Source organism: Pseudoalteromonas sp. ATL1 (assembly GCF_058933015.1).
This window is the reverse complement of record NZ_JBZYXL010000001.1, coordinates 4,113,256-4,170,926: the sequence shown is the minus strand read 5'-3', so window position 1 is coordinate 4,170,926 and position 57,671 is coordinate 4,113,256. Positions and strand designations below refer to the sequence as shown.

Here is a 57,671-nt window from a genome sequence, read left to right as displayed (position 1 = left end):
CCATTTTTGCAACAAATGCTTGAACTAACCCCATTACAAGCCTCTTTTATCATCTCATCATTTTACATCGCGGTAACTGTTGCTGGTATTCCCTCTGCAATGCTGATTAAGCGAGTGGGTTATAAAAATGGGATGGCAATTGGCTGCGTTATTATGGCAGGGTCTGCTTTAATGTATATTCCCGCAGCAAAGATGCAAATGATAGAGATTTTCTTATTTGCACAACTTATGATTGGTGTGGGGCAAACCGTATTACAAACAGCTGTTAACCCTTACGTAGTAAAAATGGGGCCTGAAAAATCTGCAGCGGTTCGTGTGTGCATCATGGGGTTACTCAATAAATCAGCTGGTGTGATTGTGCCTATTATTTTTGCTGCGGTCGTTGTGAGCGGATTAGTAGAAGGTGGCGCGCAGCTAACTCAAGAGCAAAAAGATATCATGGCAAATAGCCTAATTGCACCATACATGGGAATTGCAGGACTAATTTTTATGTTTGCACTTTTTGCCAAATTTTCACCGCTACCTGACTTGGTGTTTCATGAAGAAAGCAGATCTGGCAAAGGTGAATTAAAAGAAACATTATCTCATCCTCATTTAGTACTTGGTGTTATAGGTATTGCGTTATATGTTGCTGTTGAGGTTATTGCCGCTGATACCATTGGTTCATATGCGCTGCAGCTGGGAATTGCAGACTATTCAGTCATGACTTCGTACACTATGGCGTGTATGTTGATAGGCTATGCAATTGGTATTGCACTTATCCCTCGTTTCATGTCACAACAAAGTGCCTTGATGATGTCTGGAATTGCAGGTATTGTAACTGTATTAGCCGTCGTGATGGGTAGTAATGATTCGTTTGCTATTGCAAATCTGTTACTCGTCCCATTTGGTGGACCTCAGCTACCTGATCCGTTATTGTGCATTGCGCTGTTAGGTTTTGCTAATGCCATGGTATGGCCTGCAATTTGGCCTTTAGCCTTAGATGGGCTAGGCAGATTAACGGGTACCGCATCAGGCTTACTGATAATGGGTATTGCAGGTGGTGCTTTGGGACCTCTGCTAATTGGTATCGGTAATGCTGTAGGCTTAGGTGCACAAGGTGCATATAGTTTAATGATCCCCAGCTACTTGTTTATTCTATTTTATGCCCTTAAAGGTCATAAGATGAGAAGCTGGAAGTAAAGAATTTCTATCTATACGTAGAAATAATCCCGTGTGTGATGCCACCGAAAGGTGGCATTTTTTTATCTACGAAAAAGTAAAAAGCACAGTGAATCTGGCTTTATAAAAACAACTTGGAAAGAGAGTTTTCCGTATTTTTAAAAAATAGAAATTGATATAAAAAGACACTAGATACTTCTAGCTTGAGAAAAGAGTGGGGCGACTGATGGGACTTGAACCCACGACAACCGGAATCACAATCCAGGGCTCTACCAACTGAGCTACAGCCGCCGCAATAACAACACCTCGTTGGTGTGTGGCGCGCATAATACATAAATATCTGGCACTTGCAAAGTAAAATTTCAATTTTTTGTCAAAAAAGCGCTGAAATAAAAAAATCCTACCATACAGGCAATATTCATATAATCTATGTATGATCCGCGACAAATTAAGAATTGAGCCTAGGAGGCCTAATGGATAATGCGTTAAATTGGTTAAATGACAACTCAGACATGTTGATGCACTTTGCGATTCAAGCAGCCATTGCATTAGTTATCTTATTGATTGGCTTGAAGGTAGGTAAAGCTTTTGAAAAGCTAACGGTTAAAGCGTTTGAAAAGCGCAAAATAGATAAGGCTGTAGGTGGCTTTGTTGCCAACATCGTTTATGCCGCTGTATTTGCAGCCACAATTCTGATGGCACTCTCACAAGTTGGAGTTGAAACAACCTCATTCATTGCGATTTTAGGTGCGGCTGGCTTGGCGATTGGCTTGGCGCTTCAGGGCTCTTTGTCTAACTTTGCATCAGGTGTGTTGATTATTATCTTGCGTCCATTCAAGGCGGGAGATTATATCGAAGCGGGCGGAAAGGCCGGAAGCGTGCAAAAAATAGAGATCTTCTCAACAGAATTAAAGACGCCAGATAACAAGGTCATCATTATGCCAAACTCGGCCATTATGTCAGGTGCCATTGTTAATTTCTCTCGAGAGAAAACCCGTCGTATAGACCTCGTGATTGGTGTGGGTTACGACGCGGACTTGCGACAAGCTAAACAAGTCCTAAAGTCGGTGCTTGATAAAGACGAACGTATTTTGAAAGACCCTGCTTATAACGTTGCGGTGTTAGAATTGGCTGATTCAAGTGTTAATTTTGTAGTTCGCCCTTGGGTCAAAACTTCCGATTATTGGCCGGTTTATTTTGAATTGGTTGAAAATATAAAAATCTCTCTTGATGACGCTGGTATTACCATTCCATTCCCGCAAATGGATGTTCATCTTCACAAAGACTAATTATTGAAAGGCTGTTGAGTAATGAAATTTAAACTTTTGTCACTATGCGTAATGGCAGGTATTGTAAGCACTGCACACGCAAGTAATGCGGATGCTAAAACCAAGAAAACCTGGGATGTGAGCAGTGAAGTGGGGGCGATTATCACTAGTGGTAACACCAAAACAACCACGTTGAAAGGTGGGTTAAAAGCAAAGCACAACTTAGAAAATTGGCATAATGAATATAAGTTGAACGCCATCTATAAAGAAGATGAAATTGAGAACGATGCGGGTGAGCGTGTTACTGAGCGTACCAATGAAAAGTACTCTATTTCTACACAGGGCAACTACAAGTTAGAAGAAGACCATAGCCATTTATTCATTTATGGTTCATATGTTTCTGATTATTTTGGTGCCTATAGAAATGAAACTGTCATATCTGTTGGTTACGGTTTAAGACTACTAAACAGTGAAGACATGTATCTGAATGCTGAAGTGGGTCCGGGTATCAAACGTTTCGAGCATCAAAATTCAAGTTCAGCTCTGGATGAAAACGGTAAACCGCTAGCAGGTACATCTGAGAATGAAGTTATTGGTGTCGCTAAACTAGACTTTAATTGGCAAATATCTGAAAACGCGAGATTTACCCAATTACTTGCAATGGAATACGGTGATAGCAATACAAAAACCACATCTGAATCGGCTTTGATGACCAAAATTAATGGTTCGCTTCAGATGAAAGTCGCTTACAACGTGATACATAACTCAGATGTTGCAGCTGAAAAGGACAACACAGATACTGAAACGTCACTGACTTTAGTCTATAGCTTTTAAGCTTTAACATTTTTAAACATAAATGGGGCTTAGTGTCCCATTTTTTTTGGGTCAGAAATACTGTATCATTCGTCGGTCTAGTCGCGTATTCAATAAGGGTATATTCGTGAAGTTCAGTAAATTAGCTGTCTTTTCTCTGTTGTTGTCAGTTTTTCTTTTCAGCGTAGGTCATGTTGCTCAAGCGGCATCTCCGAGTCCTAAGCAAATCGAGCAGTTTAAAAAGTTGCCTAAGGCACAGCAGGAAGCACTTGCTCAAAAATATGGGTTTGAAGCAGACAAACTAGGCAAAGAGGATCCAAAACAAGACGAAAAGGAAGAATCTGAAGCGACTATTCAAGTGCGTGCAAAAAAGCAAATTGAAGATGAAGAGTTTGAAGACCGATTTAAACCTAAAGGGCTAGAGTTAAAACCATTTGGTTATGAGCTTTTTGAGGGTGAACCGACCACATTTATACCAACCGAGTTGGCGGCAATTCCAGATACCTATCTAGTAGGAGTGGGAGACAACGTTAAAATTAATTTGTACGGAAAAACAAGTGAAGAATATGAGGTGCTAATAGATAGAGAGGGGCGACTAGCAATCCCTAATCTTGCGCCAGTGCACGTTGTCGGTTTGTCGTTTAAAGAATTAAAAGTACTTCTTAAAAATAAAATTGAAGATGAAATGATTGGTGTCAGCGCCTTTATTAGTATGGGCGAGCTAAACGCCATGCGTATCATGGTGGTGGGCGAAGCTTATAAACCAGGTAGCTACACGGTTTCACCACTTGCAACGGTGACACATGCCTTATTTGTTGCAGGCGGTGTAAGTGAATTAGGTTCACTGCGTAACGTGCAAGTAAAGCGAGCAGGCAAGTTAGTCACAACATTTGATTTGTATGATTTATTGCTTGAAGGTGATAGCTCGAATGATGTTGTATTAAAGCCCGGTGATGTTGTATTTGTGCCACCGGCAACTAAAAAAATCACCATTCAGGGCGAAGTAAATCGCCAAGCTATTTTTGAGTTAAAAGAAAGTGACAATTTAAACACCGTTTTAGCAATGTCAGGTGGTCTAAAAGCCAATGCAAATAAATCGCGAGTCTCTGTATCTCGTTACAACGGTAATGGTAAGCGTATCACTTTAAATTACGATTTTTCGAATGATGGTAACTACCAGCCAATCAATGGAGATGAGGTAACGGTTTATACTGCGTCATCTCGTTTACAAGATACCATCACCTTAGTCGGTGCTGCGACAAGTCCTGGACATTATCAATGGAAGCCAGGCAAAACACTACGCGATGTTTTCACAAGCCCTAGAGAAGATTTACTGCCTATTGCTGATTTTAACTATGGTTTGATTGTTAGAGAAACGAACTTGGAAGGCGATATAGAGATCTTGCAATTCTCTATTCAAGATATGATTAAAGATGACACGGCAAATGTAGAGCTGCAGTCAAATGACACAATTGTTGTATTCAGTCGCTATGAGTTAAAAGAAGAAGAAGAGCAACTACTGTCAAAGCTAGCGCATAGAGAAGAGCAATTGGCTATGCGCGAAAATGTGAAGCTTTGGGAAGAATACGAACGCAATGAATTTCTAAAATATATCGGTGTAAAAGAAGACGAACGCTTTAATTTCGAAGAGGAAGAAGAAGAGTTTATTAGCAGTATTGCTGCACTTTTTGAGCAGCCAGAAGAAATTGAAGAAGAAGACTACGCAGTATTCAGCCGTAAAAATCTACTTGCGCCAATCGTGGCCAAACTGCAACAGCAAGCGAGTGTGTCTGCTCCTATTCAAGTGTTTGCGGTCAATGGTGAAGTCAGGTTCCCGAATTTATATCCGCTACCTAAAAATGCGACTTTTAAAGATGCTGTGAATGCTGGAGGTGGGTTTTTGGAGTCTGCTTTCTTAGAAAAAGCGGAGCTAACCCGAGCTAATTACTCAAATGGCAGTAAATTTGAAAATGTTGAATTCAATGCTTTGCAAGAACTTGAAAAGCAAAGCTTTACTATTACTAGTAAAGATACCGTAAATGTTTTCCCTAAACCCAACTGGCAAGAACGTTTAGAAGTGAAACTAGTAGGTGAAGTGAAATTCCCAGGTACGTACACAATTAACCGGGGTGATACTTTGGAGAGTATTTTAGAGCGTGCAGGTGGGTTGAGTGAGTTCGCTCACAAAGAGGCTGCTATATTCACGCGCGAGTCGATTAAACGTAAAGAACAGTCTCAGATCCAAAGGCTAACTCAGGTGTTGCGTCGTGATATTGTGACGAGTACGTTCCAGCAAAGCTCATCAAGTAATACGTCTAATAACATGCAGTATGAAGACATGGATCAAATACTTCGTGATTTATCCAAAGTGAAAGCACTAGGCCGTCTGGTCATTGATCTGGATAAAACGTCAACGCAACAATTACAACTAGAAACGGGTGATGCGTTATATATCCCTTCAAGGCAAGATTCTGTTAGCGTAATTGGTGAAGTAAACCTAGCGTCTACGCATTTGTATGATCCTGCAAAAGATGTGGATGAATACATTCGTGCCAGTGGTGGCCTAAAACAAAAGGCAGATGAACAACGCATCTATATCATTAAAGCGAATGGATCAGTGGTGTTACCAGGGGGCGCGGCTTCTTGGTTTGCGGTTAATAACAGAGCAGGTCAGCTCGAGCCTGGCGACACTATCGTTGTACCTTTAGATATCGAATATGTAAACAGTGTAGAGCTTTGGACATCGGCCACGACGATCGTTGCTCAACTCGCCCTCGCTGCAGCTTCACTTTCGAAGTTAGACTAGAGCAATTTGAGGTGAAAAAATTGGAAATTAGTGAAGCAACTATTATAAAACGCAACGAAGTCGATCTTACCGAGATCTTATCTGTACTGTGGAGAAATAAGCTTCTCATTATTGCGCTATCAACAGTATTTGCAATCGGTAGTGTGTTTTTTGCGCTATCGTTGCCTAATGTCTATCAGGCAACGACTATATTAACGCCTGCGGAAGATGATCAAGGGGGTATGCTGTCAGGGCTAAAGTCTGAATTTGGCGGCCTGGCGGCAATGGCTGGCGTGAACCTTGGTGGTGGAAAGTCAAATAAATCACAGTTGGCTTTGCAAGTGCTAAAAAGTAGAGCGTTTATTAGCGAATTTGTGGATAAATATGACCTTAAAGCTAAACTGATGGCGACAGAAGGTTGGGATTTAGCAACGGATAAGCTGATATACAAAGACAAAATGTATAACACGCAAACCGGAGAATGGCTGCGAGATGTTGTGCCGCCAATGACTGCCGAACCAAGCGTGCAGGAAGTTTTCGATTTTGTCATGGGCAATAACGTACAAATTGAAGAAGAGCAGAAAAAGGGCATAGTAACACTGTCTGTGACCCATTACTCGCCGAAGCTAGCCAAATTTATCGCTGATCATTTGGTGTTGGAAATTAACTTGTACATGAAAAAACATGACGTTGCGGAAGCTGAAGGTAAAATTGCGTACTTAACAAAAACATTAGAAGAAACGGCCGTTGCTGATATGCAACGTATCTTCTATCAGTTGATTGAACAGCAAGAACAAACCAAAATGCTGGCAAAAACGCAAGAACAATACGTGTTTAAAACCATAGACCCTGCTATTGAGCCAGATCGTAAAGCAGGACCGAAACGCGCGTTAATTTGCACAGGTATTACTTTCTTAGGATTTGCTTTAGCGACTGCAATTGCTTTGTTTAGACATTTTGTCCTTTTAAAGCCAATAAGAAAATAAGTGTTATAAAGTGTTATCGACAATTTTTTTTATTGGGCAAAAGCGGTATAATCGCCCGTTGATATTAGGAAGTCTTTGAGGATATGTGGATCTGTATGGTCATCTTTTTTGCGTTTTTTGCCTCGTACTGCACTATTTTTATGGTAAAACCATTGGCTGAAAAGATCGGTTTAGTTGATGTACCTTGTAGCAGAAAAAAACACGTTGGCTCGATCCCACTAATTGGCGGTTTATCTATTTTCCTCGCTGTTTTAATCTCAATTTTGGTCTTTATTCCTCTAGAGAAACGTTTGGTTGTTTATCTAGTCTGTGCAGCCGCTATCGTTTTATTGGGAGTGGTGGACGATTACAAGCAGTTAGGAGTTAAGATCAGACTTTGTGTGCAAGCCGTTGTTGCTTTGCTTATGATGTGGGGCTCTGATGCGTACATCCATAATTTGGGCAACCTATTTGGCATGGGAGATATTGAGCTTGGATTATGGGGCATCCCATTTACTGTCGTCGCAGTCATCGCAGCGATTAATGCATTCAATATGATTGATGGGATTGATGGCCTAGCAGGGGCGATGAGTATCACGACATTCACCGCAATTTTGTTCTTAATGTTGGTTAACGGTGGTGAGCTTAGTGTGTTACCACTTATTATTATCGCGACCATCGTACCTTACCTTGCTTTTAATCTTGGTGTTAAAGGACATCGTAATAAAAAGATATTTATGGGCGATGCAGGCTCAATGTTTATTGGCCTAAGCGTTATTTGGTTGCTGATGATCTCAACGCAATCACATACGAGCAATGCATTTAGTCCAGTTACTGCACTTTGGATCATTGCGGTTCCTTTAATGGATATGATGGCGATCATTATAAGAAGAGTGAAGAAAGGTCAATCCCCTTTTATGGCGGATCGAGACCACCTACATCATGTATTTATGCGCATTGGTTTTAGCCCTAGACGAGCGCTTGCAAGTATTAGCTTTTTTGCAATTGGACTCGCATCTATTGGGGTTATGGGGGAGCTTGCGGGTGTACCTGAGTGGGGAATGCTGATATTGTTCTTACTGGTTTTTATTTGTTACTCGGCTTGTATTCAGCATGCATGGCGCGTAGCTCGCTTTTTAAGAAAATATATTTTCGTTAAGAATAAGTGATTGAAAAAATGGCGTTTAACAGAAGTATAATTATGAAAAAAAATAAGCAAACGGGCTTCACTATGATGGAGCTACTAATAGTCATTGTTATTTTGGGTTTGTTGATGTCATTAGTTGCACCTGATTTTTTTAAAAGACTAAGCTCGTCTGAGAGAAAAATAGCCGCTGCTCAAATGGCTGCTTTTGAAACGGCTATTGATACATACCGTCTTGACGTTGGCAATTATCCTAAGTCTTTACAAGAGTTAAGAAGCAGCGAGATTTCGAGATGGGATGGCCCATACTTGCCTAAGGATGTTCCTATGGACCCTTGGGGAAATGCTTATGTTTATAAAGTTCCGGGAGAGAATGGCGCGCCTTATTTATTGAAGTCATTAGGTGCGGACGGCCAAGAAGGTGGTGAGGACGTTAACGCAGATATAGTTCATCAGTAATATTATGGAACTTAATCAATTATTAATTGAGCGTTTTAACGTCAAAGCCTCAGATTTGGATAAAGCAGAGTCTTACCAGCAAAAATATGGTGGTAGGCTCGAACAGATTCTCATTAATATGGGAAGTTTACCTGAAGACCAGCTTGTAGATGTCTATTCTCAGTATTTGGATCTGCCTATTATCACGGCAGAGCAGTTGAGTGCTTCTGAGGAAGTAAAGCTCGAATCTAAGTGTGATATCGATACTTGTATAGAACAGAGCTGGGTTCCACTCTCTATTGACGGAACAGTTTGGACATTTGCAGTTTTAGATCCATTAAATCCAGTAATGTGTGAATGGCTATTTAACCGAAAAATAACTCCAAACCTTATTCTCGCCCCCTCATCTGAAATTGCCCTGTTGGCTTCTAAATTTGCACCCGCAGATGAGATTGAAGATGAAACACTCAGCGCGGAAGAAGAAAAATTAAAGGAATTAGCGACAGAGGCGCCAATTGTTAACTTGCTGAACTCTCTTATTAGCAAAGCTCTAAGGCAAGGTGCCTCTGATATGCACTTAGAACCCTACGAAGGTCGCTATCGAGCGAGGTTTAGGGTTGATGGTGTCCTGCATGAAGCTGAAACTATCCCTGCAAGTAAGCAGCTCCCAATTGTTACACGTTTGAAGATCCTCTCAGGTATGGATATCGCAGAGCGTAGACGCCCACAAGATGGCAAAATAGAGATGAAAGTTGCCAATCAGGAAGTTGATATTCGGGTTTCTGCACTGCCTCTTAACGATGGTGAATCGATCGTAATGCGTTTCCTGCGAAAAGAGAGTGTTCGTTACGAAATGTCAGTATTGGGTTTATCGGCAGATATTGAACAAAGCATACGACAGGATATAAAGAAAACGGCGGGTGTAGTGCTATTGACTGGTCCAACGGGATCGGGCAAAACAACAACTCTTTATACTTTTTTGAATGCCTTGAATAATGATGATGTAAAAATTATTACGCTCGAAGACCCTGTTGAATATCAACTGGAGGGTATCAATCAAGTCCAAGTAAACAGTGAGATTGGCTTTGATTTTGCTGCTGGTTTACGTTCTGTCGTGCGTCAAGATCCAGATGTAATTATGTTAGGTGAAATACGCGATAAAGAGACAGCCCAAATCGCGTTGCAGTCTGCGTTAACTGGTCACTTAGTGTTCAGTACCGTGCATACTAATGACGCAGCGAGTGCCTACACTCGATTATTAGATTTAGGGGTAGAAGAATTTTTACTAAACGCGGCGTTAGTTTCTGTTGTTGCCCAAAGATTGGCGCGTAAGGTATGTGACGCTTGTTCAACAGTACACCCCGATAGTGCTGCGCTAATTAGACAATATGAGTTAGATAGTGTTGCAAGTCAATTCGGTTTAGAGTCGATTAATCTTCGTCATGGCATTGGGTGTGAACAGTGTGGTAATACCGGCTATAAAGGGCGTTTAGCGGTTACCGAATACTTAGCATGCGATGATACGATAAAAGCTTTGCCGAAAGACGCAGATTTTATTCAAAAAGCAAAGCGACATAATAAAAGTAGAAATCGCAGAACTTTGTTTGAAGATGGGCTTTATAAAGCAATTTTAGGCCAAACAACCATTGAAGAAGTCGTTAGGGTTGCTGGGTAATGGCGACGTTTGAATATAAAGCTTTTGATTCTATGGGTGGCAAATGCGATGGTCAGATAGAGGCTGACGATATTGCTTTAGCTCAGCAAAGGTTAGAGAAACAGGGGTTATTGCCATACGAACTAAAAGAGCAGCGCTCAGCTAAAGCTGCTTTTCATTTGCTTGAAGAACGTGTAAGTTTAGCCGATCTTGAATTTGTGACTTCCGAATTGAGTTTGCTTCTAGCGACGGGTATACGTATCGATCGAGGTTTAGATATCATTCGCAAAACCAAGGCGAACCCAGCGCTGGCTAGGCTACTTTCAGACCTAAGTCAAAGTTTAAAAAAAGGAAGCAGCTTATCACAAGCGTGTAAAGCGCACCCAAAAGTTTTTGATGGCCTATATTGCAATCTAATTGAGTTAGGTGAAGCTTCTGGTGATCTGGCTGGTACTTTCGCTGGCCTATCGCAAGATTTAAAGTTCAAAAGAGATTTGAAAAAACGAATTGTCAGTGCGATCACTTACCCTATAGTCATCTTTTTTGTCTGTGTTCTCAGCATTTTATTTATTTTTAACGTTATTATTCCGAAAATGGCTGATATGTTTGCAAATATAGAGCAGCTGCCATGGTACACGCAGGCTATGTTAGGAGCGAGTGCTTGGTTTAACCAAAACCAGTCTGCTTTACTGATAGGGGGGTTGTTGGCTGTGGGCGGTGGACTTTACGCAAGTCGACAAAGTAAAGTCCAGTCATGGTGGGATCGTATAGTTTTACGTTTGCCGATCACGGGGACCGCTGTCAAAACGGTTGAGAGGATAAGATTTAACACAGGCTTGAGCCTGATGCTGAAAGCTGGGTTGCCAATTGATAGAGCGTTAGAACTTGCGACGGGTAATATTCGAAATCAGCAGATGCGTGGCGAGCTGGAAGTGGCGAGGAAAAAGGTAAAAAGGGGTAATCAACTCACCCCTTCTCTTCAACAATCATCTATGTATCCACCCTTTTATGTTTCTTTATTAGAAGTTGGCGAAGAGTCAGGTAAGTTAGAAACTGTGTTTGATGAGGTGGCAAACCGTTCAAGGCAAGATTTTGAAACTTGGACAGATAGAATTACGTCATTACTCGAACCGTTGATGATCCTTTTTATGGGCGTATTTGTTGGCGGTGTTGTTGTCGTGATGATGCTCAGTATGATCTCTTTAAATGACGTTGGTTTTTAGTTTTGAAGAACTGGCACGGCTTCACAATGATAGAGTTGTTGATAGTACTGACTATCATGGGCCTCATTATGGCTTTAGTTGCGCCATTATCGTTGCAAGCGATCAACCGTTCTGATGCAAAAATGGAGTTAGTGGAAGTCAAAAACTGGCTACGTAATCGCTCTAATAAGGCGTTTTTGGAGCAAAAAGACTATCAAGTTGTTTTAGATAAACGTTCTGCTGTAGTTTTTTATCAAAAGCAAGAAATAGAGAGTAGGCAATTTAAGTATCTGCAGTTTCCCAGTCAGGAAATAGTATTAAACCGCTTTGGTATGATCTCTTCAGACCTTATTACCACAAAATATCTTGAGCAAACTTTACAAATTGATTTGCAGGATAGAAATGAACACTAACAAGGGCTTCACACTCGTCGAACTATTGGTATCGGTGGTTATCTTGTTGGCTGTGATAACAACTGTGTCGATGCTCTATCGCGGTGCGTTTATCAGTTCGGAGAAAGCCACCAAATATGTTCAATTGTCTACAGCAATCACTGGGATCTTAGATAATGTCAGATTCGAGATCCGTCACTCTTCATTTGAACAATCTGAGTTAGAAGGTACGGGTAATAACGGAGGGGTGTCATACCGCTGGGAAGCTTCTGTTATTAAAGAAAAAGTAGACCCTAGTTCGAGAGCAAGTGATGAATTTGGGTTGATGAAAACCTCTAGTAATAGTTACAAGCTATGGCAAGTGCAGTTAAATACAGAAGTCAAAGGTCTTACCCGTAAGTATCAATTCAAAGAGGTAAGTTGGCGTGAGAGATAGGCAAATGGGTTTCACACTTATTGAGCTACTCATATCAGTGACTTTATTGAGCCTTGTAATGGCAACGGGGACCTTTGCTTATTTTCAGTTTGCCAGTCGGTGGGACAAAGAGCTTGGTGACTTTCAACACCAAGCGCAGAAGGCAAAAGCGACCGCTCAACTTGAGCAAGTTCTAAAGGGAGTGTTGCCTTATGTGGTCCGCAATGAAAAGGAAGAGCCAACTTTTTTTTTCGTTGGAGGTAACTCAAGATTATTGGCCGTAACGAGCAATGGGTTGATGACTGGTAAGCCTGAAATATTCAGGCTTACGGTTCAGCAAACAAATAATACAACGCAGCTGGTTTATCAATCAGTACCCTTAACACAGGCAATGCTCATTTCCACAGAGCAAACAATTGATTTCGTAAGTTACAAAGTGCTATTGGAAGATGAGCAAAATATGGAGTTTAGTTACTTTGGCTGGCCAGATACCGCTAGAAAGTTTGGGCGAGTTCCGGGAGGTAAGGCGCAATGGTTTACGGACTATAGAGCCATAGATAGAAAACTAACACCGGAATACATTAAACTGCAAATCGGCAATATAAATATTCTCGCCCAGTTAGATATAGAACCAAACCGTTGGAAATCATACTTTTTAGAAAACGGAGTGCTTTAATGCAAAATGGTATTGCGTTATTACAAGTTCTACTTATAACCGCTGTACTTAGTTTGCTGGGATTGTTTATGACAAAAACAGCGAGACAGCAAGTATATATTGCAAGTGCGTTTGAAGAACGAGCCCAAGCTGTCGTCGCAAATTACGATGCAGAAGCAATCGTTCTATTTGGTTTACTGACAGAGTCTAAATCGCCTACAAGTACACTCTCCAGTGAGTTGAGTGAATTAACAGGCATCTGGAATTTTTATGGGAAACCATTTAACTACACTGAGAATACGAAAATTGTTTTACAAGATTTGCGCGGTTTGCTTAACCTCAGCTTTCCTGTGGAGCAAAGGTGGCTGAGAGTATTGACGAAACAGGGACTAACCGACTATGATGCTCGGCTCATAGTGAATAAAATTAAAGATTGGCAGGATGTTGATAAGGTTTCTCGGTATTCGTTGCCGGAAGGTGATTATAAAAATGGCACAATCCAAACTTTGGCAGAATTAAACCATATAGACATGCCAGAAGCCGTACGCCAGTTTTTAAATAAAAGTGCAACAATCAACAAAATGAGCATATTCAATCCCATGACGGCCCCTGATATGTTACTGGCGGCATTATATGATGCTCCGATAGCTGAGCAGCTTATTATTTTGAGAGAAGGCAAAAAGCTAACACCTACTTTATTTTCAACATATGTTCGTACCGAACCAAATTCAGATATTATGCTTTATCCATCAAATAACTATAGGCTCACAATTGAGACTGATATAGGGCATTCACGGGTCAATCGTACACTTTATTATTTATTAGAATCAAATAAACCAAAGCCTGTAAACTTAGTGGCTTCGGAAGGTTAATAATTGCATGAATAAACGGACATTACCTAGGTGGTACATAAAGTTAGTTGGTAATTTTGTGAGTTACTATCGGAACAATCAGCACTATGCTTTTGAGTATAAGCAAAATGAGTGGCGCTTTGTTGAGTGTGATAAGCCTAAAGCGATACAAATTGTTGCAAGAAATCACTATAGCGAGCAGGTTGAAAAGTTGCCTGTTACAGAACCAAAAGCATTGAATAACCTATTAGCCTTAAGAAAAAAAAAGCACGCGACGCAGTGCTACGCATCGCAAATTAGAATCAAAGATGACAGTACAACTTTTGTTAATAGCTGGCTGTTTGATGGCCGCGCTACAGGAGCGTTATTTTTGCTTCCTGAATCAGTACTGTTGTCACGTCAGCTTTCTGAATCAGAGATTAGTTGTATAAACGATGAGTATTATTTGGCAAAGAGAAACAACGTTATTTACTCGGCAGTAAAGTTCGCACTGATCAACACCCCTGAACGTTTTGCTAATACTGTAGGAATTAGTTATAAATCAACATCTCAAATGCATGCAGAGGCGAAGGTAGCCGAGCTTTTAGTTGAAAATACACTGCCAACACTAGTGGAATCTATGAGAGGGTTCTTTCAGCCAATAGGTACTTCTGCGTATCGCGGTGTTGCGAAAAAGTCTTCTTTTATTATCGGTACGAGTTTGCTTGCTTATCTTATGCTTAGCAGTGTGTATTTGATGGGCAAGAAGGCCTATGTTAGCTCTGAGCTCGAAAATAACCAAACAACTATAAATCAAGCGCTTGATAGTTTTTCGGATTATGAGCAGCAGCGCGATAAACTCGTAAAGTGGCAGGCTATTTTCCAAGATATACCTAAGGTATCTCCAAGCTTTTTGGTATTAGAAAGTCTTCGAGCATATGCCAATATAGAGCGGGTAGAACGTAAAGGTGAGCGATTTGTTGTTCGAGGTAAGAGTAGCAGTGCTATATCAGCTTTAGAATCTTTAAGTCAGTTTGATTGGGTTATAGCGCCAAAATTTGATTTTCCGGTGAGAAGCTATCAAGGACAAGAGGAATTTGTGATCAGTTTTTCGACTCCATCTGATGCACATAAACAACATTACCAAGTAGAAAAGTCACAAGCGACGCAGGCGGAATTAAACAATGATTGAGCAGCTAAAACAATATAGGTTGTTGTTAAGTATTCTGCTGCTACTCGTGGCAATGAAGTTTATCATTGTGCCAATTTTTACTTGGCAAAATGAGCAAGTTACAGCAATTGAGCAAATCCAAAAACGGCTAGCGAAAGCTGAGAATCTAAAAAGGCAGCAAAAAGAGCTGGATGTTGCTAATAAAAAAGCGATGATTTTGCATGAATCGTACGAAAAACTCTATTTTGATTGGCAAGACCCCTCAAAATTTAAAATTGACAAGCAAAAGCTGATCAATCAGTGGCTGACTGATAGGCAATTGACCACGATTAATGTAGGTTGGCAACCGAGTGTAAAGTTTGAGTCAGCGGGCATCCACAGAGAGCAAATGCGCGTAAACATTTCAGGTAAAGTGAACAATTTGGGGGCGTTTTTAACTCAGCTAGAGTCTTATATGCCAATTATAGCGATTGAATATTTTGACATGAATATAAGAGGGCTGAATGTTGAGGAAACCGGGAGTGCAGAAGTGAGTTTGTTACTTTCTTTCTATATGCAAGATGAGGCCAAAAATGAATAGAGGCTATATTTATTTGATCTTGTTAATCTTATCGCTGTTTGTTTTTGATGTATTCAGCCGCTTGAGTTCTGACGTTGATGTGAACAGTACCCCGTTTTTGTTGGATAGCGCTGATGACGTTGTTTTACCAAAGTTATCTGAGCAGAGCTATGAGCAGCTAAATGTATTATTGACGAGTTGGATTAAAGAAAAACAAGAAGAGAAGCCAGCAACAAATAAAGGTATAAGTGTAGCTGAACAAGGTCAGCAACAAGGCGAATTGAGTACTGTATTTGCACAAGATAAAAAGTTGAAATTAAAGGCTGTGGTGCACTCTGCAAGTGTCGCCTATGCGCTTATTGAAGTGACGCACGTTGAGAGTGGTATGAGTGAATTAACGCGTTTTAATCACGGAGCAATGATAGAAGGCTTTTCTTTGAATATTAGCTCCAACACCAAAGTGGAGTTAAGCAAAGAAAAGCAGCAAATTACTCTCATTATGTATCAAAGTACGAAGCAATAACGATGACGGAAACACTATGAAACAAGCTCAAAAAATCTTACTCGGTTTTATTGTCACAGCGGGTCTGTCGGCATGTAATTCAGTGCCAGACTCTATTGCTGTAGATGGCTCGTACTTACACAAAAAAAATAATTTTAAAGCAGCTAAAAATGAGGTTGCTGCCTCGCAAACACAAGGAAGACAGGAGACTAAGCCGGGTGGTTTAGTTTATCTGCCAGCGCTTCCCGATGATAAAACATCACAAACTAGCCAGCCTAATTTATCGCAGCAATTCAGTGATACAGTTCAAGTTAAGCTAACCGCCGATAGCTTAAAAGTGAAAGATTATCTTCACTATGTTTTTGGTGACTTGCTAGGCGTCAATTATATTATTGGCGATACTATCAGCAATAGTAACGATGCGATTACTATTAACTTAAAAGAGTCGTTAAGTAAGCGTCGTTTGTTTTCTATTAGCCAAGATTTATTGATAGAGCGCGGCATTGTTATTAGGGAGCAGGAAGGAATTTTTTATATTCACCCTTCAGAGAATGCATCGGGCGGCAACGTGGTCTATGGGTATGGCAATAAAGTAGAAGATATACCCAATACAGCCAGTAATATTATCCATTTAGCCCCTTTTAAAGGAAGAGTACAAACTCCTTTAGCTAACACTATTCGTCAGATGACAAACGTAGACGCCCAGCCTTTATTCGACCAGCATGCGATCATGTTTAAAGGTAAGCGCTCTGAAATAGTTAGGGCGCTAGAGTTTATGCAAATGATGGATAAACCTACATTTCGAGACCGCCACATAGGGGTGTATAAATCTACATTTATGCCAGCCAAAGAGCTTAGCCAGAAGCTTGGTGAGCTCTTGAAACAAGAAGGTATCACTAGCAGCGATACAGGCTCGACAGAACAAACCGTAAGTGTGGTAGTGATAGAAAGAACAAATAGTTTGGTGTTTTTTACTAATAGCGATGCATTTTTGCAGCGTGCTGAGTTCTGGTCTCAGCAATTAGATCAACCCGCAGATAGTAACGAAAAGCAATATTTTATTTTTGAACCTGAGTTTGCGCGTGCGGTGGACTTAGGGCAAAGCCTACAAAACTTATTAGGTGGTGGAAGTGGTTCACAATTAAGCCGCGCAACATCGGTCAGTGCTGAAGCACAAGAGCAAAAGCAAAGTACAACAGCAAATACAAATATTTCTGTGAGTAATCAAAGTTTGCGAATGGTGGTTGATGAACGCTCAAATGCGATAATTTTTCATACCTCAGGGGCGGACTATCGTAATATCCTTCCTCTTGTGAAAAGACTGGATGTTATGCCTAAGCAAGTAGTATTAGAAGTATTAATTGCTGAAGTGTCTTTATCAGATGAGTTTAGTCAAGGGGTGAAGTTTGCACTTGCCAATAATCGAAGTGCAAGAACGGGTTACTATAGTTTTGGGGGGGACGCAAGCACCGGTTTAAATTATGTGTTGGAAGGGGTAACAGGCAAGCTGGATATTCAACTATTTGAGAAGAACCAGAATGTGAATGTACTATCTAGACCAACTATTTCGGTTCGAGACGGTGTCGAGGCAAACATTACTGTCGGGGATGAAATTCCTACGACGGGTGAAATTGTTACCGACCCAGTAAATGGCTCTCGAACGTCGGTGGTTTACCGAAAGACCGGTATCGACTTGAATGTAACACCAACAGTCAATGCGCAAGGCGTTATTTTAATGGAGATAGAGCAAGAGATCAGCAATGATGCTTCAGGCGATGACTCGACACAAGGTCAGCCTACAATTTTTAAGCGCAAAATAAAAACAGAAGTCATCGCTGCCGATGGACAAACGATTATGCTTGGCGGTTTAATCAGTCAAAATAACAGTTTGACTGATACTGGCGTGCCATTTTTCTCTTACTTGCCGATTATAGGCCGTTTATTTGATGGTAAAAAAGACACTAAGTCAAAAACAGAACTAGTGGTGATGGTAACACCGAGGGTTGTTGAAGCCGCAGAGCAGTGGCAAGGTGTTATGGATGCATTTAAGCAAAACTTGACTAATCTAGAGTTTGACACGCAAACTCAGAATTAAGTACGAAAACATGACTGTTTAGAGTCACATTATTGACATATACTTAGCTTAAATTATTATTAAGTATTGTTCAAATAGCTAAAATTACGTTTTTTAACAAATAAAAATGGACAAAAAATCAACACCTTAATCCGTGCGTGAGTTTTTAATGTTTTGATTTTTTAGGTATTTTTTATGGTGAGGCTGATGTGGCCTTTTATAATAGAGTTAACGCTTAGTTTTTGCATAGTTAACTGCTTGACAATACACTAACAATGTTTAGACTAAGCATGGATTTGATCGGAATGTCACTTAGGTGACGGCCTAACTGAATGATCAAATAAAAGAAAAATAGGAACGTTTATTGTTCCCGTTTCATGAAACTTTGGAGAATGGAAAACATGTTCAAAAAATCTCTACTAGCGCTTGCGCTTGCAGGCCTTGCAACTTCTGCAGTAGCTACAGAAATGAAATTTAACACTGGTACTTCAGCAACTAACATCAGTGTTGAAGGCCTTGCAGATGGTCAAGTAACAAATAACACTATCACCTTAAGCAATGTACGCATCGTACTAGGTACAAATTATAGCTTAGACGATGTGGTAACATTCAAGCTAACTGGTGCTACATTTAATGATAGTGACCCTTTTACTCTAGTTGAAACTGGATCAACTGGTGGTGTATCTTTTACTTTCCTAAACATGAACACAGCTAAAGATGAGTTGAAGTTCCGCGTTACGTCTACAGTTACGGGAAGTCAGGTTGGTAAAGAATACGTGTTGCAAGCTAGCTCAGGCTTCGACGTAAAAGTTGCTTCGATTGCTAAAGATGGTAAGGTTTCTATCACAGCATCAGCTAAAGCTTCAACAGGTGACCAAATTGATACTAAAGGTACTGCCGATACTTTAGTACTGGCTCAAGGCGTTCAACAGTTCTCTGGAGAAGTTGCGAAAAGTGATGCAACTGTTGACGTAGCTTCTTTACGCAAGTCATTCACTGTGTCAGGCGGTACAATTCAGTATCCAACTCCTTCATTCACGGTTACTGAGCCTACAGCTACACCGACTGGTTCTATTACAGAAACTGATGTGCAAGTTGATCTAACTGGTGATTTCACTGGTATCAATGCAATCAAACTTGGTACTGCTTCGTTCACAATCGCAGCTGACAAAAAATCTGCTACGCTTAAGACTGGTACAACATTCGCTTCAGGTACAGCTCAAAACATCACTTTTGAACTACCTGCTGAAGACAAGCGTGTTGCTCTAACAGCTCCGCAAGACGTAAAAGTTACTGTATCGGCAATCTATGGTACTAAGTCACTTAAAGTTATCGATGCTAAAAACCTTTCTTCTTGGAGCCTAAATGGTGACTCTGAGTTTGTAGAAATCATGCCTTTCGCTGACAAATACTCACGCTACGTTGCTGTTACTAACAACAGCACTGTAGAAGGCGATATCATGGTTGAACTATTCTCTGAAGGCAAAATGATTGCTGCTAAGAAAGTTGGTACTGCTGCTAAGTATGCAGTAACAAACGTAACTGCAGCAGTAGACGCAATGGCTGCTGAAAACTCAATCACAGGCACTGCTGGTATTCGTGTTACAACTAACGCACCAGCTGCAAACATTGAAGTAACGGCACTTTACTTCGACAGCGAAAACAAAGACCACGTAAAAGTTAACTAATTTATAGTTACAGCTTTTATAAGTCTTAAAAAAGCGAGCTTCGGCTCGCTTTTTTGTTTGCTTTAAATGCTTGCCAAAAGGGTTTTTATTCGCGCCCCTTTCTATCTTTACCTTGATTCTGTAGACTACTTAGCTACTACCATTGATGTTTGAGTTATTAGTGAAATACCCCATAGTTAAACCCTTTTTACCCAATTTAGCCTTGTATCAACAGGAAATAGCTGAAATTTTTTCCAGAAATAGGTTATCAAATGGCGGTCCATGCTTAGAGGCTTTAACAAATAAGTTAAAAGCCTATTTGGGGGTTGAGCATTTATTATTAGTTGCGAATGGTACGCAGGCTCTGCACGTTGCATATGAAGTGATGGGTATTAAAAAAGCGATTACAACACCGTTTACTTTTGCTGCAACGTTAGGCGCGTTGCGTTTACAAAAAATAGAAACGCGCTTTAGTGATATTTGTTCTCAAACATTCAATCTTGACCCCGAAAAACTAACTCAGGAAGATCTTGAGTGGGCGGATGCACTAGTACCTGTTCATGTTTTTGGCAACCCCTGTGATGTTGATGTTATTGATAAAATTGCTAAAAAATATCAGCTTAAAGTTATTTATGACGCAGCGCATTGTTTTGCCAGTGAATATAAGGGCGCATCGCTATTTAAGTACGGTGATTGTGCAACGTTAAGTTTGCATGCGACTAAGTTGTTTCATACCGTTGAAGGTGGAGCAATCATTTTTAAGCACAAAGATGATTTAGAAAAAGCCAAAATGATAATTAACTTTGGACAGAATGCACAGCAGGTTCCTGTATTGGTTGGTACGAATGCTAAAATGAGTGAAATGCATGCTGCGATGGGGCTTTGTGTATTCGACCATATTGATAGTATTTTAGAACATAGGAAATCCCTTTTTAACCATTACACAAGTTGTCTTAATGGCTTTGTGGAATTTCAGCAATGGGATTGTAATAGCGCTAGTAACGGCTCATATCTAGCCGTACTATTCAATGATGAAAAAGAGCTTATGTATGTGCGAGAGCAATTAGAGCCTCTTGGAGTTCAGACTCGTCGCTATTTTTATCCCGATCTTAATGAGCTTGATTTGTATACAGAGCGTCGAGATTTACCTTGTTCGGATTCCGTTTCTCGCCGAATACTGTGCTTACCTATGTACTATGAACTTGATTTTAAAGATGTTGAATATATTTCTGCTAAAATCATAACTTTCCTAAAAAACTTCAGAAAACGAGATGAAACAAACATTGCATTATAGTAAGTCAGAATTGAAAGACTTAGGGATTAAAGCCGTCGGTGATAACTGCCTTATTTCTCGTAAAGCTTCTTTGTTCGGACTTGAAAGAATTGCTTTTGGTAATCATGTCCGCATTGATGACTTTTGTATTTTGTCTGCGGGTAAGGGGGGAATAACCCTAGGAAATTACATCCACATTGGTGCATATTCATCTTTAATTGGCGATGCATCAATTACAATGGAAGATTACTCAGGTCTTTCAGCTAGAGTGACAGTTTACTCAAGTAGTGATGATTATAGTGGCACCTGGATGACCAACCCAACAGTGGATGCGGCGTTTACTAACGTAACAAGTAAGCCTGTTCATATTGGCCAGCACTGTATTATTGGCGCAGGCGCTATTCTATTACCGGGTGTTAAACTAGGGTTAGGTGCAGCAGTGGGGGCGCAAAGCCTTGTTACAAAATCTGTTGACGAGTTCAAGATCGTTGCAGGTATGCCTGCTAAAAAGGTTAACAAACGAAAAAGGGATCTACTCAATATTCAAAAGCAGCTAGAAAAAAAATAGTCATGCTTATTCACATATTTTCAGCTTCTCCACATCATTATATCCCCATGAGGGAGTTTTTTATCAAGGCAGGAAAAGGGATCGAACAACAGTTTTGGATCCCTGTTGGTGCATCACATTGTAAGCATGGATTTGTAGAATTTGCGGATAATAAAGCACTCTTGGTTCAACTAGCAGCTATGAAGAGTAATACAAGGTTTGTATTTCATGGGGTGTTTGACCCCACTTTAATCCGTGCTTTGCTTCGGTTTAAACGCTTAGCGCACTCTGCATGTATGATTTGGGGAGCTGAACTATACCGATATGAACATAAACTATCGTTAAAAGGTTTAGTTAATCGCTTTATACATAGCCAAGTTTTAAAGAAGTTTGGTTGCGTTTTTACACTCAATCAAGGAGATAGCAATTTATTAACACAAAGACTGGCTGTTAAGCATGCACACGTTTTACCATACCCATTAATTGGTTTTGCTCAAACAAATACAAAAAAAAGAAGCGACCGAATTAAGCTATTGCTTGGTAACTCTGGTGCACCCAGTAATAATCATATCGAAATGCTACAAAAGCTTGCTGCCATACGTGATCTGGAATGTCAGATTGTCGTGCCACTGAATTATGGCGCAGAGCAAGACTATATAAAAAGTGTGATAGCGGTTGGTAAAAAATTGTTTTCAGATAACTTTATTGCGCTGACATCGATGCTGGATAAAACCTCTTATGACGAATTGCTCAACGAAGTAGATCTACTTGTATTTGCACATAACAGGCAGCAGGGGTTGTACGCTGTGTATGCTATGTTGCAGATGGGGAAACCCGTCTTTTTGAATTCTAACACTACCTCGTATAGAGATTTAAGCAGTCTCGGTTTTAAGTTGTATGATTCTTCAAGCTTACAGAACCTTGGTGGTGATGGACTTAATTGTTTAGTACAAAAAATAAATACGCAAAATCAAGGATTGATGCAGCGAAACTTTTCTGAACACGCTTTATTGCCCAAGTGGCGTGAAATGTTTGTGGATCTACTGAAATAATGAGCACGCGTTTCTCGGTAATAGGCAGTGTCTCATGGAGTACTGCAACTACGATCGCTAAATTTGCGGTGCAGCTAGCTCAATTTTTAGTGTTAGCGAGATTTCTCTCTGCTGAATCATTAGGTTTGCTTGCTTTCATAGGTATTTGTGTCAGTTTGTCTCAATTAGTCGGGGATGGTGGGCTATCCAATGCTTTAATATTCCACAAAAAACTGAGTAGAAATGAAATGTATCAACTCTACACTTTTGGCTTGTTGATAGGCCTAAGTGCCGCGCTTATAAGTTTTACCGTTATTCCTTGGGCTGGTTTTTATCTCAATCTGCCTGATTTAGAGTCATTCGCTTTGGTTGTTTCTGGAGTGATCTTCATCCGCGTGTGTATTGCACAGCCAATTGCACAGTTGCAAAAAGAGCTAAAATTTTATGATATTGCGGTGGTTGAAGTGTCTTCTCAATTTTCAGGCTTTCTAGCCACGTGTGCTTTGTTATGGCAAGGATTTGGGGTTACTGGCGCGGTATATGCGCAATTGCTACAAGCTATCGTGTTATTGATATTGTGCCTTTTTCTCCACCCTGAAAAGTTTGGTATTACATGGCCACATTTTAAAGTAATTAAAGGTCCGCTCAAATATGGCTGTTACCAAATGTTTGAAAATCTGACCGGCTTGCTTAGCAGACAGTTTGATCAGCTGGTTATATTAAAGCTTTTAGGAGCTGAAACGCTTGGAATCTATAGCTACCTAAAGGACTTAATAGGTAAGCCAATGTTACAGCTTATAAACCCGACGGCTAACCGCGTACTATTTCCGATGCTGGTTAATGTATCGAAAGATAAAAGAGCTTATTATTATCTCAATGCAGTGGCGTTGCTAAGTTTAATCAATATGCCTTTGTATATCGGGATCGCTTATTTTTCTGAACCTTTTCTTGAACTCATTTTGGGGGGGAACTGGTCAGAGTTTCATGAGTTTGCATCTTTACTCGCTCTTACATATTTGATTGTGTCTGTTATCAACCCTTGCAGTAGTTTGTTACAAGCGACAGGAGCTGTGAAGCGTTCTTTTTATTGGAACGTAATAGTCACTCTCTTACGTATAGTCGTTATTTTGTTGATTGTACCCTTCGGGCTTTTCGACATGCTTTTGGCCTTGCTAATATTACAAGTTATAATCTTGATTGCACACTGGTATTTTTTGATTAAACCTTGTGTTTTTATAGGGTTACTTGAATTCGCAAAGGCTCCAGTTTGCATCATTGCAGTTGCCTTGGTTTCATTGAGAGCTGTGATTTATTTGAATAACTTATTCTCTATCACGTTTATTGCGCAGTTGAGCGTCTTTTTGCTGATTAATGGTTTGGGAATAGGGCTAACTTTGTTAGTATTCCGAAATTTAGGTTTTGGCAGGCTGAGCTAGGTTGTGGTGAACATGGAATTTTCAAAAGAGAGTCAACAAATTATTACTGTCGTTGTAGGTGTTCCCACATATAAACGTCCAAATGGTTTGAAAAAGCTTCTAAAATCGCTTGATAGCTTATTTCTAACAAATCAAGTCGAACTTAAAGTCCTTGTCGCGGATAATGATTGTATAAATACTCAAGGGGTAAACTTAGTTAATGGAATAAGAACAGAGCTAAGTTATGAAATTGAAACAATCATAGTGGAAGAACGAGGGATCTCTTTTGTTCGTAACCAGATATTGAGTCATGCATTCGAAAAAAATCAAGCTGATTTTTTAGCTATGGTTGACGATGATGAGTGGGTTGACGCTAATTGGCTTCAATCTTTGTTAGACGTTCAAAAAAATACTTCTTGTGAAATCGTCGGGGGTATAGTCAGGCCTGACTTTGCCACTCCCCCCCCTAAATGGTTGGAAGAATTAAGTATTTATTACCCACCAGAACCATCTTATTCTCAACAAGTTGATTTATTAGAAGGCGTCGGTAACGTATTGCTTTGCAAAAACGTATACTTTCAATTCGAGCAACAACGTTTTGACCCATTTTATGCGTTATTTGGCGGAGGAGACAAGGAGTACTTCACTCGTTTGAAGGAGCGAGGGGCTCGTTTCGCAATTGCTGTAAGCGCGGTAAGTCATGAGGTGTTTGACGACGGTAGAATGACTAAACAGTGGGCGATTGAGAGGGCATACCGGATTGGAGCCGCTGATATGCGTATCATTTTAAAACATCACGGCAATTTCAAAACATTGTTGCTTGAGCTTACGAAAATACCTCTGGCACTTAGCCTTGGTTTTGTACTGTGTTTGGCATTTCATAATCAGGCTAAGCAAATGAAAGGACGCTTATTAATGTATCGACAACTAGGAAAAGTTAGTGGTTTATTCAATAAACACAAAGCGGTCTATAAGAAAGTACATGGGAGCTAATTAGTGTTACAGAATCTTACTTTGGATGCAAAACAAAGAGTTTTAGTAACTGGGGGAGCCGGTTTTATTGGTAGTGCATTTATACGCCATTTGATTAAAAAGACTGAAGTAACGGTGCTCAATGTTGACAAGCTATCTTATGCTGCTGATTTGAATAAACTGGAAGAGGTAGCTACTAGTCCTAGATATGCGTTTTCACAGATAGATATTGCTGACTTTGCCAAGTTACACAATACAGTGCTCAATTTTAAACCGACCATTGTTGTGCACCTAGCGGCAGAAAGTCATGTGGATCGATCAATTTTAGGCCCATCAGATTTTATACAAAGCAACATCGTTGGCACGTTTAATTTATTAGAGTCAGTAAGAGAATATTTGGATACTCAAGACGAGAACATTCGTACTCAGTTTCGGTTTTTACATGTGTCAACCGATGAAGTGTATGGAGACCTTGAGTTAGATGAAGAAGCGTTTACTGAGAAAAGTAGGTATCAACCAAGTTCTCCTTATGCAGCAAGTAAAGCAAGTTCAGATCATTTAGTTAGGGCTTGGGCAAGGACATATAACTTACCAGTTCTTATTACTAATTGTTCGAATAATTATGGCCCATATCAGTTTCCTGAAAAGTTAATTCCTCTAGTTATTCACAGAGCTCTTAATGGGGGCTGCCTTCCAATTTATGGTGATGGAATGCAAATAAGAGATTGGCTCCACGTTGATGATCACGTCAAGGCCTTATGCACGGTTATTAAAAAAGGGAGAGTGGGGCACACATACAATATTGGAAGCAACAATGAAATCTGTAACATTGAGCTAGTAAGACGAATATGTTCACTGTTAGAAATACACGCTTTCAACAATAAAAATGCGTTACGGGCATCGGGAGTTGGCTTTGATTCACTTATAGAGTTTATTCCTGATAGACCTGGGCATGATAAACGGTATGCAATTAACAGTGATAAAATAGTCAATACTTTAGGTTGGAAACCAACCATTTCTTTTGAATCCGGTCTTGAGATGACAGTAAAGTGGTATATTGAGTTATTTTCAAATTCTGGGAGTACTGTTTCGGAGCGCGCTCAGTGAAGGGGATTATTTTAGCGGGTGGAACAGGTTCTAGGTTATTTCCTATAACTCAAGGGGTTTGTAAGCAGCTACTACCAGTCTATAACAAGCCGATGATTTATTACCCAATATCAGTGCTAATGTTAGCAGGTATAAGAGAAATATTGATTATAACTACAAGCGTGGATCTGCCATTTTTCAGACGCTTGCTCGAAGAAGGGAAACAGTTTGGCATTGATATTCAATATGCCGTTCAAGATAGCCCTGATGGTATCGCACAGGCATTCATTATCGGTGAGTCATTCATTGGTAACGATAGTGTCTGTTTGGTGTTAGGAGATAATATTTTTTACGGTCAAGGTTTTACACCCGTTTTACAGAATGCAGCAAAACTGTGCGAAGGCGCTCTTGTTTTTGCATACCCAGTAGCATCAGCTCAACATTTTGGCGTAGTTGAATTTGATGAAAATATGCATGCGCTGTCTATAGAGGAAAAACCACTTAAACCGAAATCAAATTTTGCTGTCACAGGGCTTTATTTTTATGATAACAATGTTTCGCATATAGCAAAAACTATCAAGCCTTCATCACGTAATGAGTTAGAAATAACCGCTATAAATCAAGTTTATTTGGACGCGGATCGGCTGTCAGTTCAAGTTTTAGGGCGTGGTTTTGCTTGGCTGGATACAGGGACTCACGACAGTTTACTCGAAGCAAGTCAATTTGTTCAGACTCTGGAGCACAGACAGGGGCTCATGGTCGCTTGTCTTGAAGAAATAGCTTGGAATAAAGGTTGGATCAACTCAGAGGTTTTGCTTGCAAGAGCAAACTTAATGGAAAAAAGTCGCTATGGTGAGTACTTACGGTCATTGCTTGATTAGTTTTTTGCTAGGCATAAGCTTGTTGTCAGTACGAAGCTCTATTTTGTCATAATCTTCTTGAGAAGCACCCTTGTTAAACAATAAATTTCTAAAAAATATCATTACATTGATCTCTGGGACGTCAGCAGGACAGCTACTACTGCTATTACTATCTCCTATTTTAACTCGCTTATATTCCACAGATGATTTTGGCGCATTCGGTGTGTTTATGAGTGCATCCACTATTTTATTGGTGATCGCAAGTTTAAAGTATGAAATGGCTTTACCAATTGTGAAGAGCCGCAATGCGGTTTCGGCTTTGGTCAAATTATGCGTCTTGCTAATTTGTGTGCTGTCGTTATTAACGTTTTTGGTCGTTATCGCCATGCAACAACCTTTAGCTGAGCTGTTGAACATAGAGCAGCACAAAGAGGTGCTTTACTTATTGCCAGCAGCATTATTTGTATGTGGTCTTTATCAGTTAGCGAATTATTACTGTGTGCGTGAAGCCTCATTCAGCCGCTTGAGTATTTCAAAAGTTGTGCAAGCGACATCTATTGGGCTTGGGCAGGTGTCATTGTCTGTTGCTTCAACCCTTGGTTTGATCTATGGCTATGTTGCTGGTTTTGCGTTGTCATTACTGTGCTTTTTACCTTTTTTAAAAGGTAAAAAAATAAAGCTTAAGTCAGATACACATAAAATGCTTGCAGTTTCAAAGCGCTATGTGAAGTTTCCTAAATATACGATGTGGGCTTCTTTGACTAATACATCGGGTACAGTGCTACCCGTCATCATGTTCTCATCGTTTTATTCTGCGAGTTTAGCTGGTTTATATGTGTTAGCGCATCGTGTTTTAATTGCGCCGGTAAATATCATCGGTTCAGCGATAAGTAGTGTATTTATGTCGAATGCACGCAAGTACAAAGAAGATGGGGAGCTTAGTAACAAGACGTTCGAGATCCACAAGCAATTAATCAACTTTTCAATGCCTTTGTTAGCGCTGTTTGTATTTTACTTACCAGAACTATTTGGCTTTATATTTGGTGAACAATGGAGTAAAGCGGGGCAATTGTCATCATTTCTTGCGGTTTGGATTTACTTTGTGTTTACTGCATCCCCAATTAGCACGGTGTTAATTGTTTTAGAAAAACAAAAGCTTGCAGCGAACTTTGATTTTGTTTCATTTGTAATACGCGTTTCTGCGGTAGCTGGTTTGTCAGTTTTACCATTTACCGATGCAATTATGTATTTTGCTATTTTAAACGGTTTCATTGTATTTGCGTTTATTTCAATGACTTTTCGACAGCTATATGTGCCTTTATCAACGGTGGCTTTTTTACATATAAAGAGTGTGGGCACGTATTTGTTACCGAGTTTATGCCTATATGCATTGTTACATGATACGTCGAAAATCGCTGCGTTTGTGTTAACGCTAATCTGGGTGGTTGGTACATTGACTTTTAAAAGAAGGAAGGCAGCTTGAACATATTGGTATTGCCATCATGGTATCCGCCATATGGGGGCGTTTTTTTTGAGCAGCAATCACAGGCTTTGGCTGAACTCGGTAATGAAGTAACAGTACTCAGTGTTGAACGAGTTTCACCAAGAAATATCGGCGAATGGTTAGGTGCATTGCTGAGCCTTTGGTTTGCAAATTACACTTGTGTCAGAGAAGGTGAACTACAGGTCATCAGAGCAAGAGTACCAGGATTGCCCCGTGCTCCTAAGTTATATGCAAATATTTTCGCGAATAAAATGTATCGAGTGTTTAAGCGTTTTCAATCTCAAAACGATTATAATCCCGATGTTATGCATGTTCATAGTTTGATTTGGGCGGGCCTTGGAGCTGCAAAAATCAAAGCATCTACGGGGACTCCTTATTTAGTAACGGAGCATCGAGGGCGTTTTGTAAATAATCAATTTGTTGATGCCACAGAAAAGTTAGAAATGGCATTGCCTGAGCTTAGAGTCGCACTTGCATCTGCGCAAAAAGTGCTATGCGTTTCTTCGGTTTTACGTCCTTATTTAACCAACTTGTGTCCTAATGCTGACATCGATGTATTAGCCAACATGGTTGACATACCAAAAGCTGTTATTCAAAAAAACAGTAGTAACCAAGCCACGTTTAATTTTATTTGTGTGGGTAACATTGTACCTCTAAAAGGCCACAAAACACTGGTTGAAGCATTTGCTGTTTTGCTAAAGCAAGAGTGCGCTATCAAGTTAACCATTGTGGGGGATGGTTGGTATAAGCAAGAAGTTGAAGCGCATGTGAGATCGTTAGGTATTGATAATCATGTGCACTTTACGGGGTATGTTGAGCATTCTGAAGTGACCGAACATCTCTTACAAGCAGATGCATTTGTATTACCTAGTCAGTATGAAGCATTTGGTGTTGTTTACATTGAAGCGATGAGTTTAGGGTTGCCTGTGATAGCGACCCATAGCGGTGGAGCTGTGGATTTTGTTAACCCCAGCAATGGCTTGTTGGTTCATCCTGATGATGTGAAAGGGCTCAGTGAGGCAATGTATCAGATGATGGTAAATATAGAACGGTATGACGCAAGTTATATTTCACATTACGTTGAAAAGCATTTTTCAAAAAGTGTGATCGCTAAACGCCTTTCAGGTGAGTTATCAGCAATTATAGGTAAGTAGTATGAAGCCCGTTATTAGTAGCTTTTCAGTAGATAAAACAATACTTGGTAATTTATATATAAACGGCTCAAAAGTATTGGTCGATGAAATTACCGATTTTGATGTAGAGGTTTCTTCGCAGCTAAAGCAAGCTTGTGGCTTTTTTGCTCTGTATATCGAGTCAGATACACATGTACATATCGCTGTTGATAGAGTTCGCTCTATTCCCCTCTTTTACGCCCATACTGAACAAGCATTTTATGTGTCTGATAATTTTGAGTGGATTTCAGAACAACTCCCCCACGCACAAAACTGTCGCGCTCATTCCGAGTTTTTACTCACGGGGTATGTGTGCGGTGCCGATACATTACACCCAATGATCAAACAAGTAGAAGCTGGGCAACTAGTTAAATTTTGCAAAGCGAGTGGTGAGCTGCAAGTTACAGATCATTTTTTATTTGATCATCATGAACCCAATGAAATTGATGTAGAAGAACTTGCAAATCAATTTTATGAAAATGTCGCAATTTGCTTTGAGCGATTAGTCAAGCACGCGAATGGACGCCAAATTGTATTGCCGTTGTCTGGTGGATTTGACTCTCGTCTTATAGCCTCGTCGTTAAAGCAACTAGGATACCAGAATGTTGTATGCTTTTCTTATGGGGTCAAAGGTAATAAAGAGGCGACGCTAAGTAAAAAAATTGCGGATAGCCTCGGTTATAATTGGCACTTTATAGAGTACACCGATGAACTATGGCAAAAAGCTTGGTTTAGTGAGCAAGCTAAGCAGTTTCAAAGAATGGCATCGCAAGGCGTATCTTTACCACATATCCAAGATTGGTTGGCCATTAAAATGTTAAAAGAAAAGCAATTTGTTACGGATGACGCGATTTTTGTGCCAGGCCATAGTGGTGACTTTGTTGCAGGTTCTCATATCCCTGACATTACTTTTGAAAAAGAGCGCTTTTCTAGTCAGGAGCTAGTCGCTGAAATTGCAAAAAACCATTATGGATGTGCACCGCGTACGTCAAATAATGAGTACTCAGATAATTCTGTATTAGCTGATCGGATTAAAGCTACCCTGCCAGTAGAGTTTGCAGCTGATAGTATTACGTTTGCTAATGCTTATGAGAGCTGGGACTGGCGAGAGCGACAGGCAAAATACATAATTAACTCGGTTCGTGCTTACGAGTTTTTTGGTTACGAATGGTGGCTACCTCTTTGGGAGCATGAATTTGTTTCATTTTGGTGCAGTGTTCCATTGCAGCTTCGGAAAAACAGGTTATGGTATAATGACTTAGTTGCGCAGCTATTTAAAAAGCAGGCACCTTCGTTTGTGGAGCTAAGTAACAAGAATGCCGCGGATTATAGCTTCAAGCGGAAGCTTGCCCATCGTATATATGGACTGCTACCTGTGACCATAAAAAAGATCATTTATGCGAAAAAATTGCGTCGAGACTTCGACACGCATTTCCTGAATTTTGGGGCTTTGCTATCTCAATCGCAGAAGGAGGAGTTTTCTAAATATGGTTTCACTATTATTGGGGCATACAGCCAACTGTTTTTAGACAAGCGCTGGGGAAGCCGTGATAGTTAGCGACAGGTTGCTCTAAAACGAGCGAGTATTGGCTTAAAGCTGTATTGCATTTTTACTTGGAAGCACGTCAGGCTCTATGTACTCAAATCCCCCGCTAGTGTATAATCTCCGGCCTTTGTAAATTTTGGTCCGAGATTGTTTGAACTTGACTCGTTTTTAGTGTTTTAGAGGGGCAACGTTGTATGCTCAACTTGTCGGTTTGATTATCAAATGTTTTGGCAAAGATTACATTAATTTACAATGTATTGATTAGTTCATGGATATAATCGCTTGCTTATTCTGTGGATAATTATATTTGAGTCTCGAAATTGGTGAGTGGCAGTTAGTTGTATATACGAAACACAATAGATTTGGATTGGGCATGAGCAGGCGATTTCAATATTTCGCATTCATTGATAGTGAGCAGTCACCAGGCGTCGCCAAAAAAGTCAATAATACAGTGGATGCAGCTAGAAACTTGGGGTTTCGTGCTACTTCCAATCTGTATAATGCTAGTGTAAAAGAAGCAACTCGCTTAGTTGTTGATTTGTTTAAGGCTCGGGCAGATATCATTTTTATTCGCTTTTCGCTGTTATTGGCGCCAGTGCTGTTTTTTCCAATGCTTTGGTTGCGTCTAAAAGGAAAAAAGTTGGTGGTTGATGTGCCAACACCTAGAGCAGTTGTTCTAGCAGAATATAATACTTCTATTACAAATCCATTAAAGCGGGTGGTTAAGCAAGCAATCTCTTTACTGAGTTCAAGTTGGGTGTTGTTTCCTGCGTCACTTGTTGTTCAGTACGCAGATGAATCAGCTTGGTTTTCTTTAGGCGTGAAGCGTAAAACACTTAAACTTGGTAATGGTATATTAGTATCTGACAATTTGCCGTTATGTAGTTCACCATCATCAAAAGCTCTTGGAGAATTACGCCTAATTGCGGTGGGTCAGCTCGCTGATTGGCATGGATATGATAGGCTTATTCGGGCTATCCACAGTGCAAAACTAAATAGCGACGCGCGCATTACCTTGACTATAGTAGGGGGCGGTGACGCCCTAGATGGCTTGGTAGAGCTAGTCAAAGAGTTGGAGCTCGAGAGTCATGTATTTTTTACCGGCTTTTTGCATGGTGAAGCACTAAATCAGACATTTTTGAATGCTGACATGGGAGTATCTAGTTTGGGACTTTATCGAAAAGGGCTCAATGAAGCGTCTGATCTCAAAACACGTGAGTATATCACTCGGGGGCTTGCTGTTATTGGGTCTGGTACTGATCCGGATTTTTCTCAGAATGCCGAGCCATATAGATACACTGTTAGTAATACGGATAATATCACTGAGTTGAGTGAGCTACTTGTTAACCTTGCTCAAAAGCACCTCTTGCCAGCGACTGAGCTTAGAGAGTTTGCGCTACAGCATTTATCTATGGAAAGTAAAATTGAGAAGATCTGCAAGCAGATCAACGTATAAACCTATATTATTTACTTCAGTAGGTGTGTTTTGATTTATTCAAATGTATTAGACAGTAAGCTTTCCGACAAAAATACATTTAATGTATTACTTGATAAAAGTCAGCAAGGCTTGGAGCAGAGTCAGGCGGTGACTTTTGTCAATCCATTTTCATATGGCCTGCTGGGGGATGACTTATCTGTTTTGACTAAGTTGGATGCGATTTTCTCTGATGGTTCACTACATACATGTTTACACAATGCTTTCAATAAGAATAAAATTGAGCGTTTAAGTTTTGACTTCTCTTCAATTGCTGTGGATGTGCTTGATTTTGCGAATAGGACTGGCAAACGCATAGCATTTATTGGTGCAAAACCTGGGGTTGTAGATATAGCAGTTAGTAATTACTTGAAAATGTTCGACAACTTAAATGTAGTTTACAAACACCATGGTTACTTGAATGATCCTAGCCTGAAAGCGGTGGTTATCTCTGAACTAAATTTGTTAAAGCCAGATATCGTAGTGTGCGGTATGGGGACGCCTAAACAGGACCAGTTTATTGTTGAGCTGAAAAATATACTGGAGCAACCAGCCCTTTTGTTCACTTGTGGTGGATTCATTGAACAGTCAGCAATTAAGGCTGATTATTACCACCCTCTAGTGAAAAAGTTAGGATTACGCTGGTTACAGCGGGCAATTTTACACAAGCATGTACGAGACAGGCTTGTTAAAGAGTACCCTAAATTTATAGTGAGCTATGTGCGTATGCAATTAAAAGGTAAGCGTACAGAGTCAGTTGAAAAAGCAAACTCTCGCGAGAAATAGGAATAGTATGTTTTCTCCTTTACCCAAGAAAAAAATAGGCATTATTGGCCTAGGCTATGTTGGTCTGCCACTAGCGGCAGAGTTTGGAAAATTTTTTGACGTAATTGGTTTTGATATAAATCAAGCGCGAGTTGAGCAATTACGTGAAGGCGTTGATGCCACGCTAGAGGTCACGAAAGCACAGCTAGCAGAAGCGACACGTCTAACATACTCTCATGATGAAAATGATTTGGCAGAGTGTAATATTTATATTGTTACCGTGCCAACGCCCATTGACGATACGCACGCACCGGATTTAAACCCTTTACGCAAAGCGTCTGCATTATTGGGGCGTCATCTCTCAAAAGGCGATATCGTTATCTTTGAAAGCACTGTATATCCAGGTGCAACAGAAGAAGTGTGCATTCCAATTATCGAGAAGATTTCAAACCTTACTTTCAACGAAGACTTCTTTGCTGGTTACTCGCCGGAACGCATCAATCCGGGCGATAAGGTTAATACGCTTACCAAAATTACAAAAATCACGTCGGGCTCAACGCCTGAAGTCGCCGATTATATCGATGATATGTACAGAACGATTATTACCGTAGGCACACATAAAGCTTCTTCAATCAAGGTAGCCGAAGCGGCTAAGGTTATTGAAAATACGCAACGAGACTTGAATATTGCGGTTATTAATGAATTTGCCAAGATTTTTAATCGTTTGAATATTGATACTGAAGAAGTACTCAATGCGGCTGGCACCAAATGGAATTTTCTAAAGTTCAAGCCTGGTTTGGTTGGCGGGCATTGTATTAGTGTTGATCCATATTACTTGACCTACAAAGCTGAAGAAGTCGGCTATCGCCCAGAAGTCATTTTGGCAGGGCGACGCATCAATGACGGTATGGGGGAGTATGTTGCTACCCAGTTAGTTAAGAAGCTATCGAGTCGTAAGATTCATATCGATGAAGCTAAAGTGCTGATTTTAGGCTTTACTTTCAAAGGGGATTGCCCTGACGTTCGCAATACCAAGATCATTGATATTGTTCGAGAGCTAAAAGACTTTAATATGTCGGTTGACGTGTATGATAGCTGGGCCAGTGCCGATGAAGTTGCACACGAATACGGCTTAACTCTGATTAATGACATCGAAAATGGCCAATACGATGGTATTGTGCTGGCAGTAGATCACCATGAATTTAAAGAGTGGGGCGTTGAAAAAATCAGAGCTTTTGGCAAGCAAGCACACGTACTCTACGATGTTAAGCACGTTTTAAACCCTCAAGATGCAGATTTAAGGTTATAACACAGATGAATAAGGCAAAAAATTTCGCACTAATTGGTGCTGCGGGCTATATTGCTCCACGTCATATGAAAGCGATCAAGGAAACGGGTCATAACTTAGTTGCAGCAATGGATAAGAATGACTCGGTAGGAATAATTGATAGTTATTTTCCTGATGCTGATTTTTTTGTTGAATATGAACGTTTCGATAGGCATGTTGATTTATTGCGCAGAAAAGGAGAAAAGATTGATTATGTCGCTATCGCTTCACCTAATTATTTACATGACTCCCATATCAGATTTGCATTGAAAAACGGCGCACATGCTATTTGCGAGAAGCCTTTAGTTTTGAACCCTCATAACATTGATGCGTTAAAGGAAGTAGAATTAGAAACAGGGAAGAAAGTTTATAATATTCTGCAGCTTAGACTTCATCCGAGTATCACTGCTTTAAAAGATAAAGTATCCGAAGAATTAGCTGCCAATCCTGGAAAAGTATATGAAATAGATTTGAGTTACCTGACCAGCCGTGGCCATTGGTATTTTACTTCTTGGAAAGGTGAAGATAGTAAATCAGGTGGAATAGCAACCAATATCGGTGTGCACTTTTATGATATGTTATCTTGGATTTTTGGTTCAGTTAAAAAAAATGAAGTGTATGTTCGAGAGGCCAGTGTATCTGCAGGGTACTTGGAGCTAGCGCATGCTCGGGTTAAGTGGTTTCTATCGGTTGATAGCAATTACCTTCCAAAATCAATCAGTGCTAGTGGGCAGAGAACTTACCGTTCAATTACCGTTGATGGTGAAGAAATAGAGTTTTCGGGCGGCTTTACTGACCTACATACAGCTAGCTATGAACACATTCTTGAAGGGAAAGGCTTCGGCTTAGAAGAGGCGCGCCCCAGTATTGAAATTGTTAGTTATATCCGAAAGTGTGACTTAAAAGAGCCTTCTGCAGACACTAAACATCCATTCTTAAGTGAAATGTAATGAACTACCAAAAGCATGATAGCGCCATTGTTGATGAGGGCGCTCAAATCGGTGATGGCTCTAGAGTTTGGCATTTTGCGCATGTGTGTTCAGGCGCTGTAATTGGCCGAGGCTGTTCATTGGGGCAAAATGTATTCGTTGGCAATAAAGTCACCATTGGCGATAACGTCAAAATTCAGAATAACGTTTCTGTGTACGACAATGTTCACCTAGAGAGCGATGTGTTTTGTGGGCCTAGTATGGTCTTCACTAATGTGTATAACCCCCGCGCGTTTATAGAACGAAAAACAGAATATAAAGATACCTTGGTAAAACAAGGTGCAACTTTGGGGGCAAACTGCACAATTGTTTGTGGTATTACTATTGGTGATTATGCATTAGTCGGTGCAGGTGCCGTTGTTAACAAAGATGTAAAGCCATTTGCTTTAATGGTGGGGATACCTGCCAAGCAAATCGGCTGGATCAGTAAATATGGTGAGCAATTAGACTTACCACTTACGGGCAACGCAGAAGCGATATGCCCACATACTCAGGATAAATATCAGCTCACCGATGATGAGTTGAAATTAGTTAGCGTATAGCGGTGATGGAATGCAATTTATTGATTTAGCTGCACAGTATCAGCATTTAAAAACAAAAATAGACAGAAGAATTCAAACTGTCCTGGAGCATGGTCAATATATTATGGGGCCCGAAGTACAAGAGCTAGAGTTAAAGCTAGCCGAGTATGTGGGTGTTAAGCACGCGATTACCTGTGCAAATGGTACTGATGCGTTAACATTGTCGCTGATGGCGTTGGAAGTCGGTGAAGGCGACGCAGTTTTTTGTCCAACCTTTACTTTTTTTGCTACAGCTGAAACGATAGCTTATGAAGGTGCAACGCCGGTATTTGTTGACTCAAACCCAGATACATTCAATATTTGCCCTAATGACCTTGAACGTCGCATACAAGTTATTTTGGCGGAAGGAAAATTGAAGCCGAAGGCAATCATTGCGGTCGACTTATTTGGATTACCAGCGGATTACCCCGCACTCGAAGCGCTTGCAAAAAAATACAACTTAAAATTAATTGAAGATGCCGCTCAAGGATTTGGTGGCGAAATCAATGGTCAGCGAGCCGGTTCTTTCGGTGATATTGCGACAACGAGCTTTTTCCCAGCAAAGCCTCTAGGTTGCTACGGCGATGGCGGTGCTATTTTCACTAATGATGATGAATATGCAGCGTTGATAAAGTCATACCGTGTACATGGCAAAGGCAAAGACAAGTACGATAATGTGCGAATTGGCATGAATAGCCGATTAGATACGATCCAGGCCGCTATTTTGTTGGAGAAACTCGCTGAATTTCCAACTGAATTGGTTAATCGAAATGTCGCCGCACAAAAGTATAATGCACAATTAGCGGGCCGCTTTAAAACACCCGTTATACCACAAGGGTATCTGAGTTCTTGGGCGCAATATACAGTGCAGAGCGAACACCGAGATACCGCTATGGCTGAATATAAAGCACAAGGTATACCGACCGTGATTTACTACGGAACTTGTATGCATGAACAAACTGCTTTTGCTGAGTTCGGTGATCAAAACGGCGACTTTCCAATTGCAGAGCGTTTAGCAAGAACGGTATTCAGTCTTCCGATGCATGGATATTTATGACTTCCCTTTTGTTGAACTTGATTCATAAGAGCAAGTAGCTGAATATGGATATTTCGGTTGTTATCCCCCTGTACAACAAAGCTGACTATATTGTTCGAGCGATAGAGTCTGTAGTTCAGCAAACATATACAGTGAGAGAGATCATTGTTGTCGATGATGGCTCTACTGATGAAGGCGCGAGCAGAGTTCAGGAGCTAGGCTACGCTAATGTTAATGTGATAAGACAAAATAATCATGGCGTTTCTCACGCGCGAAATACTGGTATTAATCTCGCAAAAGGTGAGTTTATCGCATTTTTAGATGCAGATGATTACTGGTATCCAGATTTTATACAATCTATCAATGAGTTACATTCGATATACCCCGGCGCTAATTTATTGTGTACGGGGTATGAGTTTGGTACTTCAAAAGGTAACAAGCGGGCGATTAACTCATACTTTAAAACGCCCCATGGTGTGATTTCTGATTACTTCCAAGCCTGTTGCAATGAAGATTTGCCAATTACTGCGTCATCTGTATGTCTCAACAAAGCGAGTCTGTTGGATATTGGTTTATTCCCAGAGGGATTGAATTTAGGTGAAGATCAGGTTGTTTGGGCAAAAATGGCTTGCGCTGGGCCAATTGCTTATATGGCCAAAAGTTGCGTAGTTTATGACCTCAAAGCATCAGGTACGGAACAATTTCGCATCGATTATATTGAACCTTCACCTCATTTGTATATGTTTGAAGAGCTAAAACAAAAACAGATGGTGCCAACATCCCTTCGAGGTAGTTTGAGTTACTTACAACACTTGACAGTCATGAGTAGTGTGAAAAGCAATCTAATTCATGGTCGTAGACGCCAAGCATGGAAACTTCTCACTTCACACCCCATGTTGCAATGGGATTTCTATCGAATTTTTGCATTTGGCATGTTGCTGCTTACTCCAAGTATGAATACTTGGTTATTCGATAGAGTAAAATCGCGTAGGGCATAGGGAAATTATATGGTACGACAGCAATACTTTGTGCTCTTTTTGTTACTGGCATTAGTCGGATGCGTGTCGTATGGCTCCTACAATTTATTGCCAGCAAATGTTATTTTTGAGCTACTGATTCTCGGTGTGCTGTTATTTGTCGCAAAGCGTATGACACCTCAGGCTTGGTATATTTTTGTACTGTGTGCAGGGTATTTTGGTGTTTGCATGGTACTTGCTTTGTCTCGAGGTGCACACCCAGTTGATTTTCTAATTGCATACAAAGCGTATTTTTATCTGGCAATACTTTGCTTTTTCTCCTCTAAAGTACTTTTTACATCAGATATGGTCAAATTGCTTTGGCGTGTCATGCTGACTTTGTTCCTGATCAAATATGTGGTTTGGCTTATGTTGGGATCTAGTGAGCGACCAGGGATCTTTACTGAAAACAACTTTGAAATTATGTTCTTGCTGCTACTCGGGTGTGCTGTTTGGAGCTTTAAGAACAAACTGTCTATGTATGAATGGTTAGTACTTGCTCTCGCTGTATTCTTATCGGGTTCTCGCTCTGGTGTTATTTGTTTTTTAGCTATGTTAGTGCTGTTATACATCAAAGAAATGAGCTGGAAAACGGTTGTCCAGCTTTGCTTGGTTGGGGCCGCAGGGCTTGGAGTGGTTGCTATATTTGTCTCACGCCTATCAGGTGGAAGTGCAGAAGAAATTGACCGAGTCGTGTTTTTCCAAATATTTTTAACCGCGATAGCCGATTGGCATTGGTACGAGTTTTTATTCGGTAACCCCGCTATCACGGCTTTGCCACAAGACGCGTGTGAGCGCCTTGCTTTTTATGAATCATTGTTTAGTGCAAAAGATCCTTCAATTTGCTACTCCGTAATTTTGCATTCATATATTACGAGAGCCATATATGATCACGGTTTTGTCGGGCTAGTATTTATCTTTTGGGCCATTAATTATTTGCTTAAGCTCAGTGATGTTGATCGCAGGGCACGGTGGGCTGCGTTATCAATTTTAATTTTAAATGGTGTGTCGGTCAGCTCTGTTAATAGTGTGTATGCTTCTTTGGGCATTATCATTGTAATGACTTCTTTATATCCTCACCGCTTGCATTCAGAATGTAACAAATTTAACATTGCAGACATAAAAGCCGCGTAACATGGCGAGTTCGATTTAAGTACAATATTTCAGCTGTAAGACCAATTTAGTTGGAGAGCCGTTTGATGAATGTAAATATTGCAGTTGTTGGCACAGGATATGTGGGCTTATCTAACGCTATTTTGCTGGCTCAGCACAATGACGTGATTGCATTAGATATACTCCAAGAGAGAGTGGACCTAATAAACGACAAACTCTCGCCCATTGAAGACGATGAAATCAATGAATTTTTAACCACCAAACCTTTAAAACTCCAAGCCACGACCTGCAAGCAAGACGCTTATCAACATGCTCAGTTTATTGTTGTCGCGACACCAACAGACTATGACCCGCAAACAGGCTATTTCAACACTCACACAGTAGAAACTGTCATTGCTGACGCATTAGAGGTTAATCCAAAAGCGACCATTATTATTAAGTCTACGGTACCTGTTGGCTTTACTAAACGAATCCGTACTGAGCTTAAGGCCGAAAACATCATTTTTTCACCGGAGTTTTTAAGAGAAGGTAAGGCGCTTTACGATAATCTTTATCCCTCTAGGATCATTGTCGGTGAACGTTCGGAGCAAGCATACGCTTTTGCGAACTTGTTACAGCAAGGTGCGATCAAAAAAGATATAGATGTGCTATTTACCGACTCAACAGAAGCCGAAGCCATTAAGCTTTTTTCAAACACTTACCTTGCTATGCGTGTGGCTTATTTTAATGAGTTAGACACCTATGCCGAAACCCATGGATTGAACACCAAGCAAATTATTGAAGGGGTGTGTTTAGATCCTCGTATTGGCAATCATTATAACAACCCCTCTTTTGGTTATGGTGGCTACTGCTTACCTAAAGACACACAACAGCTTTTGGCAAATTACAAAGATGTACCAAACAATATTATTCAAGCTATTGTTGACGCTAATACAACAAGAAAAGACTTTATTGCAGAGTCTATTCTTAGAAAAAAACCAAAAGTGGTTGGCATCTATAGGTTAATTATGAAAGCCGGTTCTGATAATTTTCGAGCGTCTTCCATTCAAGGGGTTATGAAGCGGATCAAAGCTAAAGGAGTCGAAGTTGTTGTCTATGAGCCAGTGCTTGAAGAAGAGCAGTTTTTTAACTCCAGAGTTGTTTCTGATCTCGATGATTTTAAAGTCATGAGTGACGTGATTGTTTCAAATCGGATGGTTGATGAACTGAGAGATGTTGAAAATAATGTGTATACGCGAGATTTGTTTGGTAGTGATTAACAGATTAAAGGTGCATTGAAACTTTTCATTGTTTAAATATTGTAATGGTTGTACTTGTTTTAGCCATTTAGCTCCTTAAAAAGTGATTTACTCTAGAATGTCGAGAGGGGGAGTGTATAATCACGCCTGAACATGCTTTGATTTGGAAGGGATTATTTAATGAAGCACTGGTTTTTGGTTTATTGTAAACCAAAACAAGAAAACAGAGCCAAAATAAATTTGCAGCAGCAAGGTGTTCCTGTTTTCTACCCCATACTTTCTCGCAGAAAAACTCCTGAGTCAAGGTTGATCACTCAAGCTTTATTTCCTAGATACATATTTGTGCGTATCGACCCAACTATAAATAGCTTTTCAACAATCAAGTACACGCGTGGTATTTGTGATTTCGTGCGCTTTGGAGAGCGCATACAGCGGGTGCCCGAAAATGTTGTTGAACAACTTATGAACAAACAAGAAGTTGCTGAGGAATGTGACTTCAATAGTGGTGATAAAGTGCTGCTTAATACTGATTTGTATAAAAATGTCGAAGCTATATACCAACAAGCAGATGGAGAGACAAGGAGTATTTTATTAATGAAGTTACTAAATAGGGATGTGGCGATTGTTGCAAATAATTGTGACTTCCAACAAATAATTTAATTCTTTATTCTTATTTTAATGTAGCAAAATGTATGTAACCTAAGTTCTAAAATGTTTTTTACTTGACTGTTTTAGGTTATTAGATGAAATATCAGCATTTAGGGGCTGCAACCTAAGGGCGGAAGCGTGGTTAATTGGCTTTACAGTGAGTGGTTAAGCAAACTGAGTAATGAGTACAAATTAAGGGATGGTTTTGTAATGGGTGGGAGCTATCGATTTAAGTAGAATAGTATGTATATATTTATAATATGCCGATGACATATGTGCTTACTTGCACTCAGTTATTCAGCATGCTTTAATTGAGACACTGAATTCAATTGCTATTGAATAAAAAGCAATAAAAAGAAAAGATTACAATTTTTGGGAAAAAACAATGGCGTTACGCTGTAAAACTATCATTGCAAGTAGTTTGTTACTAGTGATGAGTGGCTGCACACTGATCCCAGGTGGCCACATTGAAGGGATTAGCTCAGGACAACAAACGGCCAATCTAGAAAGGGACTTAGAAAAAGTAAATATTCACATTATTGACTCGCAATTAGTTCAAGAGCACAAAATCAAGCATGCTGAGCAAATTGATCGTACATCACTTGTGGGTATTGATGTGTCAGCTTATGAATATCGCTTAGGTGTTGGTGATGTGATCACAATTGGTGTGTGGGATCACCCAGAATTGACTATTCCAGCTGCCGTGCAAAGAACGGCTGAGTTTGACGGCTTTCGTGTACAAGCGGATGGCACTATTAATTTTGCTTACGCTTCTAAAGTTCCTGCAGCAGGAAGAACTGTAACAGAACTTCGTGACGATTTAACCAAACGTTTGAGCCGAGTGATTGAAGATCCACAAGTAGACGTTAAAGTCGTTGGTTTTAAAAGCCAAAAGGCCTATGTAACTGGGGAAGTATCCAAGCCTGGAGTGTATTCTATTACAGAAACGCCAGTTACTCTGATCGATGCTATCAACCAAGCTGGCGGCCTAACTGAAAACGCTGATTGGGAAACAGTAACCTTTACTCGTGGCGATCAAACCGAAGTGATCCAATTAGACGACTTCTACTCACAAGGCGATATTTCACAAAACCGCTTGCTACAACATGGCGACATTATCCATATTAGCCGTAACGATAAGCGTAATGTTTACGTACTTGGTGATGTAATTAGAGCTGGTAAAGTCGACGTAAACCGTTACGGCCTAAGCCTAGCTGAAGCACTCACCGAAGTAGGTGGCTTTAACGAGCGCACAGCCGACGCAAACGGTGTTTTTGTATTGCGCAAACGCGACTTCCAAAAAGACGGTGTATTAGCAGATGTGTACCAACTACATGCAAAAAATGTTGCGTCGTTGGTCCTCGCAGAGCAATTTGAACTTCAACCACAAGACATTGTGTATGTAACAAGTGCGCCATTGGCACGCTGGAACAAAGTTATCAGCTTATTGTTGCCTTCACTGTCAACAGTGGATGCGATTCAAGATATAGAAAATCAATAACTGTGAGAACTCATGTTTGATAGTGTTTTAATGGTATGTGCGGGCAATATTTGCCGTAGTCCTACGGCAGAGTATCTGCTAAAAAACAAACTAAGTGGCAAAAATGTAGCTGTTTCGTCAGCTGGATTAACCGCTCTAGAAGGAAAAGCCGCGGATGCATTAGCGCAGGAGTTGGCGAAAGAACAAGGGATCGACATGAGTGAACACCAAGGTCGCCAGTTAACAGGTACCTTGATCGCACAAAATAGTCTCATCCTCGTAATGGAACAAAGGCATTTAACTGACCTTTGCGGCCGTTACCCCCAAGCTCGCGGTAAAACCTTTTTACTTGGTAAATGGATTGGCGACAAAGAAATCCCCGATCCCTATCGTCAATCTAAAGAAGCGTTTGCACACGTATATGAGCTTATCGATAGCGCCTGTGGCGCTTGGCAACAGTATTTATAAGGAATTGCGGGTATATGAATGCTCAGCCAAATCTAATCACTCCACAAAAGTCCCAAAAAGACGACGCACAAGAAATCGATTTACTGGCGCTATTTGGTGCCTTGCTTGATGCAAAATGGTTTATTGTTGGCGTTACTGCGTTATTTATGCTGTTGGGCGTAGCCTACGCGATATTTAGCACGCCAATCTACCAAGCTACTGCTATGGTACAGGTAGAAGAAAAGGGTGGTTCAGTCCCAGGCTTCGATGATATGTCTGGCATGTTTGAAAGCACCTCTGCCGCGGTAACCGAAATTGAATTACTCAAATCAAGAAGTGTGATCGGTGAAGCCGTAGACACACTGAACCTAGATACGGTAGTAGAGCCCAAGCTATTTCCATTATTTGGTGGCCGCAGTTTCCGTAAATTTGCAGCCCAAACTGAAGGCGAAGTTGCAGAGCCAAACTTTGGCGCAACTTCTTATGCTTGGGGCGGTGAACAAGTTGAAATTCACCGTTTTAGAGTGCCTAAAAGTGCAGAAGGGCTTGAGTTCACACTATTAGCACGAGATGACGATAATTTCGCTCTACTAAATGCGAAGGATGAAGAGGTGCTTGCGGGTAAAGTTGGGGAAGAGGTAAAAGCTGGTCGATTTGAATTAACAATCAAAATGCTTATTGCGCGTCCTGGTACTGAGTTTTCAATCGTAAAGCGTAATAGATTACAAACCATACTAGAATTGCAAAGTGCTATCTCTGCTTCTGAGAAAGGCAAAGATTCTGGGATTATCGATCTAGCTCTTCAAGATAAAAGTCCAGCATACGCAGAAAAGGTGCTCGACAAAGTTGCCGGTATTTATGTTCGCCGTAACGTAGAGCGAAACAGTGCTGAAGCGCAACAATCATTAGAGTTTTTAGAAGTACAGCTGCCAGATGTTAAACGCAACTTAGAGCGTGCGGAAAAGGCTTTTAATGAATATCAAATTCGACAAGAATCTATCGATATAAGCTTAGAGACGCAAGCGGTACTCGAGCAAATTGTAATACTGGAAACTAAATTACAAGAGTTAGACTTAAAACGATTAGAGCTTGGCCGTAAATTTAAGCGCGAACATCCTTCATACCGTGGTGTCGTGGAGCAAATTGATACTGTTAAACGTCAGCGCAATGAGCTTGCAGGAGAGGTACAAGGCTTACCTGAGACTCAGCGAGAGTTACTACGTCTGAAACGCGATGTTGAAGTAAATAACGAAATCTACACATTGCTGTTAGCCAAAACTCAGGAGCTAGATATTGTCCGAGCAGGCACCGTGGGTAATGTTCGTATAGTCGATTATGCTGAGGTAAACACGACTCAACCGGTAAAACCTAAAAAAGCACTCATCGTTGTAATGGCGACAATGTTAGGTGGCATATTAGCCGTGGCTATTGTACTTATCCAAAAAGCACTGCATAAAGGGATAGAAGACCCAGCAGAGATAGAAGCCCTTGGTTTACCTGTTTACGCTAGTGTTCCATACTCTGAATATCAAGTAAAACTTACTGGTTTTGCCAAAGCGCGTAAAGGTAAAACGGCAAAAGCAAAGTCTATCCTTGCCATGGATAATCCAGCAGACCTCTCTGTGGAAGCTCTAAGAAGCCTACGTACAAGCCTACATTTTGCAATGCTAGAAGCAAAAAATAATGTAATAGCTATTTCAGGTCCGAGTCCAGGCGTGGGTAAATCCTTTATTACCGTAAACCTTGCCACTGTACTGGCACAAAGTGGCAAACGCATTCTTGTTATTGACGCGGATATGCGCAAAGGCTATTTGCAAACTCAGTTTGGTATGAAATGGGATGATGGTTTAAGTGACTATCTATCGGGTAGATTAAACTTAGTGCAGGTAATTAAGCCTAGCCAAGTAGAGGGTTTGCAAGTAATGACTCGTGGTCAAATACCCCCTAACCCATCTGAACTGCTGATGCACGAGAACTTTAGTAAATTAATTGCCGAAGTGAGCAAAATGTACGACCTAGTTATTGTAGATACCCCACCAATCTTAGCGGTAACCGACCCCGCCATTGTTGGTGCTCATGCAGGAACGACTCTTCTAGTTACCCGCTTTGGTCAAAACCATATTAAAGAGCTAGAGATAACAAGAAACCGCTTTGAGCAAAATGGTATTGACGTGAAGGGCGTCGTATTTAATGGTGTGGTAAGAAAGTCATCAAACGCATATGGTTATTATGGCTACTACAACTATGAGTATAAGTCAGATAGAGCATAGGCGGTTACGTGGCTGTAACCCGCAGCAGCGACTTTATGTTGTGACCTGTAGTTAGAAATTAATATTACTGCTCCAAAATATAAAAAGACAGGAGCAGTCATACATATTCCCAACTTTCTTCTAAAGAAACCAAAATTAAACAATCACCAAGCGAGATGTATATGGATTTAAATAAAGTAAAAATTGGTGTTATAGGGTTAGGCTATGTCGGCCTTCCTCTAGCGGTAGAATTTGGAAAAAAATATGCAACACTTGGTTTTGACATTAATCAAAATCGTATTGAAGGCTTAATTTCAGGCCATGACTTCACGCTAGAAGTAACTGATGAAGAACTTAAGCAAGCGCCGCATCTACAATACTCATACAATATTGGCGATCTGAAAGCCTGTAACGTATACATCGTAACTGTGCCTACTCCAATAGATAATCATAAACAGCCAGATTTAACACCGCTTATTAAAGCCAGTGAAATGCTAGGAAAGGTCGTCGATAAGGGCGATATCATTGTGTACGAATCCACAGTGTATCCAGGAGCCACTGAAGAGGACTGTATCCCTGTAGTAGAAAGAGTATCTGGTCTTACTTTCAATCAAGACTTTTTTGCAGGCTATTCACCAGAGCGTATTAACCCTGGCGATAAAGAGCACCGAGTAACCAATATTTTAAAAGTAACAAGTGGTTCAACATCTGAAGTTGCTGAATTTGTAGATCAGTTGTATAAGTCAATTATTACAGCAGGTACACATAAAGCGAGCTCTATTAAAGTTGCAGAGGCGGCTAAGGTAATAGAAAACACTCAACGTGATGTAAATATAGCTTTGATTAACGAGCTCTCTATTATTTTTAATAAACTCAATATAGATACGCTTGAAGTACTCGAAGCGGCAGGTACTAAGTGGAACTTTTTACCATTCCGTCCTGGATTAGTGGGTGGGCATTGTATTGGCGTTGATCCATATTATTTAACTCATAAAGCACAAAGTGTTGGTTATCACCCTGAGATGATCTTGGCCGGTCGCCGTTTAAATGATGGTATGGGTAAACATGTGGTATCTGAGTTAGTCAAAAAAATGCTGAAAATACGCATTCAGGTAGAAGGTGCAAATGTTTTGGTGATGGGATTGACCTTTAAGGAAAACTGCCCAGATCTTAGAAATACCAAAGTAGTGGATATTATTGCAGAGCTTAGAGAATATAACGTCAACGTAGATGTTGTAGATCCTTGGTGTTCAAATGAAGAAGCACAACATGAATATGGCCTCTCATTGACTTCTGAGCACAAGCAAGGTCACTATGACGCAATTATTCTTGCTGTAGGTCACAATGAGTTTAAAGAGCTTGGTGCTGAGGAAATCAAAAAGCTAGGCAAAAAAAAGCATGTATTATACGACTTAAAGTATGTGCTACCAAAACAAGCCGTGGATATGCGCCTGTAAAAAGCGGACCTTAGCCGAGGAAAAGGGTTTGTTAATAACCCTTTTAAATTTTTTTGAACTAAAAACCCGTAGAGTTTCTCATGTCTCGTTACGAAGAAGTTAAAGCTGAACTACAAAACACCCCAAAAGTCTGGCTAGTCACTGGTGTGGCTGGATTTATAGGCTCTAATCTACTTGAAACGCTGTTAAAGTTAGGCCAAAAAGTAATAGGACTAGATAACTTTGCCACGGGCCACCAACATAATTTAGATGAAGTACAAAACCTAGTGACTGCAGATCAGTGGCAGCGGTTTACTTTTATTGAAGGTGACATTAGAGATTATGCCACTTGTGAAACTGCTGTAAGTAACGTTGATTATGTTTTGCACCAGGCTGCGCTCGGCTCTGTGCCTCGTTCAATCAAAGATCCTGTAACAAGCAATTCTACAAACGTTACTGGCTTTCTAAATATGCTACATGCGGCAAAAGAAAAAGCTGTATCCAGCTTTACCTATGCAGCAAGCAGTTCAACCTACGGCGACCACCCAGCACTCCCCAAGGTTGAAGAGAATATAGGCAACCCATTATCTCCATACGCGGTGACCAAGTATGTTAACGAACTATATGCCAGTGTTTATGCTCGGACATACGGATTCAAAACTATAGGCTTACGCTATTTTAACGTATTTGGTCCTCGGCAGGATCCAGATGGAGCCTATGCTGCAGTTATTCCAAAGTGGACAGCTTCTTTAATCAAGGGAGAAGAGATATTTATCAATGGTGATGGTGAAACCAGCCGAGATTTCTGTTTCATAGAAAATGTTGTTCAAATGAATTTGCTTGCAGCAACAGCACCCAAAGAAGCCAAAGGTGAAGTTTATAATGTTGCTGTAGGCGACAGAACGTCCTTAAATCAACTTTTTGATACCATCAAGTTTGAGCTTTCTAAAACGGGGGCTGAAGTATCAGTTAAACCTACATACAGAGACTTTCGTTCTGGTGATGTTAGACATTCTCAAGCGTCAATTAGTAAGTCTGTAAGCCGTTTGTCCTACAACCCCGAATATAATATATATCAAGGCCTATCAAAGTCTATCAATTGGTACGTAGAGAATTTAGGTAAAGGTGGACTATGAAGAAGATAGTAATGGACTTAGATGGTACATTGACTCTTTCAAATACAAAAGACTACACGAATGTATTGCCTAGGCAAGATGTAATAGAAAAACTGCGAGAATACAAAAAACAAGGTTATTTAATAACAATCTTTACTGCAAGAAATATGAGAACGTACGATGGGAACATCGGAAAAATAAATGTTTTTACTTTACCAACTATAATTGAATGGCTTCAAAAGCATGATGTACCGCATGATGAAGTAATAGTTGGTAAACCTTGGTGTGGTTTTGATGGTTTCTATGTCGATGATAGAGCTTTAAGGCCATCAGAGTTCGCTTCATTGACAGAGTCACAAATAAATGCTTTGTTTGCTGAGGAATTCTGATGTTTTTAATTATGTCAGCAAAGTATATTGATGAGGAATTGAAATCCGAATTTGGTAGGCTTCCACCTAGTTTTCTTCCATTGGGGAATAAGCGGCTCTATCAATATCAAGTGAAACTAGCGAATAGCAATTCGGATGTATTTCTAAGTATTCCTGAATCTTATGAGCTTTGTGAATTTGATGAGTTATGGCTTAAAAAGCATGGTGTAAAGTTAATTCAAACTTCAGAAGACCTGAAGTTGGGAGAGGCTTTGATAGCGGCCATTAATTTATCTGAAAGCAAACTTGATACGCCGTTAAATGTTCTGTTTGGAGACACACTTTTTAATGTTTTGCCAAATGAAACAGATACAATCAGCGTATCTTTATCTGATAGTGATTATAATTGGACAGATATTGACGAAGTTTTAGAGTACTCAAGTGTTGAACGCAAGGATTATAAAGCTAAAGTTAATGGCTTTTTTAGCTTTTCGAAACCTAGAGAATTACTATACTGCCTTACTAAAGAAAAAGGTGACTTTTTTGCATCAATAAACATGTATAGCAAAAAAAGGAGGCTGACAACATTTGAGTCCAGTGATTGGATGGATTTTGGGCATGTAAATACTTACTATCGTTCAAAATCAAAGTTCACAACTCAGCGGTCTTTTAACAACTTGACTATCACTAGTGATTATATAGAAAAAAGCTCAACCAACGATGATAAAATTGCTGCTGAAGCAAATTGGTTTAGAAATTTGCCATATAGCTTGAAGCACTATACGCCCAATTATTTAGGCTCTAGGAAACAGGATGGACAATTTTCTTATCGGCTAGAGTATCTTTATAACACGCCACTGAATGAGTTATATGTATTCGCTGACATAAGTATAGATGGCTGGAGGAATATATTATCCATAGCTGTAAATTTCTTACTAAACTGTGAACGTTTGACCAGTAACTCTACTCAAGATGTAAACAAGTTAACAGACTATTTTTGTTTTAAGACAAATTCAAGATTAGAAAAGTTTTGCGCGTCTCGAAATATTACTCTGACAGATGAGTGGTTATACAAGGGAAACTCTATCTCTTTGCAACAAATGATAAAAATTGCAAATGAAAACTTACCCAATGAAGGGCGCGTCTCGAGCATAATTCATGGAGACTTTTGCTTCAGCAATATTTTGTTTGATACAAGAGCACAAAAAATTAAAGTTATAGATCCTAGAGGCTTTGATGTATACGGCAACAAAACCTTGTTTGGAGACATACGATATGATGTAGCAAAGCTAAGCCATTCAATTCTCGGACTATATGATCTTATCATTGCAGGCTGCTACGATGTTTCTATCAGTGGCAGACATATTGATTTTGAAATATACCATAAAGAAAAGCATAAAGAAGTACAAAGCTATTTCGTAGATTTGATAAAAAATGAAATTGGATTGTCACTTACAGAGTTAAGAGCAATGCAAATTCATTTGTTTTTATCAATGTTACCATTGCATACTGACGATCCACATAGGCAGGACGCATTATTTGCAAATGCATTTAGAATATGCGATGACTTAATTAAGGAGAAAAAATGATTGTAATCCCTATGGCTGGGCTGAGTTCAAGATTTAAAAGAGCAGGGTTTAGCGTTCCTAAGTTTATGTTAGAGGCTCATGGTAAAACTCTTTTTCAACACTCACTCGAATCATTTTCTACTTATTTTGACACTGAACTTTTTTTATTTATATGCATGAATGATGATAGTGTTATTGAGTTTGTGAATAAAGAATGCGTTAGTTTAAGTATTAAGAATTTTAAAGTTTTTCCGATTGATACTCCAACAAAAGGGCAGGCTGAGACTGTTTACTTAGGTGTATTGGCCGCTAAAGAGCTGTTTGTAGGTGCACAGGGTGCTGTGGGGTTGACAGTTTTTAATATAGATACATTTAGACCTAATTTTGAACACCCAGATTTGAATAGAATGGAGGATGGGTACCTAGAAGTTTTTGAAGGGCACGGTAGTAACTGGTCTTTTGCTAAGCCTGTTGACAGCTCTTCGACTCTAGTCGCTGAGACTGCTGAAAAGAACCCTATATCTAATTTATGTAGTACTGGGTTGTATTATTTTAAAAATTTTCTAGACTTCATTTCTGCATTTGAGGAATATTCAAAATTGCCCCCAGATGAGTGGGATAGTGGAGAGTTATATGTAGCTCCGTTATATAATGTTCTTATTAATAACGGTAAGAATATACACTATAGGAAAATTTCAGAAAACGAAGTCGTTTTTTGTGGTGTGCCTGAAGAATACTACGCGTTTAAGCAGCAAGCTTAATGTATTTAATTGAAAAGTAATCGGTTGGAACTATAACTTGGTTAAAAAAAGCAATCTAATTATATTCTTTTTGATGACTCTTCCGCTTTGCAACTCATTAGGGTTTGATTTATATTCTCATATTTCAGCTTATGCATCATATCAAGAGTTACCTTCTATATACAAAAATTATCATTTTCAAGAGTTCTTTTTTGGGAGATATTTGGCTCTAAGCCTAATACTTGAGCTCTTTGGTTGGCTTCAAGTTCCACTTGGGTACGTGATATTATCTCTTATACTAATCCCACTAAAAGAGATATTAGGAAGTAAATCTGCGTTATATCAGGTGTTGCTTCCAAAAGATTGGCAAAACATAGCCTTTTTCTCACTATTTACGACGTTTATATGCTTCATTGTTTTGTACTACTCTGCGTTGTCACTATCTATATTGTGGGCGTGTGCATACTTTTTCAGGAAAAGAAAGCTTCTATTATTGGGGGCTTTCTTTCATCCATTAGGGGTTTTAATGTTCTTTATTATTTCTGGAAGAAAATATTACTATAACCTAGTTGTTGCTATATTCATGTTTGCTCTATTTCATGCCATATATTTTTGGTTGGATTTTGATTTTTTCTACTCGTTAAAAGAGGCTGTACTAAGCTATGATTTAACTGTAGTTGACATTGGTACAGTCAAGACTAAATCAATGGAATTAATAATAGCAGTCATCTTTGTTGTTATTTTTGGAGGGAAAATTAACCGTGTTTTCAAGGAATTGGATGGATATCGTCATAGTGCTATCCACAGTGGACAGGATTTATATCGCAGAAAAAAAACAGTGGTCGGAGAAACAGTAGTATTGTGTGTTAGTGCTATTATATCGATTAGCCTTTTTTTTATGTCATTTTTTTATAAGACGCCATTAAATGTTGTTTTAAGTGGGGAAAAAAGCCCAATCGTTGAGAAAGCATGGCTCTTTAGCAAAGAAAAATACTCGAGTAGAGTTTTGAACGCATCAAGGTATGAATAATGTTCACAGTTATTATCCCAACATATAAAGGTTACGAGACACTCCGCTCTGCAATAGATAGCTGTAATCATGAACTCATAAAGGAAATTATAGTAGTAGATGATAACCCCGAAGAGTCTCGTGAGTACCCTAATTTCCTTTTAGAAAATGAAAAAGTTGTGACTCTTTATAATAGTAAAAATATGGGGGTAACGTATTCAAGGAACAAAGGTTACTTCAGAGCGACATGTGATTACGTTATATTTTTAGATTCTGATGATGAGCTGGTAATTGGCAATGTGGCCTCTGCGGTGTCTCTTATTCATCAGCATAATTCGGATCTGTTTTTTTTAAATACGGAAACAAAAGGTAAGCTAAATTCAGCTAGGAAGGAAGTTGTTCAGGGAGATTATCTAAAACTATTTTGTATGGCTAATAGTGGAGAGCGATTGCTGATTATAAAAAAAAATGAGCATAAGCCGTTTGTAGGTTTTTTAAGAGGGCACGAGCTATGCGGCCTATTGTTATGGTCCATAAAATGTAACGCCAGTCTAACCTGGTTGCCAGTAAGTCTTAGGTATTATCATCAAGATAATACCACCTCGTTAAGTACTCTTAGGCTTAGCTATGAAAGAGCAAACTTAATTTCTATAGGTCATAAAATCATAGCGAAGCGCCTTGCAAAGAAACTTAAATTTTTTACTTCTATAAAATACTTATTTAAAGCAATTTATTATGATTACAAAAAGAGTAGTGCTTGTTGACCCGCATATGACTGATGAGTTGTTTACACCAGTTAGGTTTTTTTTGAAGAGGCGTAAAGGAATAAGAAAGTACTCGTATTATACCCAGATTAGCGATACATCTAATATAGCCTTCACATTCCAAAAGTCGGGTATTGTGCCTAGTCGCATTTTTAAACATATGCCCAAACCTTTAAAGGTTATATTGGTTTTATTTGAATACTTGATATGGAAACTCCTCCAAGAAGATAAAGTTAAGCTCGTTAGTTTTAGGGAAAGTGATCTTGCTATAACGACCTTAAGGAATGCCTGCGAAGACTCCGTGGCATATTTAAGAAAGAAGGAAGTAAAAGTCGCTTGGTTAATGAGCCATTTCCACTTGGCAAAAAAAAATGCAAGGTATCTTAATCTACAGGACTTGGTTTTGGGCGACAACTCAATGAGCTTTTATGATAGCTTGAAGTGTCAAGTTCATATTTTGCCTACAGCAGTAAAAGATAAGTTCATCAATTCGACTCCCCGAGAAGCAAGGTCAAGCAAGGTTATTGCTACGGGAACTATACATTTGCATTCGGTGGAGTTTTTAGGTTCCGTACGTTATGGAGAGTATTATACAATGCACCCATCACGGGCCGATGTTTACTTTTCTGATAGCCCTATTTACGAAAAAAATTTTTCTATAATAGGTGATAACGCCTCACTATACAGTGCGCAAAGAGGCTATATGTCACAGGATATAGTTAAGTTGTATAATAATTATAAATATGCATTTGTCGGTTCAGAAGCATCAGGAGTGCTAGCTTTGGGGGTTGTAGAAGCCATGGCATGTGGCTGTGAGGTCTTTGTGGAGGAATCGATTGGAGAGTCGTTAAAACTAGAAGATTCAAAAAATGCTTGGTTTTTTGATGGCACATCAGCATCTTTAGAAAGAAAATACCAAGAAGTAATCGGTGAGCAGCGCTCGCTAGACCCTAAAGCAATAAAGGAGTTTAGTGATTCATTCACCTGTGACAAATTAGCTTTAAAGGTTAAAAGCTTGCTTTGCTATGAGAATTAATAAAATACTGTATATATTTTTTTCGATTCTTTCGCTTGCATCTACGCTGGTAGTTATTGTTTATGGTGTTGATTCAATTGGCAGTCATATATACACCTTACATCTACAATCTTTAGCAATACTTTCTGCTGCAGGCTTATTAGATTACCTCTTTCTAAATAGGTTAGAGCTCATAGCGGTAAAAAAACGTTACACTGTATATCGTATTCTCAAAGAGAACCAGTTTTTGGTTTTTGTTTACCTTTTAGGAATTGTGCTGACCTTTATAGCTGGTAATATCTTGTTTTGGTTGACAATCTTGGGTGCAAGGCACTACTTGAATTTACGAAGATCCGTATTAGTAGTATGTGGGAACCTCGCATTGTCATATTGCACCTATATAATGCAAATCTTTCGTAACCTGATTGTATTTTATCCAGATTTAGAGCTGGCTGATTATTATTCACTGTATCTTTTAAGTTTCGCACCAGAGCTTATCTGCGCTTTAGCTTTAATTAAGCCAAACTCAATAAAGAGTCTTTTTCCACGGAGATTGAAACTAAAAATAAGCGATAGCTCCTTTTTATATAGATTCTATTATATATGTACAGATCTATTGTTTAGGGTGCTTGTTCCTTTTCTGCTCGTTAAAGAGTTTTCAGCTAAGTATATGTACATCATAAACCTCATGGCGTTACCTATTGCCGGCTACTCATTGTGTGGTGCGTTAGTTCACTCGCATATTTTGAATACGCGACTTTTGCCGAACCCACAATATTTTTACCTAGGTACCAGCACTGTTACTTTACTGTGCTTTGTTTCGTATTACTTAATTGGTTTTCAAGGCCTAAGCATCTACGTTTTGTTGTTGACTTCTATTTCAGCTGCGTTGAAAACGCAAGACCAGCTTCTGATTTCGTACTGTGTTTCACACCGTAACTTTGAGTTATTGAGGAGCACTTTTCTAATAGGCTTTGTACTATCTTGTTTTTCTTTAATTTTAATAGTTTTTCATCCGCATTATGTGTTGGAAACTGCATTGGTAGTCCTAATCATAGTGTCTGTAACTCTCTACTATCGTGTCATGAATAAAAGTTTAAAAGTTGTTCCAAATGCGTAGAAATAAAAAGGTAGTATTAATTGGAGCTTTACCATCATCGCTCTACAATTTTAGAGGGGACTTGCTCATAGCTCTTAAACAGCGAGACCTTACTGTAACAGCAATGGCTTCTGGGGCTAACCAAGAAGAGGTGAAGTCGATCAAGAAGCTTGTTGATAGCTATGTTGATTTTCCCGTTCAAAGAAATGGACTAAACCCTTTCAAAGATCTAGAGAGCTTTCTATTTTTGAAAAAAGTTTTACGTGAGCTCAAGCCGAATGTAGTATTGGCATACACCATAAAGCCGGTCATATGGGGAGGAATTGCTTCACGATTTATACCTAGCACTTCGTTTTATGCTCTGATAACTGGGTTGGGTTATGCTTTTCAGCCTGGAGGATTATTTAAAAGTATTTTAAATAACTTGGTTAAGCGTTTATACAAATTTTCTTTAGCCAAAGCCAAAGGAGTGATTTTCCAAAACAGGGATAATATGGAAGTATTTATCCAAAATGGAATTGTACCAAAATGCAAATGTTTTCTTGTCAATGGTTCGGGGGTTGAACTCCAACACTACGGTTATACTCCGCTAGGAGAGGAACCCCATTTCCTATTGATTGCTCGTTTGCTGGGTGATAAGGGGATTAGAGAGTATGTTGAGGCAGCTAGCGCTGTAAAACTATCTTATCCGAAGGCAAAATTTGAGCTTCTAGGTCCTCAGGACCCGTCTCCAGATGGAATTGCTATGGAAGAGGTTTATAAGTGGGTTGAAGAAGGAAAGGTTATTTACACACCAAGCCAAGAAGACGTTAGGCCATATATTAGTCACTGTTCAATATATGTATTACCGTCATATCATGAAGGCATGCCCCGTACTGTCTTGGAAGCAATGGCAATGGGGCGACCGATCTTAACGACAGATGTTCCAGGTTGTCGAGAAACAGTTGCCAACGGTGAAAATGGTTGGTTAGTCGAGAAAAAAAATGCAAAGCAACTGGCCGAAAAAATGATTTGGTTCATCGAAAATCAAGATAAATGGCAAATAATGGGGGAGAAAAGCAGAATAATGGCAACTGAAAAGTTCGATGTTCACAAGGTCAATGCTGATATTATGAAAATTATGGAGTTGAATGATGAAACGAACTTTTGATTTTCTAATATCATTAATGATGCTAATAGCTTTATTTCCTTTTGTTTTGGCTGTTGCCGTATTGATTCATTTTAAATTGGGGGGCCCTATTTTATTTTGTCAGGAGCGCCCAGGCCTTAATGGTAAAGTATTTAAAATGATGAAGTTTAGAACCATGTTAAATACAAAAGACGAAAATGGTAATTTGTTGCCAGATGAGCAGCGTATGACCAAGTTTGGTGGTTTTTTACGTTCAATTAGCTTAGACGAGCTACCAGGACTGCTAAATGTGATTAAAGGAGATATGAGCTTAGTTGGACCCAGACCTTTACTCGTTCAGTACTTACCTCTTTATAGTCCTGAGCAAGCGCGTCGCCATAATGTGCGCCCTGGTATTACTGGTTGGGCACAAGTGAATGGCCGTAATGCAATTAGCTGGGAAGAAAAGTTTAAGCTTGATGTTTGGTATGTAGAAAATCAAAGCTTTTTACTCGATATAAAAATACTATTTTTGACAGTAAAAAAAGTATTTGTACGCGAAGGAATAAGTGGTGATGGACACGTGACTATGGAGCCGTTCAAAGGAAATCAAAATAATGGCTAAACTGGCTATTTTAGGGGCAAGTGGTCACGGAAAAGTAATAGCGGAAATCGCGGAATTAAACGGTTATCACGTCGAGTTCTTTGATGATGCATTTGAAGTTAAGAGCAAACTTGAGCACTGGTCTGTAGTTGGAAATTCGGAAGCGCTAGCTCAAAGACTCGATAATTACGAAGGCGTAATAGTTGCTATTGGTAATAATCAAATTAGAAAAGAGAAGCTAGAGAAACTGTTAGCTCTTGGAGCTAAAATGCCTGCATTGCTCCACCCGAGTGCTACGGTAAGTAAATTAACTAGCCTTGGTGAAGGTACAGTCGTTATGGCTGGTGCAGTGATCAACGCTTTTGCTCAAATCGGTCGGGGCTCTATCATCAACACGAATGCGACAGTTGAGCATGACTGTTTTATACAGGACTATGTTCATATATGCCCAAGTTCAGCCATTGCCGGCGGCTGTAAAATTGCCAGTGGAGTGTGGGTAGGTATTGGGAGCTCTTTTAAACAGTTGATTGAAGTTGGAGAACTAGCGATTATTGGTGCCGGTTCTGTTGTTGTACAAAATATTCCTGCAGGTGTTACAGCATATGGTAACCCAGCTAAAGTTGTGAAGGATTAAGATGTTAAATTCCCCGTTTTCCCCTTGGCCTAGCTTTACTCAGCAAGAAGCAGACGCAGTAAGTAAAGTTGTACTTTCTAATAAGGTGAATTACTGGACAGGTACAGAAGGGCGTGAATTTGAAAAAGAGTTTGCAGCTTGGACTGGTGCTGAATATGCGATTGCACTTGGTAATGGCACATTGGCGTTAGATATTGCGTTGAAAGCATTAAACGTTGGCGAAGGAGACGAGGTTATTACTACTCCTCGTACTTTCTTAGCTTCTGCAAGTAGTATCGTTACAGCGGGAGCTGCACCTGTATTTGCCGACGTTGACTTAAATAGCCAAGCTATTACTGCTGAGTCTATTAAAGCGGTTTTAACACCTCAAACAAAAGCAGTTATTGTGGTGCATTTAGCTGGGATGCCTGCTGAAATGGATGCAATTATGGCCCTCAGTAAAGAGCATGGCTTCTATGTTATAGAAGACTGTGCTCAGGCTCATGGCGCTAAGTATAAGGGGCGTTCGGTTGGTACTATAGGGCATATAGGTGCTTGGTCATTTTGCCAAGATAAAATTATGACCACAGGTGGCGAAGGTGGAATGGTTACTACAAACTCCAAAGACCTATGGTCAAAAATGTGGAGTTATAAAGACCACGGTAAAAGCTTTGATGCTATTTACAATCGTGAACACCCCCCGGGATTTCGCTGGTTGCATGAGAGTTTTGGCACTAATTGGCGTATGACAGAAATGCAAGCTGCAATTGGTCGTATTCAACTCACTCG

Annotated in this window: 53 protein-coding genes and 1 tRNA gene (2 of these 54 only partly in view); 53 read left to right on the top strand and 1 reads right to left on the bottom strand. The window is 39.8% G+C overall.

Annotated elements, in window-relative coordinates; translation table 11 throughout:
• Positions 1-1,182: the 3' portion of an N-acetylglucosamine MFS transporter NagP gene (gene nagP, locus AC5FX4_RS18285; RefSeq protein WP_493607742.1), read on the top strand. The gene continues 120 nt to the left of window position 1, outside the view; the window shows 1,182 of its 1,302 coding nt (coding positions 121-1,302); the start codon falls outside the window, past its left edge; its stop codon occupies positions 1,180-1,182.
• A 194-nt stretch (positions 1,183-1,376) separates the two neighbouring features.
• Here the strand turns inward: nagP and AC5FX4_RS18280 are convergent.
• A tRNA-His gene (locus tag AC5FX4_RS18280) sits at positions 1,377-1,452 on the bottom strand.
• Between the two features lie 182 nt (positions 1,453-1,634).
• On the opposite strand from AC5FX4_RS18280, the gene AC5FX4_RS18275 reads away from it, so the two are divergent.
• From AC5FX4_RS18275 to AC5FX4_RS18020, 52 genes are all read left to right on the top strand, one after another.
• A complete protein-coding gene (locus AC5FX4_RS18275) occupies positions 1,635-2,450 on the top strand; it encodes a mechanosensitive ion channel family protein (protein ID WP_493607741.1) in 816 nt (271 codons plus the stop codon).
• Between the two features lie 21 nt (positions 2,451-2,471).
• Positions 2,472-3,263 (top strand): DUF481 domain-containing protein, encoded by a 792-nt coding sequence (locus tag AC5FX4_RS18270; RefSeq protein WP_493607740.1) that lies wholly within the window; start codon positions 2,472-2,474, stop codon positions 3,261-3,263.
• Between the two features lie 106 nt (positions 3,264-3,369).
• Positions 3,370-6,048, top strand: a complete 2,679-nt coding sequence (locus tag AC5FX4_RS18265; RefSeq protein ID WP_493607739.1) for a polysaccharide biosynthesis/export family protein — start codon at positions 3,370-3,372, stop codon at positions 6,046-6,048.
• A gap of 11 nt (positions 6,049-6,059) precedes the next feature.
• Positions 6,060-7,013: a Wzz/FepE/Etk N-terminal domain-containing protein gene (locus AC5FX4_RS18260; protein WP_493607738.1), complete on the top strand. Its 954-nt coding sequence runs from the start codon at positions 6,060-6,062 to the stop codon at positions 7,011-7,013.
• Positions 7,014-7,096: 83 nt separating this feature from the next.
• Complete coding sequence (gene wecA, locus AC5FX4_RS18255; protein WP_493607737.1) at positions 7,097-8,161, top strand: UDP-N-acetylglucosamine--undecaprenyl-phosphate N-acetylglucosaminephosphotransferase; 1,065 nt, start codon at positions 7,097-7,099, stop codon at positions 8,159-8,161.
• A 32-nt stretch (positions 8,162-8,193) separates the two neighbouring features.
• Positions 8,194-8,595, top strand: coding sequence for a type II secretion system major pseudopilin GspG (gspG, locus tag AC5FX4_RS18250; protein ID WP_493607736.1), 402 nt, complete (start codon positions 8,194-8,196; stop codon positions 8,593-8,595).
• A gap of 4 nt (positions 8,596-8,599) precedes the next feature.
• The gene (locus AC5FX4_RS18245) at positions 8,600-10,249 is read left to right on the top strand and encodes a GspE/PulE family protein (protein WP_493607735.1); all 1,650 of its coding nucleotides are present in this window, start codon (positions 8,600-8,602) and stop codon (positions 10,247-10,249) included.
• On the top strand, positions 10,249-11,451 hold the full coding sequence (locus tag AC5FX4_RS18240) for a type II secretion system F family protein (RefSeq protein ID WP_493607734.1): 1,203 nt from the start codon (positions 10,249-10,251) through the stop codon (positions 11,449-11,451). The genes AC5FX4_RS18245 and AC5FX4_RS18240 overlap by 1 nt, the downstream gene beginning before the upstream one ends.
• A gap of 2 nt (positions 11,452-11,453) precedes the next feature.
• Positions 11,454-11,843: a type II secretion system protein gene (locus AC5FX4_RS18235; RefSeq protein WP_493607733.1), complete on the top strand. Its 390-nt coding sequence runs from the start codon at positions 11,454-11,456 to the stop codon at positions 11,841-11,843.
• On the top strand, positions 11,833-12,258 hold the full coding sequence (locus tag AC5FX4_RS18230; RefSeq protein ID WP_493607732.1) for a PilW family protein: 426 nt from the start codon (positions 11,833-11,835) through the stop codon (positions 12,256-12,258). The genes AC5FX4_RS18235 and AC5FX4_RS18230 overlap by 11 nt, the downstream gene beginning before the upstream one ends.
• Positions 12,248-12,913 carry a PulJ/GspJ family protein gene (locus AC5FX4_RS18225; protein WP_493607731.1) on the top strand — a complete coding sequence of 222 codons (666 nt, stop codon included), beginning with the start codon at positions 12,248-12,250 and terminating at the stop codon, positions 12,911-12,913. The genes AC5FX4_RS18230 and AC5FX4_RS18225 overlap by 11 nt, the downstream gene beginning before the upstream one ends.
• Positions 12,913-13,764 (top strand): type II secretion system minor pseudopilin, encoded by an 852-nt coding sequence (locus AC5FX4_RS18220; RefSeq protein WP_493607730.1) that lies wholly within the window; start codon positions 12,913-12,915, stop codon positions 13,762-13,764. Before AC5FX4_RS18225 ends, AC5FX4_RS18220 begins: the two co-directional genes overlap by 1 nt.
• 7 nt (positions 13,765-13,771) lie before the next feature.
• Positions 13,772-14,914: a hypothetical protein gene (locus AC5FX4_RS18215; RefSeq protein WP_493607729.1), complete on the top strand. Its 1,143-nt coding sequence runs from the start codon at positions 13,772-13,774 to the stop codon at positions 14,912-14,914.
• Positions 14,907-15,473 (top strand): hypothetical protein, encoded by a 567-nt coding sequence (locus AC5FX4_RS18210; RefSeq protein WP_493607728.1) that lies wholly within the window; start codon positions 14,907-14,909, stop codon positions 15,471-15,473. The genes AC5FX4_RS18215 and AC5FX4_RS18210 overlap by 8 nt, the downstream gene beginning before the upstream one ends.
• Positions 15,466-15,975, top strand: a complete 510-nt coding sequence (locus AC5FX4_RS18205; RefSeq protein WP_493607727.1) for a hypothetical protein — start codon at positions 15,466-15,468, stop codon at positions 15,973-15,975. Before AC5FX4_RS18210 ends, AC5FX4_RS18205 begins: the two co-directional genes overlap by 8 nt.
• 16 nt (positions 15,976-15,991) lie before the next feature.
• Complete coding sequence (locus tag AC5FX4_RS18200) at positions 15,992-18,049, top strand: secretin GspD/PilQ domain-containing protein (RefSeq protein ID WP_493607726.1); 2,058 nt, start codon at positions 15,992-15,994, stop codon at positions 18,047-18,049.
• 356 nt (positions 18,050-18,405) lie between these two features.
• Positions 18,406-19,716 carry a hypothetical protein gene (locus AC5FX4_RS18195; RefSeq protein WP_493607725.1) on the top strand — a complete coding sequence of 437 codons (1,311 nt, stop codon included), beginning with the start codon at positions 18,406-18,408 and terminating at the stop codon, positions 19,714-19,716.
• A 145-nt stretch (positions 19,717-19,861) separates the two neighbouring features.
• Entirely contained in the window at positions 19,862-20,989 is a 1,128-nt protein-coding gene (locus AC5FX4_RS18190; protein ID WP_493607724.1) for a DegT/DnrJ/EryC1/StrS family aminotransferase, read from the top strand.
• Positions 20,967-21,536 carry an acyltransferase gene (locus AC5FX4_RS18185; protein WP_493607723.1) on the top strand — a complete coding sequence of 190 codons (570 nt, stop codon included), beginning with the start codon at positions 20,967-20,969 and terminating at the stop codon, positions 21,534-21,536. The genes AC5FX4_RS18190 and AC5FX4_RS18185 overlap by 23 nt, the downstream gene beginning before the upstream one ends.
• 2 nt (positions 21,537-21,538) lie before the next feature.
• The gene (locus tag AC5FX4_RS18180; protein WP_493607722.1) at positions 21,539-22,567 is read left to right on the top strand and encodes a TDP-N-acetylfucosamine:lipid II N-acetylfucosaminyltransferase family protein; all 1,029 of its coding nucleotides are present in this window, start codon (positions 21,539-21,541) and stop codon (positions 22,565-22,567) included.
• Complete coding sequence (locus AC5FX4_RS18175; RefSeq protein ID WP_493607721.1) at positions 22,567-23,982, top strand: oligosaccharide flippase family protein; 1,416 nt, start codon at positions 22,567-22,569, stop codon at positions 23,980-23,982. Before AC5FX4_RS18180 ends, AC5FX4_RS18175 begins: the two co-directional genes overlap by 1 nt.
• A 12-nt stretch (positions 23,983-23,994) precedes the next feature.
• Positions 23,995-24,954, top strand: coding sequence for a glycosyltransferase family 2 protein (locus AC5FX4_RS18170; protein ID WP_493607720.1), 960 nt, complete (start codon positions 23,995-23,997; stop codon positions 24,952-24,954).
• A 3-nt stretch (positions 24,955-24,957) separates the two neighbouring features.
• Positions 24,958-26,040 (top strand): dTDP-glucose 4,6-dehydratase, encoded by a 1,083-nt coding sequence (gene rfbB, locus AC5FX4_RS18165; RefSeq protein WP_493607719.1) that lies wholly within the window; start codon positions 24,958-24,960, stop codon positions 26,038-26,040.
• Positions 26,037-26,900, top strand: coding sequence for a glucose-1-phosphate thymidylyltransferase RfbA (rfbA, locus tag AC5FX4_RS18160; RefSeq protein WP_493607718.1), 864 nt, complete (start codon positions 26,037-26,039; stop codon positions 26,898-26,900). The genes rfbB and rfbA overlap by 4 nt, the downstream gene beginning before the upstream one ends.
• A 70-nt stretch (positions 26,901-26,970) precedes the next feature.
• On the top strand, positions 26,971-28,362 hold the full coding sequence (locus AC5FX4_RS18155; protein WP_493607717.1) for a lipopolysaccharide biosynthesis protein: 1,392 nt from the start codon (positions 26,971-26,973) through the stop codon (positions 28,360-28,362).
• A complete protein-coding gene (locus AC5FX4_RS18150) occupies positions 28,359-29,537 on the top strand; it encodes a glycosyltransferase (protein ID WP_493607716.1) in 1,179 nt (392 codons plus the stop codon). The genes AC5FX4_RS18155 and AC5FX4_RS18150 overlap by 4 nt, the downstream gene beginning before the upstream one ends.
• A gap of 1 nt (position 29,538) precedes the next feature.
• Positions 29,539-31,113: an asparagine synthase-related protein gene (locus AC5FX4_RS18145; RefSeq protein ID WP_493607715.1), complete on the top strand. Its 1,575-nt coding sequence runs from the start codon at positions 29,539-29,541 to the stop codon at positions 31,111-31,113.
• 361 nt (positions 31,114-31,474) lie between these two features.
• Positions 31,475-32,557: a glycosyltransferase gene (locus tag AC5FX4_RS18140; RefSeq protein ID WP_493607714.1), complete on the top strand. Its 1,083-nt coding sequence runs from the start codon at positions 31,475-31,477 to the stop codon at positions 32,555-32,557.
• 30 nt (positions 32,558-32,587) lie between these two features.
• Entirely contained in the window at positions 32,588-33,361 is a 774-nt protein-coding gene (locus AC5FX4_RS18135) for a WecB/TagA/CpsF family glycosyltransferase (RefSeq protein ID WP_493607713.1), read from the top strand.
• Positions 33,362-33,368: 7 nt separating this feature from the next.
• Positions 33,369-34,649 (top strand): Vi polysaccharide biosynthesis UDP-N-acetylglucosamine C-6 dehydrogenase TviB, encoded by a 1,281-nt coding sequence (gene tviB, locus AC5FX4_RS18130; protein WP_493607712.1) that lies wholly within the window; start codon positions 33,369-33,371, stop codon positions 34,647-34,649.
• A gap of 5 nt (positions 34,650-34,654) precedes the next feature.
• Positions 34,655-35,617, top strand: coding sequence for a Gfo/Idh/MocA family oxidoreductase (locus tag AC5FX4_RS18125; RefSeq protein ID WP_493607711.1), 963 nt, complete (start codon positions 34,655-34,657; stop codon positions 35,615-35,617).
• Entirely contained in the window at positions 35,617-36,198 is a 582-nt protein-coding gene (locus tag AC5FX4_RS18120; RefSeq protein ID WP_493607710.1) for an acyltransferase, read from the top strand. Before AC5FX4_RS18125 ends, AC5FX4_RS18120 begins: the two co-directional genes overlap by 1 nt.
• Before the next feature lie 10 nt (positions 36,199-36,208).
• Entirely contained in the window at positions 36,209-37,273 is a 1,065-nt protein-coding gene (locus AC5FX4_RS18115; RefSeq protein WP_493607709.1) for a DegT/DnrJ/EryC1/StrS family aminotransferase, read from the top strand.
• Positions 37,274-37,317: 44 nt separating this feature from the next.
• The gene (locus AC5FX4_RS18110; protein WP_493607708.1) at positions 37,318-38,250 is read left to right on the top strand and encodes a glycosyltransferase; all 933 of its coding nucleotides are present in this window, start codon (positions 37,318-37,320) and stop codon (positions 38,248-38,250) included.
• A 9-nt stretch (positions 38,251-38,259) separates the two neighbouring features.
• A complete protein-coding gene (locus AC5FX4_RS18105) occupies positions 38,260-39,402 on the top strand; it encodes a hypothetical protein (protein WP_493607707.1) in 1,143 nt (380 codons plus the stop codon).
• 65 nt (positions 39,403-39,467) lie between these two features.
• A complete protein-coding gene (locus AC5FX4_RS18100) occupies positions 39,468-40,640 on the top strand; it encodes a nucleotide sugar dehydrogenase (RefSeq protein WP_493607706.1) in 1,173 nt (390 codons plus the stop codon).
• A 159-nt stretch (positions 40,641-40,799) separates the two neighbouring features.
• Complete coding sequence (rfaH, locus tag AC5FX4_RS18095) at positions 40,800-41,279, top strand: transcription/translation regulatory transformer protein RfaH (protein WP_493607705.1); 480 nt, start codon at positions 40,800-40,802, stop codon at positions 41,277-41,279.
• A gap of 373 nt (positions 41,280-41,652) precedes the next feature.
• On the top strand, positions 41,653-42,768 hold the full coding sequence (locus AC5FX4_RS18090) for a polysaccharide export protein (RefSeq protein ID WP_493607704.1): 1,116 nt from the start codon (positions 41,653-41,655) through the stop codon (positions 42,766-42,768).
• A gap of 12 nt (positions 42,769-42,780) precedes the next feature.
• The gene (locus tag AC5FX4_RS18085) at positions 42,781-43,215 is read left to right on the top strand and encodes a low molecular weight protein-tyrosine-phosphatase (RefSeq protein ID WP_493607703.1); all 435 of its coding nucleotides are present in this window, start codon (positions 42,781-42,783) and stop codon (positions 43,213-43,215) included.
• 14 nt (positions 43,216-43,229) lie between these two features.
• Positions 43,230-45,464: a polysaccharide biosynthesis tyrosine autokinase gene (locus tag AC5FX4_RS18080; protein WP_493607702.1), complete on the top strand. Its 2,235-nt coding sequence runs from the start codon at positions 43,230-43,232 to the stop codon at positions 45,462-45,464.
• 161 nt (positions 45,465-45,625) lie between these two features.
• Positions 45,626-46,900, top strand: a complete 1,275-nt coding sequence (tviB, locus tag AC5FX4_RS18075; protein ID WP_493607701.1) for a Vi polysaccharide biosynthesis UDP-N-acetylglucosamine C-6 dehydrogenase TviB — start codon at positions 45,626-45,628, stop codon at positions 46,898-46,900.
• Between the two features lie 80 nt (positions 46,901-46,980).
• Complete coding sequence (locus tag AC5FX4_RS18070; RefSeq protein WP_493607700.1) at positions 46,981-48,015, top strand: NAD-dependent epimerase/dehydratase family protein; 1,035 nt, start codon at positions 46,981-46,983, stop codon at positions 48,013-48,015.
• Positions 48,012-48,383 (top strand): HAD-IIIC family phosphatase, encoded by a 372-nt coding sequence (locus AC5FX4_RS18065; RefSeq protein ID WP_493607699.1) that lies wholly within the window; start codon positions 48,012-48,014, stop codon positions 48,381-48,383. The genes AC5FX4_RS18070 and AC5FX4_RS18065 overlap by 4 nt, the downstream gene beginning before the upstream one ends.
• The gene (locus tag AC5FX4_RS18060; protein ID WP_493607698.1) at positions 48,383-49,951 is read left to right on the top strand and encodes a capsular biosynthesis protein; all 1,569 of its coding nucleotides are present in this window, start codon (positions 48,383-48,385) and stop codon (positions 49,949-49,951) included. Before AC5FX4_RS18065 ends, AC5FX4_RS18060 begins: the two co-directional genes overlap by 1 nt.
• Positions 49,948-50,691: a glycosyltransferase family 2 protein gene (locus AC5FX4_RS18055; RefSeq protein WP_493607697.1), complete on the top strand. Its 744-nt coding sequence runs from the start codon at positions 49,948-49,950 to the stop codon at positions 50,689-50,691. Before AC5FX4_RS18060 ends, AC5FX4_RS18055 begins: the two co-directional genes overlap by 4 nt.
• A 37-nt stretch (positions 50,692-50,728) precedes the next feature.
• On the top strand, positions 50,729-51,700 hold the full coding sequence (locus tag AC5FX4_RS18050; protein ID WP_493607696.1) for a hypothetical protein: 972 nt from the start codon (positions 50,729-50,731) through the stop codon (positions 51,698-51,700).
• Positions 51,700-52,443: a glycosyltransferase family 2 protein gene (locus AC5FX4_RS18045; protein WP_493607695.1), complete on the top strand. Its 744-nt coding sequence runs from the start codon at positions 51,700-51,702 to the stop codon at positions 52,441-52,443. Before AC5FX4_RS18050 ends, AC5FX4_RS18045 begins: the two co-directional genes overlap by 1 nt.
• The gene (locus AC5FX4_RS18040) at positions 52,415-53,479 is read left to right on the top strand and encodes a hypothetical protein (protein ID WP_493607694.1); all 1,065 of its coding nucleotides are present in this window, start codon (positions 52,415-52,417) and stop codon (positions 53,477-53,479) included. The genes AC5FX4_RS18045 and AC5FX4_RS18040 overlap by 29 nt, the downstream gene beginning before the upstream one ends.
• Before the next feature lie 1,091 nt (positions 53,480-54,570).
• Positions 54,571-55,707, top strand: coding sequence for a glycosyltransferase family 4 protein (locus tag AC5FX4_RS18035; RefSeq protein ID WP_493607693.1), 1,137 nt, complete (start codon positions 54,571-54,573; stop codon positions 55,705-55,707).
• Positions 55,691-56,290 (top strand): sugar transferase, encoded by a 600-nt coding sequence (locus tag AC5FX4_RS18030; RefSeq protein WP_493607852.1) that lies wholly within the window; start codon positions 55,691-55,693, stop codon positions 56,288-56,290. The genes AC5FX4_RS18035 and AC5FX4_RS18030 overlap by 17 nt, the downstream gene beginning before the upstream one ends.
• The gene (locus AC5FX4_RS18025; protein ID WP_493607692.1) at positions 56,283-56,903 is read left to right on the top strand and encodes an acetyltransferase; all 621 of its coding nucleotides are present in this window, start codon (positions 56,283-56,285) and stop codon (positions 56,901-56,903) included. The genes AC5FX4_RS18030 and AC5FX4_RS18025 overlap by 8 nt, the downstream gene beginning before the upstream one ends.
• Position 56,904: 1 nt before the next feature.
• Positions 56,905-57,671, top strand: partial view of a DegT/DnrJ/EryC1/StrS family aminotransferase gene (locus AC5FX4_RS18020; RefSeq protein ID WP_493607691.1) — the 5' portion only. It continues 409 nt past the right edge of the window; only the first 767 of its 1,176 coding nucleotides appear in the window; the start codon lies at positions 56,905-56,907; the stop codon falls past the right edge of the window.

Coding starts and splice junctions, on each gene's coding strand:
- AC5FX4_RS18275 (WP_493607741.1), top strand. CDS start 1,635: ATGGATAATGCGTTAAATTGGTTAAATGACAACTCAGACATGTTGATG.
- AC5FX4_RS18270 (WP_493607740.1), top strand. CDS start 2,472: ATGAAATTTAAACTTTTGTCACTATGCGTAATGGCAGGTATTGTAAGC.
- wecA (WP_493607737.1), top strand. CDS start 7,097: ATGTGGATCTGTATGGTCATCTTTTTTGCGTTTTTTGCCTCGTACTGC.
- gspG (WP_493607736.1), top strand. CDS start 8,194: ATGAAAAAAAATAAGCAAACGGGCTTCACTATGATGGAGCTACTAATA.
- AC5FX4_RS18245 (WP_493607735.1), top strand. CDS start 8,600: ATGGAACTTAATCAATTATTAATTGAGCGTTTTAACGTCAAAGCCTCA.
- AC5FX4_RS18240 (WP_493607734.1), top strand. CDS start 10,249: ATGGCGACGTTTGAATATAAAGCTTTTGATTCTATGGGTGGCAAATGC.
- AC5FX4_RS18230 (WP_493607732.1), top strand. CDS start 11,833: ATGAACACTAACAAGGGCTTCACACTCGTCGAACTATTGGTATCGGTG.
- AC5FX4_RS18220 (WP_493607730.1), top strand. CDS start 12,913: ATGCAAAATGGTATTGCGTTATTACAAGTTCTACTTATAACCGCTGTA.
- AC5FX4_RS18215 (WP_493607729.1), top strand. CDS start 13,772: ATGAATAAACGGACATTACCTAGGTGGTACATAAAGTTAGTTGGTAAT.
- AC5FX4_RS18210 (WP_493607728.1), top strand. CDS start 14,907: ATGATTGAGCAGCTAAAACAATATAGGTTGTTGTTAAGTATTCTGCTG.
- AC5FX4_RS18205 (WP_493607727.1), top strand. CDS start 15,466: ATGAATAGAGGCTATATTTATTTGATCTTGTTAATCTTATCGCTGTTT.
- AC5FX4_RS18200 (WP_493607726.1), top strand. CDS start 15,992: ATGAAACAAGCTCAAAAAATCTTACTCGGTTTTATTGTCACAGCGGGT.
- AC5FX4_RS18195 (WP_493607725.1), top strand. CDS start 18,406: ATGAAACTTTGGAGAATGGAAAACATGTTCAAAAAATCTCTACTAGCG.
- AC5FX4_RS18190 (WP_493607724.1), top strand. CDS start 19,862: ATGTTTGAGTTATTAGTGAAATACCCCATAGTTAAACCCTTTTTACCC.
- AC5FX4_RS18185 (WP_493607723.1), top strand. CDS start 20,967: ATGAAACAAACATTGCATTATAGTAAGTCAGAATTGAAAGACTTAGGG.
- AC5FX4_RS18180 (WP_493607722.1), top strand. CDS start 21,539: ATGCTTATTCACATATTTTCAGCTTCTCCACATCATTATATCCCCATG.
- AC5FX4_RS18175 (WP_493607721.1), top strand. CDS start 22,567: ATGAGCACGCGTTTCTCGGTAATAGGCAGTGTCTCATGGAGTACTGCA.
- AC5FX4_RS18170 (WP_493607720.1), top strand. CDS start 23,995: ATGGAATTTTCAAAAGAGAGTCAACAAATTATTACTGTCGTTGTAGGT.
- AC5FX4_RS18145 (WP_493607715.1), top strand. CDS start 29,539: ATGAAGCCCGTTATTAGTAGCTTTTCAGTAGATAAAACAATACTTGGT.
- AC5FX4_RS18140 (WP_493607714.1), top strand. CDS start 31,475: ATGAGCAGGCGATTTCAATATTTCGCATTCATTGATAGTGAGCAGTCA.
- tviB (WP_493607712.1), top strand. CDS start 33,369: ATGTTTTCTCCTTTACCCAAGAAAAAAATAGGCATTATTGGCCTAGGC.
- AC5FX4_RS18125 (WP_493607711.1), top strand. CDS start 34,655: ATGAATAAGGCAAAAAATTTCGCACTAATTGGTGCTGCGGGCTATATT.
- AC5FX4_RS18120 (WP_493607710.1), top strand. CDS start 35,617: ATGAACTACCAAAAGCATGATAGCGCCATTGTTGATGAGGGCGCTCAA.
- AC5FX4_RS18115 (WP_493607709.1), top strand. CDS start 36,209: ATGCAATTTATTGATTTAGCTGCACAGTATCAGCATTTAAAAACAAAA.
- AC5FX4_RS18110 (WP_493607708.1), top strand. CDS start 37,318: ATGGATATTTCGGTTGTTATCCCCCTGTACAACAAAGCTGACTATATT.
- AC5FX4_RS18105 (WP_493607707.1), top strand. CDS start 38,260: ATGGTACGACAGCAATACTTTGTGCTCTTTTTGTTACTGGCATTAGTC.
- AC5FX4_RS18100 (WP_493607706.1), top strand. CDS start 39,468: ATGAATGTAAATATTGCAGTTGTTGGCACAGGATATGTGGGCTTATCT.
- rfaH (WP_493607705.1), top strand. CDS start 40,800: ATGAAGCACTGGTTTTTGGTTTATTGTAAACCAAAACAAGAAAACAGA.
- AC5FX4_RS18090 (WP_493607704.1), top strand. CDS start 41,653: ATGGCGTTACGCTGTAAAACTATCATTGCAAGTAGTTTGTTACTAGTG.
- AC5FX4_RS18085 (WP_493607703.1), top strand. CDS start 42,781: ATGTTTGATAGTGTTTTAATGGTATGTGCGGGCAATATTTGCCGTAGT.
- AC5FX4_RS18080 (WP_493607702.1), top strand. CDS start 43,230: ATGAATGCTCAGCCAAATCTAATCACTCCACAAAAGTCCCAAAAAGAC.
- tviB (WP_493607701.1), top strand. CDS start 45,626: ATGGATTTAAATAAAGTAAAAATTGGTGTTATAGGGTTAGGCTATGTC.
- AC5FX4_RS18070 (WP_493607700.1), top strand. CDS start 46,981: ATGTCTCGTTACGAAGAAGTTAAAGCTGAACTACAAAACACCCCAAAA.
- AC5FX4_RS18065 (WP_493607699.1), top strand. CDS start 48,012: ATGAAGAAGATAGTAATGGACTTAGATGGTACATTGACTCTTTCAAAT.
- AC5FX4_RS18060 (WP_493607698.1), top strand. CDS start 48,383: ATGTTTTTAATTATGTCAGCAAAGTATATTGATGAGGAATTGAAATCC.
- AC5FX4_RS18055 (WP_493607697.1), top strand. CDS start 49,948: ATGATTGTAATCCCTATGGCTGGGCTGAGTTCAAGATTTAAAAGAGCA.
- AC5FX4_RS18045 (WP_493607695.1), top strand. CDS start 51,700: ATGTTCACAGTTATTATCCCAACATATAAAGGTTACGAGACACTCCGC.
- AC5FX4_RS18040 (WP_493607694.1), top strand. CDS start 52,415: ATGATTACAAAAAGAGTAGTGCTTGTTGACCCGCATATGACTGATGAG.
- AC5FX4_RS18035 (WP_493607693.1), top strand. CDS start 54,571: ATGCGTAGAAATAAAAAGGTAGTATTAATTGGAGCTTTACCATCATCG.
- AC5FX4_RS18030 (WP_493607852.1), top strand. CDS start 55,691: ATGAAACGAACTTTTGATTTTCTAATATCATTAATGATGCTAATAGCT.
- AC5FX4_RS18025 (WP_493607692.1), top strand. CDS start 56,283: ATGGCTAAACTGGCTATTTTAGGGGCAAGTGGTCACGGAAAAGTAATA.